The organism is Aliidiomarina taiwanensis, assembly GCF_003987015.1.
In the GTDB taxonomy this organism is placed as follows: Bacteria; Pseudomonadota; Gammaproteobacteria; order Enterobacterales; family Alteromonadaceae; genus Aliidiomarina; species Aliidiomarina taiwanensis.
Genome location: NZ_PIPQ01000001.1, coordinates 288357 through 346027, shown reverse-complemented (window position 1 = coordinate 346027; position 57671 = coordinate 288357). Strand labels below are relative to the sequence as shown.

The 57671-nt window shown below is 48.7% G+C and carries 56 protein-coding genes and 7 tRNA genes (2 of these 63 cut by a window edge); 36 read left to right on the top strand and 27 right to left on the bottom strand.

Translation table 11 applies throughout. The annotated features are described in order from the left end of the window. The 3 genes from CWE15_RS01610 to nagZ form a co-directional block, all read right to left on the bottom strand. Positions 1-1079, bottom strand: partial view of a hypothetical protein gene (locus CWE15_RS01610; RefSeq protein WP_126756303.1) — the 5' portion only. Its footprint begins 151 nt before the window's first position; only the first 1079 of its 1230 coding nucleotides appear in the window; the start codon lies at positions 1077-1079; its stop codon lies beyond the left edge, outside the window. After that, a complete protein-coding gene (locus tag CWE15_RS01605) occupies positions 1063-1323 on the bottom strand; it encodes a Flp family type IVb pilin (protein WP_126756302.1) in 261 nt (86 codons plus the stop codon). Before CWE15_RS01605 ends, CWE15_RS01610 begins: the two co-directional genes overlap by 17 nt. Before the next feature lie 106 nt (positions 1324-1429). Beyond that, a complete protein-coding gene (gene nagZ, locus CWE15_RS01600) occupies positions 1430-2425 on the bottom strand; it encodes a beta-N-acetylhexosaminidase (protein WP_241971827.1) in 996 nt (331 codons plus the stop codon). An 88-nt stretch (positions 2426-2513) separates the two neighbouring features. Here nagZ and CWE15_RS01595 point away from each other — a divergent pair, with 88 nt between their 5' ends. Then, positions 2514-3827, top strand: a complete 1314-nt coding sequence (locus tag CWE15_RS01595) for a S41 family peptidase (RefSeq protein WP_126756301.1) — start codon at positions 2514-2516, stop codon at positions 3825-3827. A gap of 20 nt (positions 3828-3847) precedes the next feature. Here the strand turns inward: CWE15_RS01595 and CWE15_RS01590 are convergent, their stop codons facing one another. The 8 genes from CWE15_RS01590 to hemA all read right to left on the bottom strand — a co-directional run bounded on the left by CWE15_RS01590 (position 3848) and on the right by hemA (position 12960). Then, complete coding sequence (locus CWE15_RS01590; RefSeq protein ID WP_126756300.1) at positions 3848-6160, bottom strand: acyl-CoA dehydrogenase; 2313 nt, start codon at positions 6158-6160, stop codon at positions 3848-3850. Continuing rightward, the gene (locus tag CWE15_RS01585; RefSeq protein WP_126756299.1) at positions 6157-6822 is read right to left on the bottom strand and encodes a TetR/AcrR family transcriptional regulator; all 666 of its coding nucleotides are present in this window, start codon (positions 6820-6822) and stop codon (positions 6157-6159) included. Before CWE15_RS01585 ends, CWE15_RS01590 begins: the two co-directional genes overlap by 4 nt. Before the next feature lie 82 nt (positions 6823-6904). After that, on the bottom strand, positions 6905-7750 hold the full coding sequence (gene kdsA, locus CWE15_RS01580; protein ID WP_126756298.1) for a 3-deoxy-8-phosphooctulonate synthase: 846 nt from the start codon (positions 7748-7750) through the stop codon (positions 6905-6907). A 27-nt stretch (positions 7751-7777) separates the two neighbouring features. Then, positions 7778-8170, bottom strand: coding sequence for a SirB2 family protein (locus tag CWE15_RS01575; RefSeq protein WP_126756297.1), 393 nt, complete (start codon positions 8168-8170; stop codon positions 7778-7780). A gap of 8 nt (positions 8171-8178) precedes the next feature. Continuing rightward, complete coding sequence (locus CWE15_RS01570; RefSeq protein ID WP_126756296.1) at positions 8179-9672, bottom strand: response regulator; 1494 nt, start codon at positions 9670-9672, stop codon at positions 8179-8181. A 95-nt stretch (positions 9673-9767) separates the two neighbouring features. Beyond that, the gene (gene prmC, locus CWE15_RS01565) at positions 9768-10613 is read right to left on the bottom strand and encodes a peptide chain release factor N(5)-glutamine methyltransferase (RefSeq protein WP_126756295.1); all 846 of its coding nucleotides are present in this window, start codon (positions 10611-10613) and stop codon (positions 9768-9770) included. Next, complete coding sequence (gene prfA, locus CWE15_RS01560; RefSeq protein WP_126756294.1) at positions 10610-11698, bottom strand: peptide chain release factor 1; 1089 nt, start codon at positions 11696-11698, stop codon at positions 10610-10612. The genes prmC and prfA overlap by 4 nt, the downstream gene beginning before the upstream one ends. Before the next feature lie 2 nt (positions 11699-11700). Next, positions 11701-12960 (bottom strand): glutamyl-tRNA reductase, encoded by a 1260-nt coding sequence (gene hemA, locus CWE15_RS01555; protein ID WP_126756293.1) that lies wholly within the window; start codon positions 12958-12960, stop codon positions 11701-11703. Between the two features lie 130 nt (positions 12961-13090). On the opposite strand from hemA, the gene lolB reads away from it, so the two are divergent. The 13 genes from lolB (at position 13091) to CWE15_RS01490 (ending at position 20978) form a co-directional block, all read left to right on the top strand. Next, positions 13091-13756 (top strand): lipoprotein insertase outer membrane protein LolB, encoded by a 666-nt coding sequence (lolB, locus tag CWE15_RS01550; RefSeq protein WP_157980692.1) that lies wholly within the window; start codon positions 13091-13093, stop codon positions 13754-13756. Next, a complete protein-coding gene (ispE, locus tag CWE15_RS01545; RefSeq protein WP_126756291.1) occupies positions 13753-14613 on the top strand; it encodes a 4-(cytidine 5'-diphospho)-2-C-methyl-D-erythritol kinase in 861 nt (286 codons plus the stop codon). Before lolB ends, ispE begins: the two co-directional genes overlap by 4 nt. Positions 14614-14658: 45 nt before the next feature. Beyond that, complete coding sequence (locus CWE15_RS01540) at positions 14659-15606, top strand: ribose-phosphate pyrophosphokinase (protein ID WP_126756290.1); 948 nt, start codon at positions 14659-14661, stop codon at positions 15604-15606. Between the two features lie 196 nt (positions 15607-15802). After that, complete coding sequence (locus tag CWE15_RS01535) at positions 15803-16447, top strand: 50S ribosomal protein L25/general stress protein Ctc (protein ID WP_126756289.1); 645 nt, start codon at positions 15803-15805, stop codon at positions 16445-16447. A gap of 14 nt (positions 16448-16461) precedes the next feature. Beyond that, positions 16462-17046 (top strand): aminoacyl-tRNA hydrolase, encoded by a 585-nt coding sequence (pth, locus tag CWE15_RS01530; protein ID WP_126756288.1) that lies wholly within the window; start codon positions 16462-16464, stop codon positions 17044-17046. Between the two features lie 30 nt (positions 17047-17076). Further along, positions 17077-18168, top strand: a complete 1092-nt coding sequence (ychF, locus tag CWE15_RS01525; protein WP_126756287.1) for a redox-regulated ATPase YchF — start codon at positions 17077-17079, stop codon at positions 18166-18168. Positions 18169-18284: 116 nt separating this feature from the next. Continuing rightward, positions 18285-19661: a class II fumarate hydratase gene (locus CWE15_RS01520; RefSeq protein ID WP_126756286.1), complete on the top strand. Its 1377-nt coding sequence runs from the start codon at positions 18285-18287 to the stop codon at positions 19659-19661. Positions 19662-19670: 9 nt separating this feature from the next. Next, a complete protein-coding gene (locus CWE15_RS01515; protein WP_126756285.1) occupies positions 19671-20339 on the top strand; it encodes an SDR family oxidoreductase in 669 nt (222 codons plus the stop codon). A gap of 149 nt (positions 20340-20488) precedes the next feature. Beyond that, a tRNA-Met gene (locus CWE15_RS01510) sits at positions 20489-20565 on the top strand. A 13-nt stretch (positions 20566-20578) separates the two neighbouring features. Beyond that, positions 20579-20663, top strand: a tRNA-Leu gene (locus CWE15_RS01505). A 13-nt stretch (positions 20664-20676) separates the two neighbouring features. Beyond that, positions 20677-20751, top strand: a tRNA-Gln gene (locus tag CWE15_RS01500). Between the two features lie 56 nt (positions 20752-20807). Further along, positions 20808-20882 (top strand) — tRNA-Gln (locus CWE15_RS01495). Positions 20883-20893: 11 nt separating this feature from the next. Then, positions 20894-20978 (top strand) — tRNA-Leu (locus CWE15_RS01490). A gap of 58 nt (positions 20979-21036) precedes the next feature. Here the strand turns inward: CWE15_RS01490 and CWE15_RS01485 are convergent. Then, on the bottom strand, positions 21037-22203 hold the full coding sequence (locus tag CWE15_RS01485) for an FAD-dependent monooxygenase (RefSeq protein ID WP_157980691.1): 1167 nt from the start codon (positions 22201-22203) through the stop codon (positions 21037-21039). A 101-nt stretch (positions 22204-22304) separates the two neighbouring features. On the opposite strand from CWE15_RS01485, the gene CWE15_RS01480 reads away from it, so the two are divergent. The 22 genes from CWE15_RS01480 (at position 22305) to lipA (ending at position 43444) form a co-directional block, all read left to right on the top strand. Beyond that, complete coding sequence (locus CWE15_RS01480; RefSeq protein ID WP_126756283.1) at positions 22305-23150, top strand: DMT family transporter; 846 nt, start codon at positions 22305-22307, stop codon at positions 23148-23150. A 102-nt stretch (positions 23151-23252) separates the two neighbouring features. Beyond that, positions 23253-24680, top strand: a complete 1428-nt coding sequence (miaB, locus tag CWE15_RS01475) for a tRNA (N6-isopentenyl adenosine(37)-C2)-methylthiotransferase MiaB (RefSeq protein ID WP_126756282.1) — start codon at positions 23253-23255, stop codon at positions 24678-24680. Positions 24681-24699: 19 nt separating this feature from the next. Then, positions 24700-25722: a PhoH family protein gene (locus CWE15_RS01470; RefSeq protein ID WP_126756281.1), complete on the top strand. Its 1023-nt coding sequence runs from the start codon at positions 24700-24702 to the stop codon at positions 25720-25722. Beyond that, on the top strand, positions 25706-26191 hold the full coding sequence (gene ybeY / locus CWE15_RS01465) for an rRNA maturation RNase YbeY (RefSeq protein ID WP_126756280.1): 486 nt from the start codon (positions 25706-25708) through the stop codon (positions 26189-26191). The genes CWE15_RS01470 and ybeY overlap by 17 nt, the downstream gene beginning before the upstream one ends. A gap of 9 nt (positions 26192-26200) precedes the next feature. Beyond that, on the top strand, positions 26201-27070 hold the full coding sequence (locus CWE15_RS01460; RefSeq protein WP_126756279.1) for an HlyC/CorC family transporter: 870 nt from the start codon (positions 26201-26203) through the stop codon (positions 27068-27070). Then, complete coding sequence (gene lnt, locus CWE15_RS01455) at positions 27057-28598, top strand: apolipoprotein N-acyltransferase (RefSeq protein WP_126756278.1); 1542 nt, start codon at positions 27057-27059, stop codon at positions 28596-28598. Before CWE15_RS01460 ends, lnt begins: the two co-directional genes overlap by 14 nt. Positions 28599-28663: 65 nt before the next feature. Next, on the top strand, positions 28664-28873 hold the full coding sequence (locus CWE15_RS01450; protein WP_126756277.1) for a hypothetical protein: 210 nt from the start codon (positions 28664-28666) through the stop codon (positions 28871-28873). Positions 28874-28932: 59 nt separating this feature from the next. Further along, the gene (gene leuS / locus CWE15_RS01445) at positions 28933-31515 is read left to right on the top strand and encodes a leucine--tRNA ligase (protein ID WP_126756837.1); all 2583 of its coding nucleotides are present in this window, start codon (positions 28933-28935) and stop codon (positions 31513-31515) included. 103 nt (positions 31516-31618) lie between these two features. Continuing rightward, positions 31619-32020, top strand: a complete 402-nt coding sequence (locus CWE15_RS01440; protein WP_157980690.1) for an LPS-assembly lipoprotein LptE — start codon at positions 31619-31621, stop codon at positions 32018-32020. A gap of 5 nt (positions 32021-32025) precedes the next feature. After that, entirely contained in the window at positions 32026-33096 is a 1071-nt protein-coding gene (gene holA, locus CWE15_RS01435) for a DNA polymerase III subunit delta (RefSeq protein ID WP_126756275.1), read from the top strand. Further along, a complete protein-coding gene (gene nadD / locus CWE15_RS01430; protein WP_157980689.1) occupies positions 33083-33700 on the top strand; it encodes a nicotinate (nicotinamide) nucleotide adenylyltransferase in 618 nt (205 codons plus the stop codon). The genes holA and nadD overlap by 14 nt, the downstream gene beginning before the upstream one ends. Positions 33701-33762: 62 nt before the next feature. Continuing rightward, a complete protein-coding gene (rsfS, locus tag CWE15_RS01425; RefSeq protein WP_126756273.1) occupies positions 33763-34080 on the top strand; it encodes a ribosome silencing factor in 318 nt (105 codons plus the stop codon). 9 nt (positions 34081-34089) lie between these two features. Further along, positions 34090-34560, top strand: a complete 471-nt coding sequence (gene rlmH / locus CWE15_RS01420) for a 23S rRNA (pseudouridine(1915)-N(3))-methyltransferase RlmH (RefSeq protein ID WP_126756272.1) — start codon at positions 34090-34092, stop codon at positions 34558-34560. 1 nt (position 34561) lies between these two features. Continuing rightward, entirely contained in the window at positions 34562-36502 is a 1941-nt protein-coding gene (gene mrdA / locus CWE15_RS01415; RefSeq protein ID WP_126756271.1) for a penicillin-binding protein 2, read from the top strand. Next, the gene (rodA, locus tag CWE15_RS01410; RefSeq protein WP_126756270.1) at positions 36489-37604 is read left to right on the top strand and encodes a rod shape-determining protein RodA; all 1116 of its coding nucleotides are present in this window, start codon (positions 36489-36491) and stop codon (positions 37602-37604) included. The genes mrdA and rodA overlap by 14 nt, the downstream gene beginning before the upstream one ends. An 8-nt stretch (positions 37605-37612) precedes the next feature. Continuing rightward, a complete protein-coding gene (gene mltB / locus CWE15_RS01405) occupies positions 37613-38608 on the top strand; it encodes a lytic murein transglycosylase B (RefSeq protein ID WP_241971826.1) in 996 nt (331 codons plus the stop codon). Between the two features lie 2 nt (positions 38609-38610). After that, positions 38611-39423: a septal ring lytic transglycosylase RlpA family protein gene (locus CWE15_RS01400; protein WP_126756269.1), complete on the top strand. Its 813-nt coding sequence runs from the start codon at positions 38611-38613 to the stop codon at positions 39421-39423. Between the two features lie 78 nt (positions 39424-39501). Beyond that, positions 39502-40665 (top strand): D-alanyl-D-alanine carboxypeptidase family protein, encoded by a 1164-nt coding sequence (locus CWE15_RS01395; protein ID WP_126756268.1) that lies wholly within the window; start codon positions 39502-39504, stop codon positions 40663-40665. Continuing rightward, entirely contained in the window at positions 40662-41510 is an 849-nt protein-coding gene (locus CWE15_RS01390; RefSeq protein ID WP_126756267.1) for a D-amino acid aminotransferase, read from the top strand. The genes CWE15_RS01395 and CWE15_RS01390 overlap by 4 nt, the downstream gene beginning before the upstream one ends. Positions 41511-41516: 6 nt before the next feature. After that, on the top strand, positions 41517-41780 hold the full coding sequence (ybeD, locus tag CWE15_RS01385) for a DUF493 family protein YbeD (RefSeq protein ID WP_126756266.1): 264 nt from the start codon (positions 41517-41519) through the stop codon (positions 41778-41780). Positions 41781-41832: 52 nt separating this feature from the next. Beyond that, positions 41833-42495, top strand: coding sequence for a lipoyl(octanoyl) transferase LipB (gene lipB / locus CWE15_RS01380; RefSeq protein ID WP_126756265.1), 663 nt, complete (start codon positions 41833-41835; stop codon positions 42493-42495). Further along, positions 42479-43444, top strand: coding sequence for a lipoyl synthase (gene lipA / locus CWE15_RS01375; RefSeq protein WP_126756264.1), 966 nt, complete (start codon positions 42479-42481; stop codon positions 43442-43444). Before lipB ends, lipA begins: the two co-directional genes overlap by 17 nt. 55 nt (positions 43445-43499) lie before the next feature. Here lipA and CWE15_RS01370 read toward each other — a convergent pair whose 3' ends face one another. The 15 genes from CWE15_RS01370 to folP all read right to left on the bottom strand — a co-directional run. Next, the gene (locus tag CWE15_RS01370) at positions 43500-44726 is read right to left on the bottom strand and encodes an SEL1-like repeat protein (RefSeq protein WP_126756263.1); all 1227 of its coding nucleotides are present in this window, start codon (positions 44724-44726) and stop codon (positions 43500-43502) included. A 12-nt stretch (positions 44727-44738) separates the two neighbouring features. Continuing rightward, positions 44739-45641, bottom strand: coding sequence for a lipoprotein NlpI (nlpI, locus tag CWE15_RS01365; RefSeq protein WP_126756262.1), 903 nt, complete (start codon positions 45639-45641; stop codon positions 44739-44741). A gap of 118 nt (positions 45642-45759) precedes the next feature. After that, entirely contained in the window at positions 45760-47865 is a 2106-nt protein-coding gene (pnp, locus tag CWE15_RS01360; RefSeq protein WP_126756261.1) for a polyribonucleotide nucleotidyltransferase, read from the bottom strand. Positions 47866-48063: 198 nt separating this feature from the next. Beyond that, positions 48064-48333, bottom strand: coding sequence for a 30S ribosomal protein S15 (gene rpsO / locus CWE15_RS01355; protein WP_126756835.1), 270 nt, complete (start codon positions 48331-48333; stop codon positions 48064-48066). Between the two features lie 112 nt (positions 48334-48445). Beyond that, positions 48446-49306, bottom strand: a complete 861-nt coding sequence (gene truB / locus CWE15_RS01350) for a tRNA pseudouridine(55) synthase TruB (protein ID WP_206750090.1) — start codon at positions 49304-49306, stop codon at positions 48446-48448. 39 nt (positions 49307-49345) lie between these two features. Continuing rightward, positions 49346-49735: a 30S ribosome-binding factor RbfA gene (gene rbfA / locus CWE15_RS01345; RefSeq protein WP_126756259.1), complete on the bottom strand. Its 390-nt coding sequence runs from the start codon at positions 49733-49735 to the stop codon at positions 49346-49348. A 64-nt stretch (positions 49736-49799) separates the two neighbouring features. Next, entirely contained in the window at positions 49800-52442 is a 2643-nt protein-coding gene (gene infB / locus CWE15_RS01340) for a translation initiation factor IF-2 (RefSeq protein ID WP_126756258.1), read from the bottom strand. A gap of 5 nt (positions 52443-52447) precedes the next feature. Further along, entirely contained in the window at positions 52448-53968 is a 1521-nt protein-coding gene (gene nusA, locus CWE15_RS01335) for a transcription termination factor NusA (RefSeq protein ID WP_126756257.1), read from the bottom strand. A gap of 14 nt (positions 53969-53982) precedes the next feature. Beyond that, the gene (rimP, locus tag CWE15_RS01330) at positions 53983-54441 is read right to left on the bottom strand and encodes a ribosome maturation factor RimP (protein ID WP_126756256.1); all 459 of its coding nucleotides are present in this window, start codon (positions 54439-54441) and stop codon (positions 53983-53985) included. A 170-nt stretch (positions 54442-54611) separates the two neighbouring features. Beyond that, a tRNA-Met gene (locus tag CWE15_RS01325) sits at positions 54612-54688 on the bottom strand. A gap of 97 nt (positions 54689-54785) precedes the next feature. Then, positions 54786-54872: transfer RNA gene (locus tag CWE15_RS01320), tRNA-Leu, on the bottom strand. Positions 54873-54886: 14 nt separating this feature from the next. Then, positions 54887-55198, bottom strand: coding sequence for a preprotein translocase subunit SecG (gene secG / locus CWE15_RS01315; protein WP_126756255.1), 312 nt, complete (start codon positions 55196-55198; stop codon positions 54887-54889). Positions 55199-55201: 3 nt separating this feature from the next. Further along, positions 55202-55939, bottom strand: a complete 738-nt coding sequence (gene tpiA, locus CWE15_RS01310; RefSeq protein WP_241971825.1) for a triose-phosphate isomerase — start codon at positions 55937-55939, stop codon at positions 55202-55204. 103 nt (positions 55940-56042) lie between these two features. Next, positions 56043-57380 (bottom strand): phosphoglucosamine mutase, encoded by a 1338-nt coding sequence (gene glmM / locus CWE15_RS01305; protein ID WP_126756254.1) that lies wholly within the window; start codon positions 57378-57380, stop codon positions 56043-56045. Next, positions 57373-57671, bottom strand: partial view of a dihydropteroate synthase gene (gene folP / locus CWE15_RS01300; protein WP_126756253.1) — the final stretch only. It continues 526 nt past the right edge of the window; only the last 299 of its 825 coding nucleotides appear in the window; its start codon lies beyond the right edge, outside the window; the stop codon is at positions 57373-57375. Before folP ends, glmM begins: the two co-directional genes overlap by 8 nt.

Genomic DNA, 57671 nt, shown 5'->3' with positions numbered 1-57671 from the left:
CCAACCCCCCAACGCTTTGGAGCCCCTGTTTCTTCATTTGCGGGTTTGCGCACAGCCACCGTGATGTACACAGGCGCTGTGTAGTCTGTCAGTACGTATTGGCTTGGCACCTGATGGCCCCCTGGAATAGGTAACGCACTTTTCGCGGCAAGGTAACTGCTGAAAGGCAGTACTTTATAACTGCCACCATAGCCAAGCCCTTTTAGTTTGTAGGGGAGCTTTTTCTGTAAGTAATTCGCCCCCCAGCCAAGTGGTAGCTCTTTGTCTGTAAAGAAACCACCCACTTGCAATGCTGTTGTGTCTATAGCATGCCAGTACACTTTCCCCGCTTGCTGACCTACTTCGCTGGCACCTAGCTTATTCGCTTTCACAAAGGGTAATGTCAGCCATCGGTAGGTACGTTTCTGGCTAAACCCGTCACGGCTTTCAGCCACCATGCGAATATACTCGATATGCTGAGCGTGCCCAGAACGGCGAGTTTGCATTTTCATCCACACATCTTTGAAGGACTGCAATGAAGCATGGTTTAGCAGCGCTAATTCATACTCCGGATGACTGGCCTCGACGATTTCTTGCATGGTCAGAATGCTGGAAGCCCAGCTAGCTGCATGGAAAGTGAACTGTGCAGACTGTAATAGCTGCAGCACGAGTTGTTGGGCTTTAACGGCAGCGGGCAAGGCTTTTTTGATGGCTTGGTCTGCCCCTTTGACAACCTTGCTGACCCCCTGCATAACGGGTCCTAGATAAGGCACCCAAGCGGAAATGAGGGCGATATTTTCCATGGTTTTACTCCCCATAGAAAACCACGAGCTCAGCCCCATGAGCTGGCCGATAACCACTTCATTTGCCAGCATCGCCCGGTTTGTAACCGCTTTGAAATTTAAGTCGCGTGCGGCAATAATGCCTGCGGCATCTGCCACATAATCAGCCACATGCTGAACATGTAACTGTTCTTGCGATTGCAGCGTTAAGCGCACCACCCCTAAAGTGACAAACAAAAACCCAGCCATAAAAAGGGCAGCAAGCATCAATACCTGTCCATGCTGCCTTTTTAGTTTGGGTTTAGCTTGCATCGTCATAGTCACTAAGACCATAATTCTGCTTTGCTTTTGTTGACGCTTCTTGGGCGGCGCCTTTCGCTTCGTTCAGCTCTTGGCTGGAAGACTGCCCCGCTATTTCTTTTGCGACTCCCGCTACTTGGTTTCGAACGGTTTTACCTAAAAGGGAATACACGCCAATGGCAGATACTACGACCAACGCCAGAATAACAATGTATTCTGTCATCCCTTGTCCTGTTTGCTTGTTTCTTTGCCTGTGTTTCATAAGGTCCCCCTGCTTATTCAGCTCCATGTCGATCATTTGATGACATGACTGTTTTAGGCAGGAAGGGTGTTATTTGCCAGGAATTTGACTGTATTTAAGCTTTGGCTTATACCTTTTCTGAATACTGTGCGAGAGTAGCTAAACTTTGTTGTTTCTGGGCCAGGTCCTCTTGAAAGGCTTTGCCAAACAGCAGAGCTGCAGCATCACGCCGTGCTAAAGGTGCCGGAGCAAGCTCTAGTACTCCCATTGCTGCTTTGCGGTTATTGCAGACTAACAGCAGCTCCGCACCTGCTTCATACGCTGCTCGGGCGCGCGCTGGAACATCGCCAACCACACGGGCACCTTCCATAAGCAGGTCGTCACTTATGATGACCCCCTCAAATTGACATTCTTGACGCAGTACTTGCTGTAACCAAAAAGGCGAGAAACCAGCAGGTAGCGGGTCAACCTCACTGTAAATAACATGAGCAGGCATCACCGCATCGAGACGGGAGGCTAACGCTTTAAAGGGGGTGAGATCATGATGCTGAATACTCGCGAAACTGCGATCATCAATAGGGATGTCAATATGGGAGTCTGCGACAACGGTTCCATGGCCAGGGAAGTGCTTTCCGACACAGCGCATACCGGCGGCTGCCATCCCCTGCATAAAGGCGCTTGCCAATTGCTCAACCTGCAACGGATGCGCTGAAAAAGCACGGTTGCCAATCACTGTACTTTCTCCCATCAAGTCCAGTACAGGTGCATAGCTTAAGTCGATATCGAACATGCGCAGCTCTGCCGCCATCAACCAACCTAAGTCATAGGCGTCTTGTTTCGCTTGCTCCGTGTTTCCTCCCCACCGTTCGGCAAGGGCAGCCATAGGTGGCAAAGCAGAAAAGCCTTCACGAAAACGCTGCACCCTCCCCCCTTCATGATCCACCGTAATAAGAAAATTGGTGCCCCGCAAAGTGCGTATTTCGTCAATTAACTGACGTAATTGTTGAGGTGACGCATAGTTCCGGCTAAATAAAATAAGCCCTTTTACATCAGTATGCTGCAGCACCTCTTTGTCTTCATCTGTTAGCGAAAGCCCTGCAATATCAATTATTAGACCACTCATACTTGCCTTTGCCTTATATCCACAAACGTGTAAATTAAGTTATGCTAACCCATTATAGGTTTTATTTCTTTTGCTATATAGGTGCCCTATGCGCAAAAAATTACTTACCCTGTGCGTCATGCCATTTCTTGTTTCTGCCTGCGGTGGAAGCGACTCCAACGACCAAGGCATTGGTGGCAGCTGTTCCGTTGTTAGTAAAAACGCTACTTTGTTCTCTATTATGCAACGCGACTACCTGTGGAATGAAGACTTACCTGCAAACATAAACCCGCGTGCTTACGCCAATATGGACGAATTGCTCAACGCAATCAAAAGTTCAAAGGACCGCTTTTCCTTCATTATGACAGAGCAAGAGTACACGGATAGGTACGTGAATGCGGAGTTTTTTGGCTATGGCTTTTCCACGGAGAACCGCTTTGAAGAAGGCGTAATGAAGGTCCGTTATGTCTTTTCAGACTCACCAGCAGCTGAAGTAGGGCTTCGTAGAGCAGACGATATTATTGAAATAAATGGGGTTTCTACCGAAGTTTGGTTAGAGCGTATTCGGCAAGGTACCGCTACCAACGCCGATATTTTTGGTCCGAATGAACCGGGTGTCACCACTACGCTGATGTGGAGAAGCCCCGACGAGTCTGTGAGCTCTGCAACCATAGAAAAGCGAACCGTAGAAACCAATACTGTATTCCACACTCAACGCGAGCAAGTGGGTAACCGAGAAGTGGGTTACTTTGTTTTTGACTCCTTTATTGACCGCTCCCAAGAGGACATTAACACAGCATTAGACCAGCTCATTGGAGTGGACGAACTGGTGATTGACTTGCGCTACAATGGCGGCGGGTTAATTCGCATTGCCAACCAGTTAGCTTCGCAAACCGCTTGGCATCGAGTTGAGCACCGCACTTTTCTAACCTACAACTACAACCAAAACTACCAGCCCGAGTCGATTTTATTCGATTTAGGCGGTGGTATTACCCGCATGAACTTAGACCGAGTGTATGTACTCACATCACAAGGCAGCTGCTCTGCCTCTGAGCTTGTTATTAATAGCTTAACGCCTTTTATTGAAGTCATCACCATTGGCGAGCAAACCTGTGGCAAACCAGTGGGTCAAAGCCCAACCAAAATTTGTGATGAGATTTTATTCGCCATTAACTTCCAAACCGTGAATGCCAATGGCTTCGGTGACTACTTTGACGGCTTGCCTGTTACCTGCTCCGCGGAAGACACGGTCGTTGCTGATTGGGGCTCGCCCCAAGACCCGCTGCTAGCTACCGCATACCACTATGTAAATGAAGGCGCCTGCCCAGCTGCCGAGGTGGGTGTACAAAGTATGGCTCAGAAACAACAAAGGGCCCCGTTAACACGAGACCCTTTGATTGATAAACGCTTGAGTGAACACTAAGCGCTAAGAGCAAAGCTGCTTTACGCAGTTTTGCTCTTAAATGTGCCTTGCTTTACGTCCTCAAAGGCAAAGCTGTCGACCGCAATGGCGCGCTGACGGAGAAGTTCGCACTGTTTGACTTGCTCTGCTTCATGCTCCGTGAGCAGCCCTAATCCCACAGCGGCCTCAACCCAAGCTTCGCCACTCAGGTTCGCGTCTAGTTGCCCTTCTTTTTCTGCTTTGTGCAAACGCTTATACAAGGGTTTCAGCGCATGCATTAATTGGAAAGCTAATTCCATATGCCCTGTCGTGTCGGTTGGCGAGTCTTTCCAATAGCACAGGAAAGTATGACGATCGCGCATCGTACTGGGCTCCATCATACTGCTGGCAATAGCACGGGCGTCTTCGTCTTTTGGTGCAGCATAGCGTATACCCAGTGGGAAAATGAGAAGCTTCAAAGCAGAACCAATCAGAGGCTTCGGATAATTCTTAAATAAATCAGCAAACGCCTGACCGATGCAGTGCAAATGGTGGTCAAGTGCATAACGCACAAATGGAAGCTCTGAGTGCATGCGCCCTTCGTCTTCGTAACGTTTTAATACTGCGGACGCCATATACAAGTGGGAAAGCACATCGCCTAAACGCGCAGAGGTCATTTCCCGGCGTTTTAAGTCGCCACCTAAACTTAACATGGCCACGTCAGCACAGAGGGCCATGGCACGGCTCATGCGTGACAGCTGCTGATAGTAGCGCACCACTTCACCGCTCACAGGTGACGCTGCAAAGTGAGCCCCTGTGAGACCATGCCATAAACTGGCAAAGGTGTTACTTAAGGCAAAACCTATATGCTTCAATAGCAAGCCATCAAACTGGTCTAGCCCTTGTTCTTCATCACTGTTTGCGGCCGCTGCCATTTCCTTTAATACGTACGGGTGACAGCGCGTAGCACCCTGACCAAAAATCATCAGATTTCGGGTTAAAATATTGGCTCCCTCAACTGTGATAGAAATAGGCACGCCCATGTAAGGGCTAGCCAAGTAATTTAATGGCCCCATTTGAATGCCTTTACCCGCATGTATATCGAGCGCATCGTTCAATACTACACGGCCCATTTCTGTCATATGGTACTTGGTAATCGCTGTAATAACTGACGGGCTATACCCTTCGCACAAGGCGGTCACGGTTAAGCGCCGAGTAGACTCTAAACTGTAGTTAAGGCCCCCTATTCTACCCATAGCTCCTTGCACACCTTCAAAGTGACCAATAGATAAACCAAATTGTTGGCGAACAAAAGCATAGGCTCCTGTCATACGCTCACTCGTGTGGCCCGTTGCTGTCGCTAAAGCCGGAAGTGAAATACCACGGCCGGCAGACAAGCACTCTACCAACATGCGCCAGCCCTTTCCTGCGTACTCCCGCCCCCCAATAATCCAGTCGAGCGGAATAAAGACATCGTCTCCATAGGTGGTGCCGTTTTGAAAAGCTTGGCCCAGAGGGAAGTGACGGTCACCAATCACAACGCCTGGATGGTTTGTTGGGATCAGCGCACAGGTTATACCTATGTCTTCCTTTTCGCCCAGCAACTGCTCGGGGTCATACAGCTTAAAGGCAAGCCCTAATACTGTGGCAACTGGAGCCAAGGTAATATAACGCTTGCTCCAACTCACCCGAATACCAAGAACTTCTTCCCCTTCAAATTCGCCTTTACACACCACACCTACGTCGGGTATACCACCGGCATCCGAGCCCGCTTCCGGGCTTGTTAACGCAAAGCAAGGTAACTCTTCACCCTTAGCCAAAGCCGGCAGCCAACGCTGCTTTTGCTCGTCCGTACCATAATGGGTTAGCAATTCACCTGGACCCAGGGAATTGGGCACCATAACACTTACGGCAGCGCTAATAGACCGCGTGGCAATACGCGCCACAATATGAGAGTTGGCGGCTGCTGAAAAGTCGAGCCCGCCATACTCTTTACCAATAATCATGGCAAAGAAGCCTTCTTGCTTTAAGTAATCCCAAACTTCGTCTGGTAAGTCGCGATCATGCACGACAATGTGAAAGTCATCGAGCATGGCTAGAAGGGTTTCCAGCTGGTTATCAATAAAGGCTTGCTCATCTTCAGTAAAGCTCGGCGCTTTCGTAGCCAGTAAGTGTTCCCAGTCTGGGCGGCCAGAAAAAAGTTCAGCGTCCCACCAAACATCGCCGGCTTCAATTGCTTCCCGCTCTGTGTCCGACATAGGCGGTAGTACCCGCTTAAAAAAGCGAAAAGCTGGCTGACTAATAAAACGGCGGCGCACCGTCGGCACGCCAAATAAAATAAATACTGCAACCGCTATTAAAAGTAAAAGTGTCATACGACTTTACTCCTGGTTGTTGATAAAAAGGTGGCCTCAGGGGCTGAAATGCCTGCGGCAACATACGCCAGCAGACGCTGCATCATATAAGCTTCTGGGTTGGGGTCTGCAAAGTCTGCTTTGGCTATTTCTATAAGGGCTCTTGCTGAAACTTGCGCAAACAATACGGTGCCCAAGGCAAAGTGCAAACGCCAAAATAAAGTTTCGGTGGCAAAGCTCGGGTTTGCTGTCTGGAAAAGTCGAAAGGCATGTTGCACCACATCGCCAAACCGCTGCATAGTGAACTTTCGCAAATGTCCTTGAATTTCACTGTACCCATACCCGAGCAACTTCAAGTATATTTCAGCGCCCCCTGCACAAACCTGCTCTAAAGCAGCAAGAGGGCCAACAAAACACTGCACAATGCCTTCAGTGGACACATTCCCTTGGTCTTCCAAACGTTTCAGTTCAGCACTTAGGGCGGGCATAAAAACCCGTTGGTAACGCTCCACAACAGCCTGAATAAGACCTTTCTTCGAGCCGAAATGATAATTTACAGACGCTAAGTTAACGTCCGCAGACTGGGTGATTTCACGGAGAGATGTTGCTTCAAAGCCCTTTTCCGAAAAGAGCTTTTCGGCAGCACGGAGTATTTGCTCGCTTGTTTTTGCAGCCTTGCTCATAGCGCCCTTGTTTTAAACAGGTGTTTGAATATGACTTAACCATACCTGAGGGCGCTAGCGAGAACAAGCTTAACCTATGCTTTTAAATGGAGGTGTCAAGCTCTGGAAAGCTTTTTACTAAGTCGTCAACCGCTTTCATTTGCTGTAAGTACCCTTCTAAGCGGCTCAAAGGGAGGGCACAAGGGCCGTCACACTTTGCTTCGTCCGGGTTCGGGTGCGCTTCTATAAATAAGCCTGCAATACCTAAAGCCATACCACTTCGGGCCAGTTGCGCTGCTTGTGCTCGCCGACCGTCTGCCGAGTCAGCACGCCCACCTGGGCGCTGCAAAGCATGGGTGGCGTCAAAAATAACTGGGGCCATGCTTTTCATTTCGTCCATGCCAAGCATATCCACTACGAGGTTGTTATAGCCAAAACTACTACCGCGCTCACACAGTAAAACTTGCTGGTTCCCCGCTTCCACAAACTTATTAATGACATGGCGCATTTCGTGAGGCGCTAAGAACTGCGGTTTTTTCACGTTCACCACTGCCCCTGTTTTTGCCATCGCCACCACTAGATCGGTTTGACGGGCCAAGAACGCAGGCAATTGAATAACATCGGCCACTTCTGCTGCCGGTGCAGCCTGGAAGGGCTCGTGAATATCCGTAAGAATCGGCACATTAAATTTGGCTTTAATGTCAGCTAAAATTTGCAAGCCTTTGTCTAAGCCGGGGCCGCGGTACGAATGCATCGACGAGCGGTTCGCTTTATCGAACGACGCTTTGAACACGTACGGAATATTTAGCTTTGTGGTCACTTCTACATAGTGCTCAGCAATTTCCATTGCTAATTCAGCAGACTCAAGCACATTCATGCCACCAAATAACACAAACGGCTTGTTGTTTGCTACTTCAATATTACCGATATGGATATTCTGCAAACTCATAATGTTTTCCATAGTTAGTCTTTTCGCTTAAAGAGATGCGAGTAAAATGGGCTGTTTCAGCATGGCCACTTTGACCATCCAAAACCAAGTGAGTATGGCCATTGCCGCAAAAGGAGCTTTTAATTTAATAGGGAAGCGGCCACGCAGTGCAAGCACCGTAAGCACTGAGAAAGCGATATAGGCTATAAATCCAATCAGCTTCTCTGTATGAAAACTACTCGTAAACGGGTGCGCTTGAGTGGCAATTAAAAGGCCGACAATACTCGCAACAAACAAACCGTCTACTGCGTGAGGGGTCACTTTAAGCCATTTTTTGTCGAGTACGGCTGCGTCTTTCCAGGCTAAAAATATCCGCAACAACAAAAACACCAGACTAAGCATTGCCAGGGTGGCGTGCAAATGTTTAAACATCAGGTACATATAATTCCTTATTCGTGTTCTAAAACAAACTGATACAGGCTATGAGCATGCTCAATAATAAGCTCACACAAGGCTGGATTTAAATAATTCCCTTGCTCTTCTCTTAAACGTGCCACCACATCTTCTAATGGTAAATCTTGCTTCACTAGTTCAATAAAGAGCCCGGTAATATTGAACAGATAACTTGCGAATGCCACCTGCTCCCCTTCACTCCCTTGCGGTAAGCCCATGCCGTCAAACCGTTCTAAACGTTCTTCGAGCGCCTGCACCGCAGTATTAACCACGGGGTGGGGTGACGCATGCAGTGGGCGTACGGCTTGGATTAAGCGTTTTTGGGTAGGGGAAATACGCTCTGCCATGCTGCCGTCTGGGGTTATAAAGCGACTAACAATGCGCTCATACACTCCTGCCGCAGTGCCTAAATGTTGGCGCTCTTCGCCTGACAGTTCAAGTAATGCTGTCATCTGGTCAATAGTCTGCACATATAAAGAGCGTTGCTCCGGATGCAATGCATAAGCTTCTGTTTCTAAAGTTACCAAGCGCGTCGCTAAGTCAGAAAACAGCTGATTCGAGTCCTGCAAGCAGAGTACGTTGTCGAGAGCAACTTGTACATTGTCTGCAAACAGCTGCAGCATTTCACGCTCACGTTCATTTAAAGGGCGCACCAGCCCTGTTAAGCATAATAACGCCCCTTCCGGCTGGCTCTCACTCGCGCAGTAGGCGATAACAAAGTCGTCCGCATAATAAGTGCTATGTGTTTTCACTACACCCGCTAACTCCACCAGTGCTTCTTTCGGTAGCGCAGACTTGAGTAGCTGGCCTGCCAGTTGGTCAGCGTCTTCACCATAGGCGGCACGCACTTTGAATTCGGTCCTGTTCGAACGATCGACCGTGGCAAAAATGGTTTGTCGGGCTCCACCAATTAACCAGCCAAGTTGCTGCACCACACCCGAGATAAGTTGATCCATGGACTGCAGGACAAATAAGTTGTTCATGGACGCAATGATCTTTTCTAACCCGGTGCGGCTTTGCACAATAGAAATAATGTCGCGGTAGGAGCGTAAACTCGACATAACAGCCGTGAAAAGCTTCTGAGCCGTTAACTCGGTTTTCGACTTATAGTCGTTAATGTCGTAATTCACAATAACAGTGCGTTCGGGCGCTTGGCCAGGCTGGCCGGTTCGTAGAATAATACGGGTGTAGCGGTTATTAAGCTCTTCTCGAATATAGCGTGCGACATTTAAGCCGGCGTCATCGGTTTCCATGACCACGTCGAGTAGAACGATAGCTGCGTCCGGGTGTGCCTTGGCAAGCTCGCACGCTTCCATGCCAGAATAAGCACTATGAAACTCAAGACCACGCCCTAAAAACTGAAAATCGCTTAAAGCCAGCTTGGTCACCGCATGCACTTCTGGTTCGTCATCAACAATAAGTATTTTCCAGCTTTCTTCTGGTAGCTCTTGTTGTTGCGGTTCCTCTGCAAAAAGATATGTAGCGCCCATTCAGATTACCTATTCCCTAAACACTGTAAACAACTCACTATGACCATAGCATATCATTATGGCAACTACTTGTTAGTAGGAGTAATAATTTTTAATTATAGCAGTATATGCGAATTATACTTTTGCGCATAAGTGACCCGCTCTTGTCCCCCATAATCGCGCTTTGTCGCTACATTGACATACCCACAGGACGCAAAGAAAGTGCGCACGGCTTCCCCTTGGTCATAGCCATGTTCAAATGCCAACCAGCCGCCATTGATTAAGTAAGCTGACGCCGCTTCTATAATATTGTAAATGTCAGCTAAACCTTGCTGGCCAGCAACCAATGCCGATGAGGGTTCAAAACGCACATCGCCCGTTTGTAAGTGCTGGTCCTGCTCGTCTATATAGGGCGGATTTGAAACAATTAACTGGTACTGATGTTGCACAGAACTAAACCAATTGCTTTGTAGTACCCGAAGATTCGTGCAACCTAGAGCCTGCTGATTGAACTGTGCTAAAGCGACGGCTTCAGCTTCCACATCGACAGCGTCAACTTGCCAGTGAGGACGCTCCAAAGCCAGCGCCAGCGCAATCGCCCCGGTTCCAGTACCTAAGTCAAGCACTCGGCTGTTCTCGGCTAAGGGGAAGTCTAGGCATGTTTCCACCAACACTTCCGTGTCTGGCCGAGGGATTAACGTGCTCGCATTTACTTTCAAGCGAAAGGTCCAGAAGTCACGATAACCAAGGATATGTGCAATAGGCACACCCTTTTCTCGCTGTGACAAAAGCTCGCGATACAGGGTTAATTGGGCGATGGGTAAAACAGAGTCTGGCCAGGTCAATAAATACGTGCGGTCTACCCCTAAGCAATGGCACAGTAATAACTGCGCGTCGAGCTTCGGGGTTTCACTTTCTGCGCAGCGTAATCCCCCCTCAGCTAAGGCCTCTTCTAGGGTCATTCGCCACCATCGGAAAGCGACGAAAGTAAGTCGGCTTGATGCTCAATCACGATCGCGTCCAGAATCAAGTTTAAGTTGCCTTCGAGCACGTCGTCTAACCTATATAAAGTTAAGTTAATGCGGTGATCGGTCACGCGACCTTGCGGATAGTTATAGGTACGAATACGCTCTGAACGGTCACCACTCGCCACCAAACTACGGCGGGTAGACTGTTCTTCCGCAGCCCGACGCTCGTCTTCTGCTGCTTGTAGTCGAGCAGTCAACACAGACATGGCCTTCGCTTTGTTTTTATGCTGTGAACGTTCTTCCTGACACTCCGCCACAACGCCCGTTGGTATGTGCGTAATACGAACCGCCGAGTCGGTTCGGTTTACGTGCTGACCACCGGCTCCCGAAGCCCGGTACGTGTCAATTCGTAAATCTGCTGGGTTAATTTCAATGGCTTCTGCAGCGGGTATTTCCGGTAGCACCGCCACCGTCACCGCCGAGGTGTGCACACGCCCTTGCGACTCTGTTTCCGGCACCCGCTGGACACGGTGCCCACCCGACTCAAACTTCATCCGGCCATACGCTTCGTCACCCATAACATGGGCAATTATTTCCTTAAAACCACCATGTTCGCCTTCACTGGCACTGATAACACTCATACGCCAACCGTTTTCTTCCACAAACTTGCTGTACATGCGAAACAAGTCTCCAGCAAAAATGGCGGCTTCGTCGCCACCGGCTCCCGCACGTATTTCAAGGTAACAAGGATGTGAGTCGTTCGGGTCCCGCGGTAAAAGCAGTATTTGCAGCTCTTTACTTAAGCGTTCTAAACGTTCTTGTGCGTCCACCAGCTCTTCTTCTGCCATTTCCTTTAATTCAGGGTCAGACATCATTTCTTCAGCAGCTTCTTGGTCTTCTTTTGCTTGCTGCCAGCTATTGAAGCATTGAACCGTTTCACCTAATTGAGAGTATTCACGGGAGAGGGCACGAAACTGCTCCTGATCCGAAATAATTTCAGGGGTACCAAGCAATACCTGTACTTCTTCGTAACGCTCTTGAAGCGTTTCTAATTTATGGATTAATGATGCTTTAAGCATACTTATTCGTCGGCCTCGTGGTGTATTAGTTTTTGATATGCAGCCAGGGAGTAAATGTCATTATCTCGCCCTGCTTGCTGTATCGCCGTCGTTGGTTTGTGCATGAGCGTATTGGCTAAACGCTGGGCTAGCTGGTGAATCACCTCTTCCGGGTCACGCCCGGCTGCAATCGCATTCAAAGCACGCTCTTTTTGCTCATTGGCAATGCGCTGCCCTTGTGTCCGATACTCTCGTAAAATGTCGACACTGTTTAAACTTTGTACCCAAGCGGTAAAGTCCGCTACATGCTGTTGAATAATAGTCCGGGCTTCAGCCGCTGCTTTTTCCCGTTGGGCTAGGTTTTTACTCACAATTTTTTGCAGGTCGTCCACAGTGTATAAGTACACGTCATTCAGGGTACCTACTTCTTCTTCAATATCCCGTGGTACGGCTAAATCAATAAAAAGCATGGGCTTATGTCGACGTGCTTTTATGGCAGTTTCAACCCAGCCCTTACCAATTATAGGCACAGGACTCGCTGTGGAGCTGATAATAATGTCCGACTTCGACAGCAAGCCTTTTAATTGATCCAAGGTGTAAGCTTCACCACCGACGACGTCGGTCAGCTCTTGCGCGCGCGCAACGGTTCTATTTGCCACACTTAACTTACGCACTCCCTGCTCGCGTAAATGGCGCGCAGCAAGTTCTGCTGTTTCCCCAGCCCCCACTAAAAGAACTTCTGCGTCGCTCAAGTCCGCAAAAATATGTTTTGCTAAGTTCACGGCTGAGAATGCTACGGATACGGCATTCTCACCAACCGATGTGTCGGTGCGAACATTTTTAGCCGCAGCAAAGGTCGACTGAAATAAGCGGTCAAATAAAGCGCCAATCGTGCCTGCTTTGCGTGCTGCGTCGTAGGCGTCTTTTACTTGCCCAAAAATTTGCGGCTCGCCTAGCACCAAAGAGTCAAGCCCAGAAGCCACAGCCATCAAGTGGCTGATGGCTTGCTCGTCTTTATGCTGGTACACATGCTGTGCTACTTGTTCAACAGGAAGCGAATGAAAGTTAGCCAGCCATTGAATGATCGGCGCAGCATCGCCACTTTCAGCTTTACAATAGAGCTCAGTACGATTACAAGTCGAAACAATAACAGACTCGGACACTTTCCCTTGCTGCACCAAGGATTGTAATGCATGCTCAAGGTGCTCAGGTTGAAAAGCAACTTTTTCACGCACGTCTACAGTAGCCGTGGTGTGATTAATGCCAATAGCAAGAATGCTCATGAATAATTTGTTAATTCCGCTGAAGATGACGTGATTTCGATGGTATATTGTAAGCGATGCAGGTTCCTATTGAAAGCCACAGACACAAACCCACTGCTGAGATATTACTTTATTAAAGATGCGTAAACTTATGCCAACATTTCGTTCTCCTTACATACTCGTACTGACCTGCTTTCTTCTTCTGCTCAGTGGGTGCTCGCTACGCCCCAGTCAAGATGCCAGCACGTCCCAGGCTCCAGCGACTCTTATAAAGCAGCACCAAGCGCAAATAGAGGCCATCGCCCAATGGCATATTCGTGGCCGCATGGCTTTTTTTAATACCCTAGAAGATGACAGGTCGACCGCTACGTTAACCTGGCAAAAAGAAACAACTCTTTCTTCGTTGCGTTTATCGCACCCTCTTCGCGGAACCTTAGCGCGTCTCACCCAAACTGCAACGCAAGCCAGCCTTACGGATATGCAGGGGAAATCTTATTATGCGCCTACCGTCGACCAGCTTCTGGCTTGGCAGCTCGGCATTCATTTACCTTTCCAATTAGTTGAACAAGCGATAACAGGCCGTAAGCCAGCTGAACTCGGCAACGATTATCGCTATTACCCTGACGGCACCTTAGCTTCGTACCAGGTGGCAAGCACCTCCCTACAAGGTGGTCAAGATCTGTGGCATATCGCCTTGTCACGCTATAAAGGCGTTGACACTCCTTTGGGCACTCTGTTGCTACCCCATGAGCTTGAAATAACACATGCGAACTACCGTATTCGCTTGCAAATAAATAACTGGAGCCAAATACAGTGAGCCAACCCGACTTAATTTTACCCGCCCCGGCAAAGTTAAATTTATTCTTGCATATTACCGGCCAGCGAGACGACGGTTACCATTTATTAGAAACTCTTTTTCAATTTTTAAGTGTGGGTGACACCTTAGCCTTCTCTCGCACCAACACTGGCGACATTCAACTCACCCCAGGATTACCCCAGGTTGCAGACGAAGACAATTTAATCGTAAAAGCTGCTCGGGCCTTGCTCCCCTATCGACTCCATACTCAAGCCGGTATAAAGATCGAATTAACCAAGCGCTTACCCATGGGCGGTGGCCTGGGTGGCGGTTCCTCCGACGCAGCCACTACATTGTTAGCGCTAAACGCCCTGTGGGATATCCACTTACCACTTGAGAAACTTGCAGCAATCGGCCTAGAGCTCGGTGCAGATGTGCCAATTTTTGTGCATGGCTTTGCAGCACTAGCCCGCGGGGTGGGTGAACAGCTAACGCCTATGCACCCAGAGGAGTCTTGGTACTTCATTGTGCACCCGAACGTGGAAGTGAGTACCGCCCAAATTTTTACTCACCCGAACTTACCCCGGAATACGGCCCCGTTAAAAGACCCACAGATAAACTGGGCGGATCACCACAATGACTGCGAAAACTTGGTTAAATCGCTGCATCCGCAGGTTGCGCTTGCCCATAACTGGTTGCTAGAATACGGGGCGTCCAGAATGACCGGAACAGGTGCGTGTTTATTTGCCCCTTTTACGTCAAAAGAGGCAGCGCAGCACGCACTTAATAATATGCCAGCTTCGTTTACAGGCTTTATTGCTCAAGGGCTTAACACCTCGCCAGCACATCTTGCCCTAAACGCAGCCTTGGTAAATTAACTCGGCGTTCTCCGCACTTACATACAAATAAGGTTGAGGTTTCTCGTGCCCGACATGAAGCTATTCGCTGGCAACGCAATACCCGAGCTGGCTCGCAAGATCGCAGATCGACTTTACATTAAACTCGGCGACGCCGATGTAGGTCGCTTTAGCGACGGCGAAATCAGTGTTCAAATCAACGAAAATGTCCGCGGATCGGACGTCTTCATTATCCAATCAACATGCGCTCCAACCAATGACAACCTCATGGAACTCGTGGTTATGGTCGACGCATTACGACGTGCATCTGCAGGTCGAATTACCGCCGTCATGCCTTACTTTGGTTACGCTCGTCAAGACAGACGTGTGCGTTCAGCCCGAGTACCTATTACTGCGAAAGTTGTGGCTGACTTCCTTTCGAGTGTTGGTGTTGACCGCGTATTAACCGTGGACCTTCACGCAGAGCAAATTCAGGGGTTCTTCGACGTACCTGTCGACAACGTGTTTGGTAGCCCTGTGCTACTAGAGCACATGAAACTTCAAACCTTCGATGACCCTGTTATGGTGTCGCCAGACATTGGTGGTGTTGTTCGCGCGCGCGCAATGGCAAAGCTGATGGACGAAACCGACTTAGCGATAATCGACAAACGTCGTCCTAAAGCGAACGAGTCGCAGGTAATGCACATTATTGGTGACGTGGAAGGCCGTGATTGTGTCATGGTGGATGACATGATAGACACGGGTGGCACGCTTGCTAAGGCGGCAGAAGCCTTGAAAAACCGGGGGGCTAAACGCGTTTTCGCTTATGCTACACACCCTGTATTTTCAGGTAATGCCGTGGAAAACATTCGCAACTCGCACATCGACAAGCTTGTGGTCACCGACAGTATCCCGCTTTCGGAGGAAATGAAAGCGACGGGTATGGTCACCCAACTGACCTTAAGTGGCATGCTGTCTGAAGCGCTACGTCGCGTGAGTAATGAAGAATCTATTTCGGCTATGTTTGAATACTAACCGCGTCTTTCTTTTTGAGAAAGGCCAAGGGCACTTCCCCTTGGCCTTTTTTATTTCTGGAGAAACACAGCCGAAACAACCTGCTTTTCATTGAAAGTAATAGCCACTAATGCTAAACTGCGCCGCCCTCGAGTGACGGGGATTCACGTTACATTCTGGTCGCGGAGTGTAACCCAATTATTTATGGAGAATAACCATGAGCACAGAATACAGCTTTGACGCTGAAATCCGTACTGACTTAGGTAAAGGTGCGAGCCGCCGCCTACGTCATGCCGGTAAAGTTCCAGCGATTCTATACGGTGGCGACGAAGCCCCAGTTTCATTAACTTTAGATCATGACAAGGTCAACAACGCCGCTGACCACGAAATTTTTTACAGCAGCATTCACACTCTGAATGTTGGCGGTAAAAAAGTGCAAGCTATCCTAAAAGATATGCAGCGTCACCCGTTCAAGCCGAAGCTAGTTCACTTGGACTACCAGCGTGTAAGTGCAAAAGAAGAATTCACAACCCGTGTACCAGTTCACTTCATGAATGAAGAAGTTATTCAGAAGCTGAAAGGTGTTGTTATTCGTCACGAAGTAGACATCGAAGTGTCATGTCTACCAAAAGACCTTCCAGATGCAATTGAAATTGACCTAGCTGAGCTAGAAATTGGTGCAAACATTCACCTATCTGAAGTGACGCTTCCTGAAGGTGTTACAGCAGTTGAACTAGGCCGCGGCGAAGACCACGACCTTGTAATTGTTTCAATTACAGCTGCGAAAGAAGAAAGCACTGAAGACGAAGAAAGCGACACTGACAGCGCTGCAGAAGCTGCAGACGACGCCGCCGACGAATAAGCGAGTCGTTCAGGATGTCTGCTGACATTCGCCTAATTGTGGGTCTTGGTAATCCAGGCTCAGAATATGAACAAACCCGGCACAATGCCGGGTTTTGGTTCATAGACGAGTTTGCACGCCACTTCTCGACTCCATTAGCTAGCGAATCAAAATATTTTGGTATCACTGGCCGCATGCCAGCACCTTACCCCGATACCCGCCTACTCAAACCCATGACCTTTATGAATAAAAGTGGTCAGTCTGTGGCGCCCTTGGCGAACTTTTTTAAGGTGCCCCCAGAGCAGGTTTTAGTTGTTCACGACGAACTCGACTTACCCCCAGGTGTAGCCCGCTTTAAACAAGGTGGTGGCCATGGCGGACATAACGGGTTAAAAGACATAATTCGGTGCTTTGGTAACAACAATAATTTTCATCGACTGCGTATTGGTATTGGCCACCCTGGCCACAGCGATCGCGTGACAGGGCATGTGTTAGGCAAGCCCCCGCAAAGTGAACGCGACGCCATTGAACGTATTATTGATGAATCCGTGCGTGCCGTAGATCTTGCCCTCGCCAAAGGTTGGGTCGAGGCCAAGCAGTACTTACACTCAGTGCGCTAATGCACTGTCTAAACAAATAAAGGTGTTCTCATGGGATTTAAATGTGGCATTGTTGGTTTACCCAACGTAGGTAAGTCAACCCTATTCAACGCATTAACCAAAGCGGGTATTGAAGCAGCAAACTTTCCCTTCTGCACCATAGAGCCAAATACAGGTGTCGTACCGGTTCCAGACGAGCGGTTAACTGCTTTAGCCAAAATAGTGCAGCCACAGCGGGTGTTGCCCACCACCATGGAGTTTGTGGATATAGCCGGGCTGGTTCAAGGGGCTTCAAAAGGCGAAGGCTTAGGCAACCAGTTCTTAGCCAACATCCGTGAAACCGACGCAATTGGCCATGTGGTGCGCTGTTTCGACGACGAAAACATTGTGCATGTGGCTGGTAAAGTAAGTCCGCAAGACGATATTGAAATTATTAACACTGAGCTTGCTTTAGCCGACCTCGACTCAGTAGAAAAAGCCATTCACCGCTTAGGCAAAAAAGCCAAAGGTGGTGACAAGCAGGCTAAAGCCGAAATGTCTGTGCTGGAGAAGCTATTACCTGCTTTGACAGAAGGTGAAATGGCTCGTTCCATTGAGCTTGACGACGAAGAGCGTAAAACCATTCGTTCGTACAACTTACTCACCTTAAAACCCACCATGTATATCTGCAACGTTGCTGAAGACGGCTTCGAAGACAACCCATACATGGACATGGTGAAGGAAATTGCAGCCAAGGAAAACGCAATTGTCGTACCTGTCTGTGCTGCCATCGAGTCAGAAATTGCTGAACTTGAAGATGAAGAAAAAGAAGAGTTCATTGCTTCTATGGGATTAAGCGAGCCAGGTTTAAACCGCGTCATTCGTGGTGGCTACGACTTATTAAACCTACATACCTACTTCACAGCGGGTGTAAAGGAAGTCCGAGCCTGGACAGTGCGTGTGAACTCTACGGCACCCCAAGCCGCAGGTGTTATCCATACGGACTTCGAAAAAGGCTTTATTCGTGCTGAAGTGGTCAGCTACGACGACTTTATTGCCCACAATGGTGAACAAGGTGCAAAAGACGCCGGTAAATGGCGTTTAGAAGGTAAAGACTACATTGTTAAAGACGGTGACGTGATTCACTTCCGCTTTAACGTGTAACCTCTTCTCTCTTTTAAAAAACCGGCTTTTGCCGGTTTTTTTATGCCTAAAGGAGTTGAATTGTACGACGAAGCCGCCCACTCTATAAGTATGTTTTATTGGCAAAGGAAGGTGTCATGGTTAAGTATAGAATTGAACGAGACAGCTTAGGCGAAGTGGAAGTTCCGGTCGATGCACTTTATGGTGCCCAAACCCAGCGGGCAATTGATAACTTTCACTTCAGTGAAGTGCAGTTGCCCTTTGCGTTTATTCGCTCCGTAGCTCTTATTAAGTATTGCGCCGCTGAGGCAAATGCCAGCTTAGGTGTGCTTGCGAAAGAAAAAGCAGACGCTATTATGCAGGCTGCCCTGGAAGTGTTTGAGGGGCGCTGGCAAGGCGAGTTCCCTGTCGGTGTGTTTCAAACAGGCTCAGGCACCAGTACCAATATGAACGTGAACGAAGTACTCGCTCATTTGGCAAGCAACCACACAGGGCTTGCGATTTCACCGAACGACGACGTCAACCTTGGACAAAGTAGTAACGACGTTATACCAACGGCCATTCAACTCAGCACCACCCGCCGTATTACTCGAAAATTACTGCCCGCTTTGGCTCATCTCGTCGAAGTGACAGAAACCAAAGCTGCAGAGCTTGATCATGTGGTTAAAACGGGGCGAACGCACTTGATGGACGCGATGCCACTCACCCTGGGTCAAGAGCTACGGGCTTGGGCTAATCAAGTACAACTTGCCAGCGAGCGCTTGCAGGCGTTATTGCCTCAGCTTCGAGCTCTGCCCCAGGGAGGAACGGCAATTGGCACAGGTGTCAATAGCCACCCGGAATTTGCTAAACGCTTTAATGAGTGTTTAAGTGCCTTTACTGAGCAACCCTTTACTGCAGCAGAAAACCCCTTTTCAGGTATTGCTGGTCAAGACATTGCCGTAGCAACCGCTGGTTCTGTCAGTTCCCTCGCTACGGCATTTATGAAAATTAGCAACGACATACGCTGGATGAACAGTGGTCCGCTTGCTGGACTTGCAGAAATAACGCTCCCGACCTTGCAACCTGGTTCAAGCATTATGCCAGGCAAAGTAAACCCCGTGGTACCAGAAGCCGTTTGTATGGCCTGCGCACAAACACTGGGTAACCAGACGACCATTAACATTGCTGGCCAGTCAGGCAACTTTCAATTGAATGTGATGTTGCCGGTCATTGCGTATAATCTGCTACAAAGCATTGAGCTTATGACTAGCAGTGCCTATGCGCTAGCGGACCAGTGCATACAGCCATTGCGCATAAACACTGAAAATCTTAATGACTCACTCCAGCGCAATCCCATCTTGGTCACAGCATTAAACCCAATTATTGGGTATGACAAAGCCGCAGCCATTGCCAAAAAGGCCTACCAAGAGCAGCGCCCTATTCTGGATGTTGCAGCGGAAGAAACCGATATACCCAAGGAAGAGTTAGCAGAGCTACTAGACCCAGTAAAGCTAACGAAAAGTAAAAAATAGGAGTCATACATGAGTTTAAATGTTTTAATTACAGGTGCGAACCGAGGCATAGGTTTAGCCTTCGCTCAACAATATTCTGCCGCAGGGCATCAGGTGTATGCTGTTTGTCGCAGAGCCTCTGATGCATTGAAGGCTCTGAATAATGTGACGGTTATTGAAGGCGTCGACGTCACTAGTATACGTGCAGCGGAAGCTATTGGCAGCGAACTTGGCGACACCAAGCTCGATATTTTGATTCAAAATGCGGGCATTCTGACTCGGGAAACCCTCGATTGCGCCCCCGTTGAGGATATCAAGCAACAGTTTAATGTGAATGCCTTAGCACCATTGCAGCTCACGTTAGGCTTACTACCCCATTTGCAATCGGGCAGCAAAGTAGCCCTCATTACCAGTAGAATGGGTTCTCTTGCCGACAACACCAGCGGTGGGTACTATGGCTATCGCATGTCGAAAGCGGCTTTGAATGCTGCGGGTGTTTCCCTCGCCTGCGATCTAAAACCAAACGGCATCGCCGTTGCCTTGTTGCACCCTGGCTTTGTACAAACGGATATGGTGAATCAAGCGGGTGATATTTCAGCAGATGAGGCGGCTAAAAGACTAAGACAACGTATTCAAGAGCTCACTCTAGAAACCTCTGGCACCTTTTGGCATAGCAATGGCGAAGTGCTCCCGTGGTGATTTTGCTCAAGTTCTAGTCAAAGCAGCTCTTTTTTGACCACTTGAACATTAAAATGCAATTTTTTCACGAAAAGAGGTTGACGTATGCGGACAGTATTCGCATAATGCGCTCCGCACACTCGCAGTGTGGCAATGAAATGTTTATTGACGGCTATGTAGCTCAGTTGGTTAGAGCACATCACTCATAATGATGGGGTCGCAGGTTCGAATCCCGCCATAGCCACCAAATAATCATTCATGCGGACGTGGTGGAATTGGTAGACACGCTGGATTTAGGTTCCAGTGCCTCACGGCGTGAGAGTTCAAGTCTCTCCGTCCGCACCAACTTTAAGACAGTTGGGGTATAGCCAAGCGGTAAGGCAGCGGGTTTTGATCCCGCCATTCCTAGGTTCAAATCCTGGTACCCCAGCCATTTTCTTTGATGAAAATACTTAAAGTACCCACAACTGCAAAGTAGCTGAAAACCGTTGGGGTATAGCCAAGTGGTAAGGCAGCGGGTTTTGATCCCGCCATTCCTAGGTTCAAATCCTGGTACCCCAGCCATTTTCTAAATTGCGGACGTGGTGGAATTGGTAGACACGCTGGATTTAGGTTCCAGTGCTTCACGGCGTGAGAGTTCAAGTCTCTCCGTCCGCACCAATTTAGAAAAAAGCTAAGTGCATATGCTAAAAAAGTCGCCTCGAGCGACTTTTTTGCTTTATAGCTTCCAGACTCCGCTGGCATAGGCTGTCATGATACTGCGGCCAGGAGCAAATGCTTGTAAACCCTTTAACAGGGCACGTCGCAGCACTGGCACCGGCTGTTTTTCTGCATGAAATCCCCACCCAATGACATCCATAGCATGGGCCATCGTTTCGTTGTCAATGCGCCGCATGCGCTGAAACCTGGTTAATGCAGCGGCTCGCTCTGTTGTGGGCGTCAATGCTTGCGACTGAACTGCTTCTAGCAATGCTTTGACATCACGGAAGCCTAAGTTTACTCCCTGCCCTGCCATAGGATGAATGCTATGAGCCGCATCCCCTAGCAGAACCGTAGGGCACTGTACGTAACGCAGAGCACTTTGTCGGATCAAGGGAAAACTGGCATAGTTTTGCACTTTAAAAGCGCCTATATAGGGCGTAAAGCGTTCTTTTAATTCGCCTGCCATGCTTTCTTTACTTGCTTGCCAAGCGGCAACTTGGTCCGAGCTTCCGTATAAAATACAACAGGCATATTTATTTGCTAAGGGCAATAAAGCATGAATTTCACGGTCTTTAAATAACTCCCAAGTGCGCGCAGGTACTTGCTGCTCTGTTTCAACAATGCTGAGTAAGCAACGTTGACCATAGTCACGCCCCGCGACCCCTATACCACTTTGGCTGCGTACTTGTGAATGGGCTCCGTCACAGCCAAACACTAAGTCAAAACGTATTATATGTCCGTCCACTGTGGTCGCCTGCTGCGACCCTGGGCATAAGTGTTCGAGGGAGGTTTCTAGACACTGAATAGAGTCATAGGCAGTCATTTCTAAAAACAAAGCGTGCTGCATCACTTTATTTTCTATCATATAGCCAAGGGGCTTGCTTCCGTTGGCATCACCAAGCTCTAACCAATGCTCGGGAGAGTCACTTACCGCCAATTGATGGAATGGGTACAGGCGACAGTCCTGTATACGCGACCAAACACCCAGTTGCTCCAACAGCTCGATATTGTCGTGAGTAACAGCAGATATACGCAAGTCATACTCACTGTTTTTATCCCATTGGTGAATGAATTTAGGGTCTAGCACCACTACCTGCTTTCCTTGCCGGGCCAAACCTATAGCCAAGCTTGCGCCCACCATACCACCACCCACAATGAGGGCTGATGTGGTTATATCTGTCATATCTCTCATTACCTGCAATTAACCCTTCTATGGCCATAGTATGCCGTAACCCCCGCTGCATGATAAGATCTGCCTTCATAAAGTTTCCGGCCCAGGTACACATGCTAAATATTCCTCCCTTCGTTATTGCGTCAGCCTTAGTCTTGCTGGCAGAATTGTGCTTCGCTGGTGTGAGTGCTTTGGTGAAACACACCAGTGCCCAGCTCCCCTTTGAACATTTGGTGTTTTTCCGCAACCTTTTTGCGCTATTGGTGTTACTTCCCTGGCTCTACCGCAAGCGAGCAACTGCGTTCCGAACCGAGCAGTTTGGCTTACATATTCTTCGCGCCGTTTTTGGTATAGCCGCTATGTATCTATTTTTCTTAGTGATTGCCACTATTCCATTAGCACAGGCCACTTTAGTGTTGCTTCTGGCGCCATTCCTCATTCCAATTATTAGTTATTTCTGGCTGAAAGAGCACATTCGCCCCCGCCTTTTTGCCACCATTGCCTTGGGGTTTGTCGGCGCCTTTGTGTTCTTGAATCCCGCCCAGCAAGCGTTACACCCTATGGTCGGCGTCGCCTTTATCGCCGCTATTTTTGCCGCTTGGACAAAAACCATGATCCGAAAACTCTCGGCTACTGAGTCACCAAGCAAAATTGTGTTTTATTTTTCTTTCTTTGCCTCAGTGCTTTCGTTTTTCCCATTACTCATTCGCTGGCAGCCGATCCCGCTTAGCGCTTGGCTGGGTATTCTTGGGATTGGTTTGTTCGCCGTTATCGGCCAACTGGCCATGACCCGCGCCTTTAGTATTGCACCGCCTTCTCAAGTGGGAGTGTTCACTTACAGTTCGGTTATTTTTGCTGCTTTACTCGGTTATTTATTCTGGGGCGAGGCCATTACGTCTTACATGGTGGCAGGGTTTGTCATTATCCTCAGCGCGGGGTACCTCACCTTAAAGCGTTAGACAAAGGGAAAATAGACAGACACAGGGGAAACCTAGCATCGCAGCTTGGAACAAGGTAAAATGGCCCCCCTTTTTGAACGTAAGCAAGGTAAAGTGAATCGCATGGCAAAGAAAGTCTATATCAAAACATGGGGCTGCCAAATGAACGAGTATGACTCGAGCAAAATGGCCGACCTATTACACGCACAGCTTGGATACGAGCCAACCGCTGAGCCAGAGGACGCTGATTTGCTGCTGCTGAACACTTGCTCAATACGTGAAAAAGCACAAGAAAAAGTGTTCCACCAACTGGGCCGTTGGAAAAACTTGAAAGACGAAAAGCCCGGTTTAGTCATTGGTGTAGGTGGCTGCGTAGCTTCCCAAGAAGGAGCTGCCATTCGTTCCCGTGCGCCTTTTGTCGACCTTGTGTTTGGTCCGCAAACTTTACATCGCCTACCGAGCATGCTGGCACAGCTTGAGTCTGGCGAGGGTTCCGTTATCGACGTTTCCTTTCCAGAAATAGAAAAGTTTGATCGTTTACCCGAGCCCGTCGCTGAAGGCCCTAGTGCATTCGTGTCTATTATGGAAGGCTGTAGCAAATACTGCACGTTCTGTGTTGTACCTTACACCCGCGGTGAAGAAGTCAGCCGGCCCGTTGACGATGTCTTGTTTGAAATTGCCCAATTGGCCGAGCAAGGCGTGCGTGAAGTCAACTTACTAGGCCAAAATGTGAATGCCTACTTAGGCGAAAACCACGATGGAACTGAGTGCACATTCGCTGAGTTATTACACTTAGTAGCCGCCATTGATGGTATCGACCGAATTCGTTATACCACGTCGCATCCGGTTGAATTTACCGATGACATTATTGCAGCTTACGAAACTATTCCTGAATTAGTCAGCCATTTGCACCTACCTGTACAGAGTGGTTCCGACCGAATACTCGCGTTAATGAAGCGTGGCCACATGGCACTTGAATACAAATCGCAAATTCGGAAACTAAGAAAAGTCCGCCCTAACATTGCTATGTCTTCAGACTTTATTATCGGCTTCCCTGGCGAAACCGATGCGGACTTCCAGCAAACCATGGACTTAATTCAAGACATCGACTTCGATATGAGCTTTAGCTTTATCTACAGCGCGCGTCCTGGCACACCTGCTGCCGACTTACCTGACGACGTAAGCGATGAGGTGAAAAAGCAACGCCTGCAAATTTTGCAAGACAGAATTAACCAACAAGCTCAGCGCCATGCACGCCAAATGTTAGACACAGAACAGCGTATTTTGGTCATAGGCCCTTCTAAAAAGAACCCGATGGAGCTTGCTGGACGCACCGAGAACAACCGTGTGGTCAACTTTGAAGGACGCCCTGACATGATAGGGAAGTTTGTTGACGTGCGTATTACTGAAGCGCGTCCAAACTCCTTACGAGGTGAATTGGTTCGTGAAGAAGCCGACATGGGCTTACGTATTAGCATGTCGCCACAGTCGATTTTACAGCGAAAAACCGACCTAGCCGATGACATTGGCGTTGTTCAGTTTGTTCCTTAAACACATTTGGAGAGCTTGATTGAGTAGTAAACCGGATACCTTTGAGATTTATTTAGAACCCTCAGACAGTAAAAGACTGGCAAGTCTTTGCGGCCCGTTCGACGACAATATCAAGCACATTGAACGTCGGCTTGGCGTGGATATTCATTACCGCGACAATCATTTCGAAATTATCGGCCCGCCTATGGGCCGATTAAGCGCCAGCCAGATCTTGCGCGATCTCTACATAGAAACAGCGCCTGTGAAGGGAAAAGCTGCAGACATAGAGCCAGACCAAGTGCACATGGCCATTCAAGCAAGCAAAGCGCTGGAGCAAGACGTGGAGTTTGTTGAAGACCAGCAAACCACCATTAAAACTAAACGCGGCTTAGTGAAACCTCGCAATCCGAACCAACAAAGTTATGTACGCGCTATTTTGAACCACGACATTAATTTTGGTATCGGGCCTGCCGGGACAGGAAAAACCTACCTCGCGGTGGCCGCTGCCGTGGACGCGTTAGAACGCCAAGAAGTACGTCGTATTTTATTAACCCGCCCTGCAGTAGAAGCTGGGGAAAAACTAGGGTTCTTGCCTGGGGATTTAGCACAAAAAGTTGACCCTTATTTACGGCCCTTGTACGACGCTTTGTTTGAAATGCTTGGGTTTGAAAAAGTCGAGCGACTTATCGAGCGTAACGTCATTGAAGTTGCCCCTTTGGCGTATATGCGAGGGCGCACCTTAAATGACGCCTTCATTATTTTAGATGAAAGCCAAAATACCACGCCAGAACAAATGAAAATGTTTTTAACCCGTATCGGCTTTAACTCAAAAGCCATTATTACGGGCGATATTACACAAGTGGATTTACCACGTGGCCAGCGTTCAGGCTTACGCCAAGCCATTGAAATATTGCATGACGTTGAAGATATTAGCTTTACCTTCTTTACCGCAACAGATGTGGTAAGACACCCTGTTGTGCAGCGTATTGTGCAAGCCTACGACGTGTTCGATAAGAAAAAGAAAGTACAGCAAGCAGGAGGCGCTCATGAACGCCCTGATTGATTTGCAAAGAGCCACAGAGTACGCCCATATTCCTTCCCTCGAGAGTATGAGCCAGTGGGTTGCGGCTGTATTAAAGCAACAAGAAATACCCCAAGCAGAGCTGACCGTGCGCGTTGTAGACGAAGCAGAAAGCCAAAGTTTAAATGCCACCTATCGGCAAAAAGACAAACCAACCAATGTGCTGTCTTTTGCCATGGACACAGATGTGCCCCTCGAGGTACGGTTACTTGGTGACTTAGTCATTTGTGCCCCTGTGGTTGCACAAGAAGCGGAGCAGCAAGGTAAGCCATTGGCCCACCATTGGGCGCATATGCTGATACACGGCACCTTGCATTTGCTTGGTTATGACCATATAACGGATACAGAAGCTGAAGAAATGGAAGAATTAGAACGGCGTATTCTTCGTGAGTTCAGCATACCGGATCCATATTTAGCAGTTTCACATAACGAACCATTATATAAGGAATAGTACTTCGTCATGAGCGATGACCACCCCCCATCTGGACAATCGACGAAAAAATCATGGGCTAGCAGGCTTTTACATAGTTTTATGGCCGAGCCAAGCTGCCGCGAAGACCTCGTAGACCTCATTCAAGACGCCGAGGATCGCGATGTTATAGACACGGGCACAAAAGAGATGATCGAAGGTGTGCTCGATGTTTCTGAGTTAAAAGTACGCGACATCATGGTACCCCGCTCTCAAATGGTAACGATAGACAAAAGTCAGAGCCCGCAAGAGTTTCTGCCTATCGTAATTCAAACCCAACATTCCCGGTACCCTGTGGTCAGTGAAAATAAAGACCATATTGAAGGGATTTTGCTGGCAAAAGACCTTATTCCTTATGGCTTTGGCATGTCCACAGAGCCTTTTGTCATGAAAGATGTCATGCGTACAGCCGTGATAGTGCCTGAAAGCAAACGGGTTGACGCCTTACTTAAAGAATTTCAAAGTAAACGTTACCACATGGCCATTGTCGTTGATGAATACGGTGGTGTTTCTGGTCTCGTGACCATTGAAGACGTACTAGAAGAAATTGTCGGTGAGATTGAAGACGAAACAGATGACGAAGACACCCGCGCAGACATAAGGCGTATTAGTTCGTCCCGCTATTCTGTAAAAGCCCTCACGCCTATTGACGACTTCAACGACTATTTTAAAACCAATTTTCCCGACGAAGAACATGACACGGTTGGTGGTATTGTGGCACAAGCCTTTGGACACTTACCCGAAATAGGCGAGTTTGTAGAAATTGGCAAATTCAAGTTTAAAGTAACCGCCGCAGACCGTCGCCGCATCCAACAACTCCAGGTGTCTGAAATAGGCAGCGAGTTAAATGCAACTGAATAAGAAAACCTTTATTCCCAACTTACAACATCCGAACACACGGTATGCGTTGGCTTTTTTAGCCGGCGCAGTCATGCTGTTTGCCTACGCTCCTTTTCAGCAAGGCTGGCTTGCCCCATTGGCCATTGCCGCTTGGCTGCTTCTGCTGGTTCGTAGCCAAACCCCGCGGCAGGCAGCTTTCACCGGCTTTGCTTTCGGCATGGGATGGTTCGGCACGGGGGTCAGTTGGGTATTTGTCAGCATCGACACCTTTGGTGGCTTGCCTATGGTGGCCTCGCTGTTGTTAATGCTCCTGTTTTTCTCGTATCTTGCTCTTTATCCCGCACTTGCCAGTTGGCTCTGGCTTAAAGCACGGCTGCGGCTGAACGGCTATGGGCTTTTTGCGTTCCCCTTTATTTGGTTGTTTACCGAGCTTATCCGGGGCTGGGCCTTCACCGGGTTCCCTTGGCTTGGTATAGGCTACACACAGTCGAACACGCTGTTTGCGAGTTTTGCACCACATATTGGCGAAATAGGATTAACACTGGTTGTTTTTATTATTGCCATTAGTTTCGCCTATGTAGCCCTGAGTAAGCGCTTAGAATGGTTTATTGCACCTGTTCTTCTCTATGCTCTTGCTGCCTTTAGCTCCTCTATCAACCCCATGCAGGTGACCGGTGAGACCTCAAAAGTAGCCCTCGTGCAAGGTAACATTAAGCAAGAGCTGAAGTGGGATAAGGCTCAAGAATGGCCGAACTTTCTGCATTATAAAACGCTCACTGAACCCTTATTAGGTGAATACGACTTGGTGGTGTGGCCTGAGTCAGCCATTACTTTTATCGAGCCAACGGCCCAAGCAGCGTTAACAGCTTTTGCTCAACAGGCTGGACATGCGGGCACCAATGTTATTAGTGGCATCATCGACTACCACCCCGACTCTCAGCAGTTTTACAACAGCATTGTGGTGCTTGGCGACGCACAACAGCCCTATTACTGGCAAAATAAAAACCGTTATAGCAAGCACAAGCTTCTACCAATTGGCGAGTTTGTTCCCTTTGAGTCCTTGCTTCGCCCTATCGCGCCATTGTTTAATTTGCCTATGTCTTCGTTTAGCCGAGGCATGCCTACACAAGAAAACTTAGTGTCAGACTCCCTGCAAATTGCTGCGAACGTATGTTACGAAGTGGCTTTTAGCGGGTATATAAGGCGCCAACTGCAGGAACACACACAACTGTTACTGACCGTCAGTAACGACACCTGGTTTGGTGCCTCCCATGGGCCTCATCAACACTTTGAAGTTGCCCGTATGCGAGCACGGGAATTTGGCCGCCCCCTTCTCCGTGCAACCAACAATGGCATTACCGCTGTTATTGACCATCAAGGTTATGTTATTAAACAACTTCCACAGTTTAGTACTGGGGTTGCAGCGGCCTATGTCCCCCTCGTCGAAGGCACAACGTGGTATACTCGCTGGGGTGCTTCAAGTGCATGGCTATTGGCCCTTCTGTTTTTTGGTTTTAGTTGCCTACGCAGAAACCAACTGAAAGAATAGTCAAGGCGTGTGAAAGCCGATAAACTGTTACAAATTTTGAATTTCTTGATCAAGGAAACAAACCCATGAACGATTTACTTCAAGCTGTATTATTCACAGGTATGGTTGCAACCGCTGGATTAGGTATTTCTAGCCTGATTATGATGCTACTCCCAGCAACCACTGAAGGCGAAACGAAAGAAGCCCGTGGCGAACGCCTTGTTGAATATGCATTTTTTGGTATTTCCGGCGTAGTTAGTGCACTTGTATTGCTTCTTGCAATGAATTTATCTTAAGCACACGCCCTTATTAACGTATACCGACACCTATAGGTTGTATGTCGATGACAAAAAGAATTGAAGAACAATATCAGCCCAATGTAATTGAGGCAGAAGTCCAAGCGCGCTGGGAAAAAGAGCAAACATTTCATGTCACTGAAGACCCAAGCAAAGAAAAATTCTATTGCTTGTCTATGTTCCCCTACCCCAGCGGGAATTTACATATGGGGCATGTCCGAAACTACACGCTCTCTGACGTGGTTTCACGCTACCAGCGTTTGCAAGGAAAGAATGTCCTTCATCCCATCGGCTGGGACGCCTTTGGCTTGCCTGCTGAAAACGCAGCAATTCAAAATAAAACGGCACCCGCAAAGTGGACCTATAAAAATATCGACGGTATGCGTACCCAGTTAAAAACACTTGGTTTTGGCTACGACTGGCACCGTGAAATTGCAACATGTCACCCAGAGTATTACCGTTGGGAGCAATGGTTCTTTACCCGTCTGTATGAGAAAGGCCTTGTTTACAAAAAGAATGCCACCGTCAACTGGGACCCTGTCGACCAAACCGTACTGGCCAACGAGCAAGTGATTGATGGCCGTGGGTGGCGCTCTGGTGCTTTTGTGGAGCAAAAAGAAATTCCACAGTGGTTTGTGCGTATTACGGATTATGCGGACGAACTACTCGAAGACCTAGACCAGCTCGACGGTTGGCCTGAGCAAGTCAAAGCCATGCAGCGTAACTGGATTGGCCGTTCTGAAGGGGTTGAAATTACCTTCAACGTCAACGACAGCGATGATCAGGTTGCCGTGTATACAACCCGCCCTGACACCTTTTACGGTGTTACCTATATGGCCGTTTCAGCCCAACACCCACTGGCGTTACGTGCTGCTGAAAACAATACCCAGGTTGCTGAGTTTATTGCCCAGTGTAAGCAGCAAACCGTTGCCGAAGCCGACTTAGCCACCATGGAAAAACTTGGTGTCGACACAGGCTTCACAGCAACCCACCCATTAACAGGCAAGGCCATCCCCATTTGGGTAGCCAACTTTGTGCTCATGCATTACGGCACAGGAGCTGTTATGGCTGTGCCTGCGCATGACCAACGTGACTGGGAGTTTGCGCATAAGTATCAGCTGCCCATTACCGAGGTGATCGAGCCTCTCGAAGGAACGCACGACATTACCGAAAGCGCTTTCACCGACCATGGCCGGTTAATCAACTCAGGCGACTTCAATGGCCTTGAGTTCCAAGCAGCCTTTGACGCCATTGCTGACAAGCTTGAGTCCCTTGGTATTGGTGAGCGCCAAGTAAATTACCGGTTACGTGACTGGGGTGTTTCTCGTCAGCGTTACTGGGGTGCCCCTATTCCCATGTTGAATTTGCCAAATGGCGACTCTGTTCCTGTCCCTGACGACCACTTGCCAGTACGCTTGCCAGAAGACGTGGTCATGGACGGCGTTAACTCGCCGTTGAAGTCAGACACTGAGTGGCGCCAAACCACTTGGAATGGCCAACCGGCAGAGCACGAAACAGACACTTTTGACACCTTTATGGAGTCCTCTTGGTACTATGCGCGGTACTGCTCGCCACGCTATGAAAATGGCATGTTGAACCCTGAGCAAGCCAACTATTGGTTGCCTGTGGACCAATACATTGGTGGTATTGAACACGCTATATTGCACCTGCTCTACTCTCGCTTTTTCCACAAGTTGCTGCGTGACACGGGCTTGGTGGAGTCTGACGAACCATTTAAAAAGCTGCTATGCCAAGGCATGGTATTAGCCGATAGTTTCTACCGTGAAGATGAGCGCGGCGGTAAAACCTGGTATTCGCCTTTGGACATCGACTTTGAACGTGACGAGAAAGGCGGTATGACGCAAGCCATTCTTAAGTCTGACGGCCAACCTGTGGTGCATGCAGGCGTCAGTAAAATGTCGAAGTCGAAGAATAACGGCATTGACCCACAAGTCATGGTCGATAAATACGGTGCCGACACGGTGCGCTTATTTATGATGTTCGCGGCACCACCAGAGTTAACTCTGGAATGGTCAGACTCGGGCGTAGAAGGTGCACACCGCTTCTTACGTCGTTTATGGCGCTTAGTATACGAGTTCCAAACACACGCAGGCACAGCGACCTTAGATGTTGCGGCCCTAACCAGCGAACAAAAGGCACTGCGCCGCCAACTGCACCGTACCATTGAGAAAGTAACCGACGACATGGGCCGTCGACAGCACTTTAATACCGCTATTGCGGCCATTATGGAGCTAAGCAACCACTTGCAAAAAGCACCTGTTGCGTCAGAGCAAGATAAAGCTGTCATGCAAGAGGCTCTAGAAGCTATCACTATTATGCTGTCACCTATTACTCCGCATATCGGTGAGAAGCTATGGGCGGCACTCGGTCACACCACAGACCTTAACTTTGAGTCTTGGCCAAGCGTCGATAGCTCCGCTTTAGTGGAAGACGAAAAGCTCATTGTGGTGCAAGTAAACGGCAAGGTGCGTGCACGCTTAACCGTGCCCGCAGATATTGACCAAGCCAGCCTGGAAACACGAGCCTTCGCAGAAAGCTCAGTGGCTAACTTTACTGAAGGCAAAACCATTCGTAAGGTTATTTATGTGCCAGGCAAGCTACTTAATATAGTTGCCAATTAAAATGCACGGAGCTGCTTATCAACACACACTGCGCCTATTCTTCATAGGCGCAGTTGTCTGCTTTCTTTCTGCCTGTGGGTTTCATGTCCGTGGCAATTTCCAGGTGCCCGAAAACCTTACGGAAGTAAGTGTACAAGCAAGTAAACGCAGCGAAGTAGCAACAGGTTTGCGCCGCGCTCTCGCTCAACGTCAAATCGCTGTTGTGCCTTATTCAGACGGCACCCCCGTAATAGAAGTCGGGCAAGAAAAGCTCGACCGTCGCATTCTGTCATTAACCCCCTCTGGGCAAGTTGCTGAGTATGAGTTTATTTACACGTTACCCATACGCTTTGTGCATGCTTCAGGCCAAGCGCAAGAACAAACCATAGAGCTTAGCCGCGACTACCAAGACGACCCGAATTTCGCGCTCGCAAAAACCCGCGAATTCGAACTGGTCATTCGTGAAATGCGCAGTGACGCTGTACAACGCGCACTCATTCTTATGAACCAGTATTTACGGGATTAGGCAATATGCAGGTGCGCGCAGAGCAACTTGAGCAGCATTTATCTTCTCAGCCACTCCAGCCATGTTACTTGGTGTTTGGAGACGACCCCTTCTTGCGCCAGCAGCAGTTAGACTTAATTCGTGATGTGGCTAAACGTCAAGGCTATGACGAACGGGTGCAGTTTACCCAAGACAAAGAATTTCAGTGGCAAGACTTTCTGAATGAAGGCTCGATGCAGTCGCTGTTCTCAAGCAAGCAAATCATTGAGCTGTACTTGCCTGAGTCTGCCCCTGGGCGTGAAGGCGGTGAAGTCTTGCGCCAATTTGTTAGTCAGCAGTCGCCCGATCAACTGCTCATTGTAAGTGGTAAGCACGTCACCAAAACCACACAGAACACAAAGTGGTTTAAAGCCTTGCAACAAGCGGGAGTGTTTGTTCCTGTTTTTGCTCCCGACAAAGGGCGTTTGCCGCGTTATATTACTCAACGTGCACAGCATCATCAGGTTAGGCTTTCTCAAGACGCTTGTTTGTTGCTTGCGCAATGGTATGAGGGCAACCTACTTGCCCTCGATCAAGAGCTTATGAAACTAGCTTTACAAGCGCCAGAGCGCACAGAGCCTTGGTTAGCCGAGGAGCTCGTAGCCGCTTCCTCAGACCAAAGCCGGTATGATATTTTCACCCTGCGAGATGCCCTACTTGAAGGTAGCTTACAGCGATATTTACACTGCTTAGAGCGGCTTACGGAAACAGGTGAAGAGCCTGTACTGATTCTGTGGACACTGGCAAAAACACAGCAAGTACTTGACCAACTTGCACGCTGCCTTGCTGGAGGCATGTCGACACGTGAGCTGTTTCAGCGGGAACGTATTTGGCAACAGCAACAGTCTGCTTACGAAGCCTTAGCACGTCGTTATACGCCCGCGTTAAATCACCAACTTGTCAGCCTTATAGAGCGCGCGGAGCTAGCAATTAAACGACAAACACCCGATAACGTCATGGTTTTGTTTGCCCATTATGGCGTTGCCCTGCTGCGTAGCGAACACGCCAATAAGCTCATGCCCTACGCCCATTCAACCGCATATTATGACTTCGACTAAGCCTAGACTTGCCTTTTTAGGTGGCACCTTCGACCCAGTCCATCGCGGCCATATTGAGCCTCTTATCACCTTAGCTGACACTTTTCAGTGGCAACAAGTGCACTTGCTACCCACCTGCCAACCACCTCACAGAGCTCAACCGGAGGCCACCAATGCGCAACGATTAGCGATGCTTGAAGCGGTGGCCGCTCGCGACCCTAGACTGCTGGTAAACGACTGGGAAATACGCCAAGGCAAGCCTTCACGTACCCATAGTACCCTTTCATACTTTCGTGACGCATACCCTGACCATGCATTATATTTTGTTATGGGTATGGACAGTTGGGTTACGCTGCATACTTGGCTTCAGTGGCAAGAATTAAACCAACACGCAGACTTGGTTATTTTGCCGCGACCCGGTTACCACGCAAGCCAAGCGGCACCTGAAGTGACCCAATGGATGCATCAGCAAAGTAACATTCATTTCCCCCAACTGACTGAGACCAATGTGTCTGCTACGGCCTTACGGCAACAGTTACAGCTATGGCAGTCAGGCCAGCCGGCGCCCAGCAATTTATTCCCGGAAACTTTCTCGTATATTCAGAGTCAGAAGCTATATCGATAGCTGCCCTGAGCCACAACTCGTGGTAAACTTAGGCTCATTTTCAATATTTAGGGGTTAAAGCATTGCAAGCTGACGTATTACGCGATTTTATAGTCAACAAAGCCGACGATTTAAAGGCTCGTGACATTTTGGTTCTTGATGTACAAAAAATGTCTGACATTACCGACTTCCTTGTTATTTGTACGGGTACTTCAAACACGCACACTCGCAGTATTGCTGGGCATATTGCTGTTGAAGCAAAAAATGCAGGTGTACCACCTATTAGCACTGAGGGCGAGTCCGACGGTGAATGGGTATTGGTCGACTTTGGCGATGTCATTGTCCACGTGATGCAGCCAGAAACCCGCGACTTTTACCAGCTCGAAAAACTATGGGGGTAATCAGCCGATATGCGGTTACAAATGATTGCTGTCGGGCAAAAAATGCCGCCCTGGGTAACCGCAGGCTTTCAAGAGTATAGCAAGCGTTTCCCCGCTGATATGCGTTTAGAGCTGATTGAAATTGCAGCGGGTAAACGGGGTAAAAACGCGGACATTCAGCGCTTAACGGACAAAGAAGGTGAGCGCATGCTGAAGGCAGTAGCCCGCTCTGCGCGTATTGTCACCCTGGAGGTCGAAGGCAAGCCTTGGAGCACGCACACCTTAGCGAAGCGTATGCAAGCTTGGCAGCATGACGGTCGCGATGTGGCCTTTTTAATCGGTGGCCCAGAAGGCTTGTCCGCAGCCTGCCAACAAGCCAGTGACGAAAAGTGGTCCTTATCGCCGCTCACCTTGCCCCACCCGATGGTTCGCGTTGTCATGGCGGAAGCGTTGTTTCGTGCCTGGAGCCTGCTAACCAACCATCCATACCACCGCGAATAACATGAACGCAAAACGTGTCGCCATTCGAAACCATCAAGCCGAAGCTCAGCTGTTTTTTCGCCGGGCTGTTGCCAGCTTCGTTATCGTTACTTTTTTCTTTCTTATTTTATTTATTAACTTGTACCGTTTACAAGTAACCAGTTTTCAAGAATTTCAAAACCGATCGAACAGTAACCGCATTACGGTTTTGCCCGTGGCACCCAACCGGGGTCTTATTATGGACCGACACGGTGAACTTCTCGCTGTGAATACGCCCGTCTACAGTATTGAAATTATCCCAGAGCAGCTCGACAATCTAGAAAGCACTTTGCACGACTTAGTTTCCCTGCTCGATTTACCGGAAGAAACCGCTACACAATTTATAAGTCAGCCAAGGTATAACCGTAGGTTTCCGCAAATGACCTTTGCCGACAATCTGACGGAAGAGCAAGTGGCGCGATTTTCAGCGCATCAACATCACTTCCCGGGTGTTTCCATAGAAGCACGCTTGCAACGCCACTACCCCCATGGCGACTTATTTACCCATGCAATTGGCTATGTTGGTCGTATTAACCCCGAAGACGTAACCCGCTTGCGCGAGCAAGAACAATACGCAAACTACGCAGCCACACGCACCATAGGTAAATTGGGAATTGAGCGCTACTATGAAAACATTTTACATGGGGAAGTTGGCTATCAAACTGTTGAGGTGAACAACCGCGGACGCGTTGTCCGTACTCTCGACTTCACACCGCCTACCCCGGGAAAAGACATTTATTTAGAGCTTGACGGAGCTTTACAACGCAAAGCAAGCGAATTGCTTGCTGGCCATCGGGGGGCTATTGTCCTGTTAGACGCGCAAACAGGTGGTGTCTTAGCTATGGCGTCAGCCCCGAGTTACGACCCCAACTGGTTTGTCAGTGGCATTTCGTCGGCTCGGTATCGTTCCTTGCTGCAAAACCCGAACAACCCACTGATTAACCGCGCTACCCAGGGTCGCTATCCACCTGCTTCCACCATCAAGCCACACATAGGGTTACTTGGTTTAATCGACGGGGCAACCACGCCTGAAAAACGCATTTGGGACCCGGGTTGGTTTCAAATTGATGGTGTGGAGCGTCGGTTCCGTGACTGGCGACGCTATGGCCATGGCTGGGTTGATTTAGACAAAGCCATTGTGGAATCCTGCAACACCTACTTTTATGACTTAGCTTTACAGCTGGGCATCGACCGTATTTCCGAGTTTATGACGGAGCTCGGCTTTGGCGAACGAACCGGTATTGATATCCATGAGGAAAATGCAGCACTCATGCCTTCACGTCATTGGAAACGCCGCCGTTTTGGAGAGCCTTGGTATGCAGGCGAAACAGTGTCTGTTGGTATCGGGCAAAGTTACTGGACCGTCACTCCAATGCAACTGGCAAGCAGTACGCAAATACTCGCCAGTGAAGGTCGCCGTTTCGTGCCTCGCTTCTTGCGGGCAACTGCTACGCCGGAGGGGGTTGTTTACAATCCCCCTTCAGAACATATTCCCATGACCATAGAAGACCCTAGCCATTGGCAAACCGTGAAAACAGCCATGCAGCATGTGGTGACCAATATACGCGGTACTGCCCACAGAGCCTATCAGGGAACCACATACACAGTAGCTAGTAAAACAGGTACGGCGCAAGTTGCCGCCATATCCTTAGACGAAAATGACAACCGTGTCAGCAATGAAGACCGTGCCGAGCACTTACGCGACAACGCCACCTTTATTGGCTTTGCACCGGTCGAGTCGCCCGAGATTGTGATCGCTATTGCGGTAGAAAACGTAGGCGGCGGCGGTAGCAACGCAGCGCCTATGGCTCGAGAACTCATGGACTATTACTTTGCTCACCAGCGCGAAAATAACCGCCCGAAGTCGATAATCCAGCCGCCTGAAGTGAGCCCACAAGCAGAGGTGCAGCATGTTAACGAATGAAGAGCGTCATCGTAACCCTTGGTTAGCAAGCATTCACATCGATGGCCCGCTATTACTCGCTTTAGTGGCCTTATGTGTCACCAGCTTGTTTGTTGTTTATAGTGCCAGCGGCCAAGAAATGGACTATGTTTGGGCACAAGCGACACGTATTGGCGTGTCCTTTTTTGTCCTGCTCTTGGTAGCTCAGGTTAATCCCCAACATTATCGAACCTGGGCTGTTTTTTTGTACCTGCTCGGTGTACTTCTATTGGTCGCTGTGCTCATTCTTGGCGTAACAGGAAAAGGCGCACAGCGTTGGCTTGACCTGGGCATTACGCGTATTCAGCCTTCAGAAATGCTCAAGCTTGCTGTGCCCTTTATGGTGGCCTGGTACTGTTGCCGCTGCCCTAGCCCCGTGCGCGTCTGGCACGTGGCGATAGGTATTGCCATGACCCTTCTTCCCGCAGGTCTCATTTTCTTACAGCCCGACTTAGGTACGGCCATTCTCGTGGTCTCTTCTGGTGTTTTTGTTCTGTTCCTTGCTGGAATGAGTTGGCGTGTAATGGGCGCGGGCTTATTTATACTGGCCTGCAGCTTACCTTTAATGTGGATATTTGGATTACATGACTACCAGCGTCGCCGCGTATTAACGTTATTAAACCCCGAGCGCGACCCCTTAGGAGCTGGCTACCATATTATCCAGTCTAAAATAGCTATTGGCTCTGGGGGCATTGAAGGAAAAGGCTGGTTGCAAGGCACACAGTCGCAGTTAGAGTTCCTACCTGAGCGCCATACAGACTTTATTTTCTCGGTTTTTAGTGAGGAATTTGGCTTAATGGGGGTGATCACCCTATTGGCCGTATACGGCTTTGTGATTGCCCGTGGCCTACTTATTTCAGTGCGCGCCCAAAGCATGTTTTCGCGTTTACTCGGTGGCAGTATTACCCTCACCTTCTTTATTTATGTGTTGGTGAATATCGGCATGGTCTCCGGGCTTTTACCTGTCGTGGGGGTTCCCCTCCCTCTCATTAGTTATGGCGGTACGTCTATGGTGACTATGATGGCCGGATTTGGCATTCTAATGGCTATAGCCACCCATAGGCGCCTTGTTATGAGTTATTAAGGATGTGTATGAAACCTATTATGATGCTCGCTAGCTTCTTTTTGATGACCCCTTCATTAACAGCAACAGCGAGTGAAACCGCAGCCGCAAATAGCCAGCATGCTACGTTTTACCAAGAGCTAGAAAGTAAGCACCAAGTACCGCGCGTACAGGCCGAGCGCATTCTTGCTCAAGCGCAGGTCAGCGACGCTGTTTTAGAAGCCATTACCACACCCTGGGAAGCAAAGCCTTGGTATCAGTACTACCCCATCTTCTTAACACCGTCGCGGTTGGAAAAAGGGCTCGCTTTCTGGCAGGAGCACAAAGAATCCCTGGAGCGTGCCGAGCAAACCTACGGCGTTCCTGCTGAAGTTATTGTGGCTATTATTGGTGTAGAAACTTACTACGGTGGGTATTTGGGCCGCCACAAAGTGCTCGATGCATTATATACTCTGGCCTTCCACTACCCACCCCGCGCACGCTTTTTCCGCAGCGAGCTCGGCCACTTCTTAGCCCTAACACAAGAGGAGCAACTCAACCCAACAGAGCTTATGGGCTCATACGCGGGTGCTATGGGCTATGGTCAATTTATTTCCTCAAGCTACCGTGCTTATGCGGTAGACTTTGACGGCGATGGCCAACGCGACTTACTGACGAATCCAGTGGACGCCATTGGCAGTGTGGCAAACTACTTTGCTAAGCACCACTGGCAACCAGGACAACCCATTGCTACCCCCGCTTGGGTTGGTGCTACCACAGACACATCAGCCTTTATTTCCAACCGAGGTCAACAACTAACGCATACTGTTGCCGATCTACAAAGCGCTGGTATTCGGTTTACCACGGAAGCCGCGCCCGGCACAAAGGCACGCCTCTTTAAGTTTGAAGAAGAAAACAACGAAGCGTCTTACTGGGTGGCTTTGCCAAACTTTTACAGCATCACCCGCTATAACCACAGTCCCCTTTATGCCATGGTTGTGTACCAATTATCTGAACAGCTACGTCGTGGTGCGCAAGGGCTTTAAGTATGCAAAAAAGAAGTTTAGGAATACTCGTCTGTAGCCTTATGCTGGTAGCCTGTAGCAACTCGGAAAGCCGTTATAGCATGGCACAAGACACAGCCCCGACACGAACACCGACACCGGCAGAAATTCTTGATCCAGTGCCACGTTATGAACCCTATAGCCGTCAAGGTAATCGTGCCTACTCATTACGTGGGCAGCATTATCAAATTATTGACAATGTACAAGGGTACAAAGAGCAAGGGATCGCCTCTTGGTATGGTCGAAAGTTTCATGGTCACCTTACTTCAAATGGTGAGTATTTCGATATGTTTAGCATGACAGCTGCACACAAAACCTTGCCCTTACCTATTTATGTAAAAGTGACCAACCTTGACAATGGCCGTGAAGCTATCGTTCGGGTAAACGACCGTGGCCCCTTTCACCCAGGCCGCATTATTGATTTGTCTTATGCGGCTGCGTACCGCTTAGGGGTAACCGAAACTGGCACTGCACATGTCGAAATAGAGGTGGTGACCCCCCCTCTTGCAGCGAGCAAGGAAGTGCCCCACAGCAGCACTAACACAGCCGCAGTTGAACAGCTGTATGTGCAAGTAACAGCCACTTCTAGCCAGGAAAATGCGCAACAACTTAGCCAACAGCTGGCAGCAAGGCACCAATTAAATGCAACCATCGTGGAACGGGATGGTCTACACAGAGTCTTGCTTGGTCCTTTCTCCGAGCTGGAAGCCGCACGATGGCTAGACACATTAACGGAAGCGGGATATAGCGGTGTTTTTCGAACGCAAGAAAGTGTTAACGGTACCGAAGCACACTAACTTTCTGTTATAATCCGCCCAGTTTACACCTTATAAATTTGACGAACCCATATTAACCAAAAGAGAGTTTGCCAACAGATGAACAACACAGGCCTCAAATTATTAGCCCGCGCTGGCACCCTCGCTGTCAGTTTGATTTCTTTCTCCGCAGCGGCCATTGTTCCCCCTTCTCCGTCTGTGAATGCCCGCAGCTATGTTTTAATGGACTATACAACAGGCCAAGTGATTGCCGCCAGCTCAGAGCATGAACCCCACGGGCCTGCCAGCTTAACGAAAGTCATGACAAACTTTATTATTGGTAAAGAGCTAGAGCGCGGAACCATTCAACCAGACGACCTAGTCACTGTCAGTGAAGACGCATGGGCGCGTAACTTCCCTGGCTCTTCGCTGATGTTTATAGAAGTGGGGAAAACCGTACCTGTTGCAGACTTACAGCGGGGCATTGTGGTGTCCTCAGGGAACGACGCGTCCGTGGCCATGGCCGAACATATCGCGGGCAGTATCGACGCCTTTGCTGACCTAATGAACACCCATGCTGAGCGCATAGGTATGCACAATACCGTGTTTCGTAACCCTCATGGGCTTCCCGCACCGGGTCAGGTCACCACAGCCTATGACATGGCGCTTCTTGCGCAGGCTTTAATACGTGAGCTACCAGAAGCTTATGCCTTGCATAGCGAGCGCGAGTTTACTTATAACGATATCCGTCAATACAACCGAAATACTCTGTTGTGGGACCGAAGCCTCAATGTTGATGGCGTAAAAACCGGCCACACAAGTGAGTCTGGCTATAGTTTAATTACTTCAGCAACAGACCAAGACACCCGCCTTATTACTGTGGTGATGGGGGCTGAAAGTGAGCGTTCGCGTGCGGTTGAGTCGAAGAAGCTACTGAACTATGGTTTCCGTTACTACGAAACCGTCACCGCCTATGAAGCCGGCGAAGTCTTTGTGACTCAACGCATTTGGGGTGGTTCTCGTGACCATATTGAACTTGGCGTACAAGACGACGTGGTCGTCACCATTCCAAAGGGGAAACGTCAAAATTTAGAAGCTAATTTTGTTCTTGACCGCCCTCTTGAAGCACCATTAGCCAAAGGTGAAGCCCTCGGGACTGTGTACCTCACTTTAGATGGTGACGATATTGCAAGCTTCCCACTCGTCAGTTTACACGCCGTTGAGCGTGGCGGCTTTATGAAACGTATTATGGACAGCCTGAAAAAGAAGTTTAGCAGCGAATGAGTCATGTATTTATAAACGGACAGTGGTGTCAGCCTGAAGAAGCGGTTGTCTCTGTTTTTGATCGCGGCTTTTTATTTGCCGACGGTGTATACGAAGTTGTGCCTTTTTATACGGGGTACCCATTGCTCTTTGACGACCACTACGAACGGCTTGAACGTTCGCTTGCTCAGGTCGGCATTGACAACCCATACCAGCGTGAAGAGTGGCTTAGCATTTGCCAAACTCTTGCTGAGTCTACCCCTGAAGCTAACGGCATTGTGTATATTCAAGTGACCCGTGGAGCCGAGTATCCTCGTAACCATTTACCTGAAGGCGAACTAACCCCCACGGTTATGGCAACAGCAAGTCCCTGGGTTCCTCCTGTAGAAACCCCGGACCCGGTGCATGTTGAGCCTTTTGAAGATATTCGCTGGCTTCGTTGCGATATTAAAAGCATTAGCTTGCTTGGTAACATTATGCTGAAACAAGAAGCCAAAAAGCGCGGTGCTTTTGAGCCTCTCTTGCACCGCAATGGTCGAGTAACCGAAGGGGCAAGCTGCAACTACTTTATGGTCAAAGATGGCTGTTTATATACTCCGCCAAACGACGAGCTTATTCTGGGCGGTATTACACGCGAATGGATTTTAGAGCTCGCTGAAAGCGCGGGTATTGAGGTGAAAGAAACCGCCTTTAGCCTCGACGAGCTCATGCAGGCAGACGAGTGTTTTCTGTCAAGCTCGACACGTGAAGTACAGCCTGTGGGTACCATTGGCTCTACCACAATTAACAACGGCAGTATTGGCCCTATTACTCAGCAGTTAGCGGAATTATTTCGTAACCGCCGACCTCATATTGTTCAGGAGTAACCTTTCATGGATACAAAATTCGATGAGTACCTCGAGTTCCCCTGCGACTTCACTTACAAGGTCGTAGCAGAAGCACGTGACAACCTCGCAGACGAGGTGGTGGCTGTTGTGCAACAGCATGTTCCAGCGGACTATGCGCCAACAACGCGCCCTTCTAGTAAAGGCACTTACCACTCAGTGAGCATCCGTGTGCGTGTTGAAAGCAAGGAGCAAATAGAAGCCTTGTATAACCGCCTTGCCTCAATTGACGGGGTTCGCCGAGTTCTTTAGCTGCTTATAAACAACGGCTGTTGTTCTGCTGTTGGAAGGGTATAATCGTCCCATGAAAAAACTTATCATTCGTCAATTAGGCCGAGCAGACTATGTTCCCACGTGGGAAGCCATGCAGGCCTTCACTGACAACCGAAATGACGACACAGCCGATGAGTTGTGGATTGTTGAGCACCCGCCCGTGTTCACTCAAGGTCAGGCCGGCAAGCAAGAACACCTGCTAGCCCCTGGCGACATCCCTGTTGTACCTGTCGATCGCGGTGGCCAAGTCACCTACCATGGTCCTGGTCAATTGGTGGTGTACTTTATGGTCAATATCCGCCGACTAAAAATTGGAGTTCGCGGGTTAGTTTCTGCCATCGAAGAAACCGTCGTTTCAAGCTTGGCTGAATATGGCATTGAATCAGCCCCTCGCCCCGACGCTCCTGGAGTGTACATTGGCGAAGAAAAAGTTTGCTCCCTGGGTTTACGCATTCGCCGGGGTTGCTCATTCCATGGCCTTGCTTTGAACGTGAACATGGATTTAAGCCCTTTTATGCGCATTAATCCATGTGGCTATGCCGGCATGGTGATGACGCAAACGGCAGATCATCAGGGCCCAACGCAAGTAGAAGAAGCCGCACAACTCATTATTAAATACTTCGCCGCTCAATTGCACTATGCAGAAGTGGCCCAAGAAACGGGATTAGCGAAAGATTATGTCCAAGCCAGTTAAAATTCAGCCCGGTGTAAAACTACGTGACGCCGATAAAATGGCGCTTATTCCAGTGCAAGTGGTACCGACTGAACGTGAAGAAATGTTGCGCAAGCCTGAGTGGTTGAAAGTTCGCTTACCGGCCAGCACCGAACGCATCGATCATATTAAAAAAGCCATGCGCAAACATGGCCTCCATTCCGTATGTGAAGAAGCTTCTTGCCCGAACTTACCTGAGTGTTTTAATCACGGTACAGCAACCTTTATGATACTTGGCGCCATTTGCACCCGCCGTTGTCCTTTCTGCGATGTCGCTCATGGTCGTCCTTTACCTGTCGACCCTACGGAAGCAGTAAAACTAGGCGAAACCATTGCTGACATGGGTGTAAATTATGTTGTAATAACCTCCGTGGACCGCGATGACCTTCGCGACGGCGGTGCTCAGCACTTTGCTGACTGCGTACGAGAAATTCGTGCCCGCACCCCCGACATTAAAGTGGAAATTCTTGTACCAGACTTCCGTGGCCGCATGGACGTTGCTCTCGATATTTTGGAGGCGGAAGCTCCCGATGTGTTTAACCACAACTTAGAAACGGCCCCGCGTTTGTACCGGGCTGCACGCCCTGGCGCTAGCTACCAATGGTCTCTCGACTTATTGAAGAAGTACAAAGAGCGTCGCCCCGACGTGCGTACTAAGTCTGGATTAATGGTTGGGTTAGGTGAAACCAATGAGGAAATTCTGGAGGTTATGGAGGACCTGCGTCGTCACAATGTGGATATGCTGACGATAGGTCAATACTTACAGCCAAGCCGTCACCATTTACCGGTCAAACGTTATGTCACACCGGAAGAGTTTGACATGTTTAAACGGGAAGCCGACAAAATGGGCTTTACCCAAGCAGCTTCTGGCCCGCTGGTACGCTCTTCCTACCATGCAGACTTACAAGCCGCTGGTGTCGAAGTAAAGTAAGGCTTTACCACAGCACCTATCAATGGCTTAAGGCTCTCTTTATAGAGGGCCTTTTTTATTCCCGAAGCGCCATCGCCTCGGCCATCCACTGAAGGTACAAGTCCGGTATAAACTGGGCGTGGTGATACTCCATAAACGTTTGCTGAGCAAAAGGCTTCCAGGCCTGAGCGGGTGTCTGGGCGCAGGTACTGGCAGGAAATAAGCCAACGTGCTGCGGCTCGTTCGAACCCAGCCGAAAGTACTCTCCTGCCTGTATACGAACGGGTTGCGCTATTGCTGTTGTTAAGTCTTGCTGCCAAGGAACCTGTTGTGACAAGTCATGAACCGACTGTTGAGAATAAAGCCGTGGCTCCGCAACCATAATATTTCGCGCATAGAAATTATATTGCCCGGCACAAAAACTTTGTGCCAGATCCTGACTCATGGGATATTCGTCCGCAAGACCTAAAGCATGACCTAACTCATGCAATAACACCCGCCAATGCGTATGTTGGTTAATATAGACAACACCATTGCGGGTGTTGGCGTCGCCTTGCTCCGTAACAACCACTGACACGGGTTGTGTACGCTTCATAGTAAGCTGACAGTAGGCTCTACTTGTTTGCGGCGAACAGTTTACTGACGGATCTAAAACTTGCTTGCTGGCACACAAGCGGTACCCTCGACTAGCAAAGAAAGTATCAAGTTTGGCAAGCCAAGAAAGCAGTTGCTGGGGCTGTTTGCTCTGTGTGTACAGACGCAGGTTAAAATGGCATGGCTGCTGTGTTCGGCGTAGCACTTCATCGCCTTGAATGCGCTCCCGCCATCGAGGTTGTGAAGGAGCTAACGCACGCCAGTGGGGTAAGTGAGCGGGCGCATCGTACTGAAAGCTATAATGAGCAAGCAAAGAGCGACCTAAGGGCGAAAGTTGACGAAGCTGTAACGGAGAAAGCGACACCTGTTCGGGGGGTGTGCTGTTTTCTAACCAATGAAAAACCAAACCGTCTGGGTGCCCATAAGCGGCGGCCTGCCGTAACCATTGCTTTTCATGCTGTGGAAACCAGCTAATCAGGTAATTTAACGCCTGCGGGTGCCCAGCATAAAGAGCTTGCTGCAGCCAGTGTCGAGCCGTCGAAATGTGCTGATGTTGCTGATAGTTCAATGCCAAGCTGAACATGGCTTGCCGATGCCCCTGCTCTGCAGCAAGGGTCAAGTAGAACCGACTTTGATTCTGAGAAAAAGTCGGTGCACTTGCCGTGACACAAAACGCAAGCCCTACAAGCAATAGCCATGCTCGTTTCACGTTTGTCTCACCCTAATCCGTTAAGGTTGCACGTAATTTATAAAGCTCAGAGCGAGCAACCCGATATTCAATAAATGGGTATACATTGGTCATTAAAGTAAGCTTGAAGAAATTAAGCGCTGTTTCCGTGTCGCCAGTCATTGCGGCCTTTTTGCCTAAATAAAAATAGGCTTCACAAAGTCGGCTTACTAAGTCTTCATGGCTGTTTATATCAGAAAACGCTTCTTGAATAAGCTCTTGGGCTGACGCTTTGTCCGCCAAGAAACGGACAACCAAGCCACCCCAAGTGTCCGCCGGGACGCCTTCTAGTTGCTGGCGTAACTGCTCTTCAGCACGCCCTGCATCAAGTTCATACGCTGCAAAGTAATACCAGGCAATGCGGTATGGGTCTGAAGGCTCTTGAAAGTAATAGTCGGCAAAGTCGTTTAAAGCCAACTCATACTGCTCGTCGTAATAAGAAGCAAGCCCACGATTCAGGTAAACGTAGTCGTGGTTGGGTTGCAACTCTATGACGCTGTCAAACGCTTCATAGGCACTGTTGTAGTTACCATGCTGCATATAAAACACGCCCAAGTAGTGCCACGCTTCTGCCATTGCTGGGTCAATTTCCAGTACCCGGTTCATATCTAACGAGGCCAGAGAAGGCAGCCCTAAGGCATCAAACACCACGCCACGGCGGTACAGCGCTATTTTTCGCTGCTCGTCTGTAAGCTCACCGTTTTCAAGTAATTGACTTAACTGCGCAGCCTCAGCCTGACGAGCCTGAGAAGGCTGAGCTGGCTCTACCAGGGGAAGTTCAGGCCGGCTGTTGGCTTGTTTAGTCGGTTCAGTTACAACTTTAGCATTGCCTTGCTCTGGCAGTGCGGAGCAACCAGCAATAAATAACACAGACACTATGGCTAATACTCGGTACACAAGAAACTCCAACAATCAATGAATTGCTTCATTACATCATAGCAGGAAGGAAAGTGCATTGAGTTCCAATAAAAAAACCGCCCGAAGGCGGTTTTTAATAATAAACTTACAATGCTGCTTACTCGGCTGGCTGTTCTTCAGCCTTTGGCGCTGCTTCTTTCATGCTTAAGCGCACACGACCTTGGCGGTCAATTTCAAGCACTTTCACACTTACAGTTTGGCCAACTTCTAGGTAGTCACTCACATTCTCAACACGCTCTTCTGCGATTTGAGAAATGTGCACAAGACCGTCTTTACCTGGAAGAATGGTTACAAACGCACCAAAGTCCACAACTCGAGCAACTTTACCTTCGTAAATACGACCCACTTCTACGTCTGCAGTAATGGCTTCTATCTTATCAACCGCGGCTTGCGCATCGGCTGCATCTGTTGCAGCAATTTTGATGGTACCGTCATCGTTAATTTCAATATTGGTATTGGTTGACTCGGTTAACTCACGGATAACCGCACCACCTTTACCTATGACGTCACGAATTTTCTCAGGGTTGATCTTCATCACGTGGAAACGCGGCGCAAAACTCGACACTTCAGAACGTGCATCACCTAGCGCTTCGTCCATTACCTTAAGAATATGCAAACGTGCCGCTTTAGCTTGCGCTAGTGCTTGCTGCATAATGTCTTTGGTAATACCTTCAATTTTAATGTCCATTTGCAGTGCAGTAATACCTTCCGTTGTTCCTGCAACTTTAAAGTCCATGTCACCTAAGTGGTCTTCGTCACCTAGAATGTCTGAAAGTACAACGTGTTTGTCGCCTTCTTTCACTAAGCCCATTGCAATACCAGCAACAGAAGCTTTAATGGGTACACCAGCGTCCATCAGTGCGAGTGAAGTACCACATACAGAAGCCATGGAGCTTGAACCATTCGACTCAGTGACTTCAGCTACAACACGTACTGTGTACGGGAATTCTTCAGCATCCGGCATAACCGCCATAACACCACGCTTAGCAAGGCGACCATGACCAATTTCACGACGTTTAGGCGAACCTACAAACCCTGTTTCACCTACACAGTAAGGAGGGAAGTTGTAGTGCAGCATAAAGCGGTCTTGACGCGCGCCTAGTACTTCATCAATGTTTTGTGCGTCACGCTCAGTACCAAGCGTTGCAACCACGAGTGCCTGTGTTTCACCACGAGTAAACAAAGCAGAACCGTGTGTACGTGGAAGCACGCCCGTACCCACGTGTAAGCCACGTACCATGTCTGGTTCACGGCCATCAATACGTGGCTCACCCGCAATAATACGGCTACGAACTACGTCCGACTCTATGTCGTGGAAAATATCAGCGGCTTCTTTTTCATTTAGCTCTTCATCTTCCGCTTTAAAAGCTTCCAGCATTTCATTGCGCAATGCGGCTAGTGCGTCACGACGCTCTGCTTTGTCTGAGATGGTGTACGCTTGGCCAATACGGTCTGCAGCGAAGGCACGCACTTTTTCAATAAGCGCGTCATTGCTTGCAGCTGGCTGCCAGTCCCACTTCGGCGTGTTTACTTCGGCAGCAAATTCGTTGACAGCCGTAATCACGCTTTGCAGTTGTTCGTGACCATACATCACGGCACCTAGCATTACGTCTTCACTTAAAATGCTTGCTTCTGACTCAACCATAAGCACAGCAGACTCAGTACCTGCTACTACAAGGTCAAGTGCAGATTCAGTTAGATCTGTCTGCGAAGGGTTTAAAACATACTCGTTGTTTAATACACCCACACGCGCAGCACCAATCGGGCCATTAAATGGCAAGCCAGAAATGGCAAGGGCTGCTGAGGTACCAATTAACGCAACAATGTCCGGTGCCACTTCAGGGTTCACTGACATTACAGTGGCAATAATTTGTACTTCGTTGAAGAAGCCTTCCGGGAATAGTGGACGAATAGGACGGTCAATAAGACGACTGGTGAGTGTTTCACCTTCACTCGGGCGACCTTCACGCTTAAAGAAACCACCTGGTATTTTACCTGCAGCGTACGTACGCTCCTGGTAGTTCACCGTCAAAGGGAAAAAGTCTTGATCGGCTTTAGCGTCTTTTTTTCCTACCACAGTCACTAAAACTGAGGTGTCGTCCATGGTGACCATGACAGCGCCACTTGCTTGGCGTGCAATTGCGCCTGTTTCTAATGTTACGGTGTGCTGACCATATTGAAATTGTTTAATTATAGGATTCACTATATTTTCCTTCACTTACTTACATTTAACGCCCAACCCGGGCTCACTTACTGACACCAGATAACAGCGCCTTGACATACTACTTAAATATTTTGATTAACTTCTGACATAGTATACAGAAGAAAGCCATTAACAGAAATCTTCATCTGGAACTTAAAAACAAAAAAGGGGCCCATGGCCCCTTTGGTTGAACCCGTCTTAGCGACGAAGTCCTAAGCGCTTGATTAAATCGGCATAGCGATTTAAGTCTTTACCTTTTAGGTAGTCAAGCAATTTACGACGCTGGCTTACCATGCGTAACAAACCACGACGTGAGTGGTGGTCATGCTTGTGCTCTTTAAAGTGGTCTTGTAGGCCAAGAATTTGAGCCGTTAGCAAAGCTACCTGAACTTCAGGTGAACCTGTGTCGCCTTCAGCGCGAGCATATTCTTTAACGATTTGAGCTTTCTGTTCAACGGTTAGTGACATCATTATTCTCCAGTTTGAATGAACCCCAGCCAATCACTAATTCAGCTTGGGCGAAATAGGCGCGAATTATACGTTCGCTGCCATTATTTTTCAAGGTGTTTTAATTAAATCCTTAGCGAACCACCACGCGTCGGGGCCATAGGTCTCCGTCTTGACGACGTTCTGCCACGCCCCAAAAGTCGCCATTACCCGCATAAACACGAAATAAGTCACCTGCTTCCGTTCGTCGTATGGGCTGTCCGTGAACAAAGTTTCTTACTTCCCGCTCATCTAGGGACAAAGCAGGCAACTCCATCGCCGTCATATCCATCGGCAACAACAGTTCGTCCGGAGGTCCGTCTTCAGCAGCCTTTTCAAGAGCTTCTAAGGTGATCATTTTGTCAACCGGGAAGTTTTCAATGGCGGTACGACGAAGTTGTTGCACATGGGCCCCGCAACCTAACGCCTGACCTAGGTCATCGACAATCGTACGTATATAGGTGCCTTTACTACAATGTACATCCATAGTGGCTGTGTCGCCGGTAAATTCCACAAGCTCAAGGGAATACACTGTTATGTCACGGGCTTTACGAGGTACGGTTTTGCCAGCGCGGGCATACTCATACAAGGGCTTCCCTTCGTATTTAAGAGCAGAAAACATGGAAGGGATTTGCTGAATATCCCCCCGAAATTGGGGTAAAGCGGCTAGCACGTCTGCTTCAGTAATATTCACTGGATGACGTTCTACGACAGTACCGTCAGCATCGCTGGTGTCGGTACGCTCACCGAGTTTAGCGACCACACGGTAGGCCTTATCCGCTTCTAACATGAGCTGCGAAAACTTGGTGGCCTCACCTAAACAAACAGGCAGCATACCCGTCGCTAAAGGGTCGAGTGCGCCTGTATGGCCTGCAGTACTCGCATTGAAAATTCGGCGAACTATTTGCACCACACGGTTTGATGTCATTCCAGTGGGCTTATCAACTAACACCATGCCATGAATAGCACGGGCATTTTTTCTACGGCGGGCCACTTAATCGTCCTGTTTATCAGACTTGCTCTTTTTTTTCTCATCGTCCGCTAAAGCACTTTTGACCAAACTGGCCATCCGCATGCCTTCACTTGTCGACGAATCGTAAACGAATTTTACATTCGGTGTTACCCGAGAAGAAATGCGCTTACCAAGCAATGAGCGAATATATCCAGCAGCATCATTTAGTACGCTTAACCCTTCCGTTACACTTTCTTCGTCGTCATTTAAAAAAGTAATAAATACTTTCGCGTAAGATAAGTCACGAGATACGTCTACACCTGAAACTGTCGGCATAACCACACGTGGGTCTTTTATTTCACGCTGTAAAATTACCGCTATTTCTCGTTGCAATTGCTGCGAAAAACGGTCGACTCGTTTGTAATCTGCCATGCGATATACTCCTAAAATAAAAAGCCGACCAGTGCGAACACCGGCCGGCTACAGAAGGTGTTATTTATAAAGTACGTTCAACTTCAACAGTTTCAAATACTTCGATTTGGTCACCTACTTTGACGTCATTATAGTTCTTAACGCCAATACCACATTCCATACCGTTACGAACTTCTTGTACGTCGTCTTTAAAGCGACGCAACGACTCAAGCTCGCCTTCGTAAATAACAATGTTATCACGCAGTACACGTATAGGCGCTGAACGCTTCACCACGCCCTCGGTTACCATACAACCTGCAATGGCACCAATACGAGGTGACTTAAAGACATCACGCACTTCTGCAAGGCCAATAATCTCTTGTCTAAACTCAGGTGCTAACATGCCTGACATGGCTTGCTTAATCTCTTCGATTAAGTCGTAAATTACACTGTAGTAGCGTAATTCAATGCCTTCATTTTCAGCTGTACGACGGGCGGTTGCGTCGGCACGTACGTTAAAGCCAAGCACGATACCATTGGAAGCGCCGGCCAATGAAATGTCCGTCTCAGTGATACCACCAACACCGCTACCAACAATATTCACCTTCACTTCGTCTGTTGATAATGTGGTCAGAGACTCGGTGATGGCTTCGAGTGAACCTTGTACGTCTGATTTCAAGACGATGTTCAGCTCTGCCACGTCGCCTTCTTCCATGTTACTAAACATGTTTTCTAGCTTCGCTTTCTGCTGGCGAGCAAGCTTCACGTCGCGGTACTTACCTTGGCGGTAGTTAGACACTTCACGTGCTTTACGCTCATCTTTCACAACGGTCACTTCGTCACCCGCAGCAGGAACACCTGATAAACCAAGTATTTCCACAGGTATAGACGGGCCGGCTGTTTCAACGTCACGCCCGAGTTCGTTACGCATTGCACGAATACGGCCATACTCAAGACCACAAAGTACGATGTCGCCACGCTTCAGGGTACCACTTTGAACTAACACAGAAGCGACTGGACCACGACCTCTATCAAGGCGAGACTCAATCACAACGCCCTGGGCCATGCCTTCACGGCTGGCTTTCAAGTCGAGTAATTCAGCTTGTAACAAGACAGCTTCAAGCAGTGCGTCCATGTTGGTACCTGCTTTTGCAGAAACATGAACAAATTGGACATCACCGCCCCACTCTTCCGACAACACATTGTGCTGCGAAAGTTCATTTTTAATACGGTCTGGATCAGCCGTTGGCTTATCCATTTTATTCACTGCCACAATCAGTGGCACATTCGCCGCTTTTGCGTGCTGAATTGCTTCAACGGTTTGTGGCATAACGCCATCGTCCGCAGCCACCACAAGAATAACAACATCCGTAGCACTTGCACCACGAGCACGCATAGAGGTAAAGGCTGCGTGGCCAGGTGTGTCTAGGAAGGTAATCATACCGTGACCTGTGTCAACGTGGTATGCACCAATATGCTGGGTAATTCCGCCGGCTTCTCCGTCCGCCACTTTGGCTTTACGAATATAGTCGAGCAGTGAGGTTTTACCATGGTCTACGTGACCCATAACGGTTACCACAGGTGCACGCGGTAATAACTCACCTTCGTCACCCCGATCGCTCAATACCGACTCTTCTAACGCGTTGTCTTGAACCACTACAGGTGTGTGACCTAGCTCTTCAACCACAAGCGCTGCTGTTTCTTGGTCCAGCACTTGGTTAATGGTCACCATTTCACCCATTTTCATCATGGTTTTGATAAGTTCGGTGGCTTTAATAGACATGCGGTTGGCAAGCTCTGCCACCGTCATGGTTTCTGTTAAGCGTACCTCACGGGTTACAGGCGCAGCTGGTTTATTAAAGCCATGCTGCAAAGACTGTGGTGCCTTCATTTTGCCACCTTTACGGCGACGTTCACGGCGTGGCTGACCTTCTTCTTCTTTGGTCTTACGCTGTTTGGTTTTCTTACGGCGTGCGGTACGGCTTTCTTCTTCAGAGTCTTGCTGCTGTTCAGCTAGCTTTGCCGTTTCTGAAGTGGTGACATACACCTCTTCTTCTTCCGCTTTTTTCCGTTTTTTCTCTTCTTCTTCCCAGCGAGCTTGGTTCTCTTCCGCTAAGCGACGAGCTTCTGCGGCGAGCTTCTCAGCCTCTTCATTGGCTTTCTTTGCCAACTCAGCTTCTTGAATTTTACGCAAACGTTCTTCCTCAGCACGGGCCTTTTCGAGGGCCGCGGTTTCTTCTGGCGAACGCTCTGCAGCTGCGGCTGCTGCTTTAGCTTTTGCAGCTTCTTGCTCTTTCCGCTTCGCTTCACGCTGTTTTTGCGCTTCTTCTTCTTTCTTTTTCGCTTCTGCTTGTGCTTTTTCACGCGCTTCGGCTTCTGCCTTCGCCTTTGCTTCAGCTTCTAAGCGTTCTTCTTCAAGGCGTTTCTCTTCTTCAGCCGTGCTGCGCTTTACGTATGTCCGTTTTTTCCGAACTTCTACTTGCACAGCTTTCGAGCGCCCAGGACCTGTGCCAACGTTCAGCGTGCTGCGGCTTTTACGTGTCAGGGTCATACGCTCAGGGGTTGCGCTTTCTTCTTGCTTATTCGCACTTAGCAACTGTTGCTTTTGTTCTTCGGTTATTGAGTCATCCGCTGTTTTGTTAATACCGGCGTCACTCAATTGCTGTAGTAATTTCTCTACAGAGGTACCAATTTCACTGGCGAGTTCTTTCAAGTTTACTTCTGCCATCTAAATTACACCTCACTCGTATTGTCTTGTTCTTCGCTGAACCAGCAAATGTTACGGGCTTGCATAATAAGTTCTGCAGCACGCTCTGGGTCCAACGACTCTATGTCTGATAAATCATCTGTGCCTTGTTCCGCAAGCTCTTCTAGGGTTCGCACCCCTTTCGCTGCTAGTGCGAAGGCAAGTTCACGCTCAAGGCCGTCTAGGTTTAGTAGCGTCTCATCCGGTTCTGCGTCGGCTCCACCTTCAGCAGCAGAAGGGTTTTCTGCTAAATATTCACGGGCTCGAGTACGTAATTCTTCAACAATTTCTTCGTTTAGACCGTCGATTGCAAGTAGCTCTGCTGCAGGAACATAGGCCACTTCCTCCAGTGAGGAAAAGCCTTCTTCAATCAATAAGCCAGCAAAGTCATCGTCAATATCTAAACCTGTTGTGAAGAGCTTCATTAAACGCTCTGACTCGGCTTCATTACGTGCATTAAAGTCTGTAATGGTCATTACATTTAACTCCCAACCTGTCAGCTGGCTTGCTAAACGAACGTTTTGACCGTTGCGTCCAATGGCTTGTGCTAAATTGCCCTCTTCTACAGCTATATCCATTGTGTGGGACTCTTCATCCATCACAATAGAAACCACTTCTGCCGGAGCCATAGCATTGATGACAAACTGCGCTGGGTTGTCGTCCCAAAGCACAATATCAACGCGCTCGCCACCTAGCTCACTCGAAACAGCTTGTACACGAGCACCACGCATACCAACACAAGCGCCAACCGGGTCAATTCGACGGTCATTCGACTTCACTGCAATTTTCGCACGCGAGCCCGGGTCACGAGCTGCACCTTTCACTTCAATCATTTCTTCGCCAATTTCTGGCACTTCAATGCGGAATAGTTCGATCAAGAAGTCTGGGTTGGTCCGGCTTACAAATAGCTGAGCACCGCGTGCTTCTGGACGCACATCAAATAATAGACCACGAACACGGTCACCTGGGCGATAGTTTTCGCGTGGTAACATTTCGTCGCGGAACATAACGGCTTCTGCGTTAGCACCTAAGTCTAAAATAATATTGTCGCGAGAAGTCTTCTTAACAATCGCATTGACCAACTCACCAACTTTATCTTCGTACTGCTCTACGACCTGTGCACGCTCAGCTTCGCGTACCTTTTGGAAAATAACCTGTTTCGCTGTTTGAGTGGTAATACGGTCAAACTCAATCGACTCAATTTGGTCTTCAATATAATCGCCCGGCTGAATGTCAGGGTCGTCTATTTGCGCTGCAGACAGTGAAATTTGCGCATAAGGGTTTTCTAAGCTTTCATTCACTTCTGGGTCAGCAACAACCTGCCAGCGGCGGAATGTTTCAAAGCCACCTGTTTGGCGATCGATCGCAACACGCACGTCAATGTCGCCTTCATATTTTTTACGAGTCGCTGTTGCTATAGCTATTTCAAGGGCCTCAAATATTTTCTCACGAGGAACACCCTTCTCGTTTGAAACCGCTTCTGCAACTAGCAAAATTTCTCTATTCATGCCTTTGCCTCGTTTTAATCAAAGTTCGGTACTAAATTCGCTTTCTTAATTTTGCTGAAAGCAACAGGGAATGGGTTTCCATCCACTATAAAGGTAATTGTTTCACCTTCCACAGCAGCTAGTTCGCCAGTTAATTTGCGTCGGTTTGAAACAGGTGTTTGTAGTTGCACCGAAATTTTCTCACCTAAGAGTTGTTCGTAATGTGCTAGTTTAAATAGCGGGCGGTCTGCACCTGGCGAGGAAACCTCAAGGTTATACTCAACACTGATAGGGTCTTCCACATCCAGTACCGCGCCAACCTGGTTACTCACTAGGGCGCAGTCGTCCACAGTAATACCATTTTCATGATCTATATATAGCCGTAGTGTGGTGTCATGGCCAGCACGTACTAACTCAACGCCTAAGAGTTCGAAACCAGCAGCTGCTACAGCAGGTTCAATAATGTCTGTTAAACGTTCTACCAATGTTGCCAAGGCAACCTCCAAAAACAAAAAAAGGGCTAAAAAGCCCAGTTCAAATATCAGCAAATAAGAGCCGCAGCGTAAATAGCAAAAAGCCCCGTTCAAGTCGGGGCTTACAACTATAAGGAGCCTGTCGACTCGAGTTCATTATGTGGCTAAACACAATTCAACTGAACTCGAACTGGTTGCGGGGGCAGGATTTGAACCTACGACCTTCGGGTTATGAGCCCGACGAGCTACCAGACTGCTCCACCCCGCGTCCGAATGACATGCATTATAAGGGAAATCGCTATGAGTTACAACCTAATAGACAGTAATTAAAGCGTATTTTAACCAAACTTATACTGCATTTTAATTGGTGCCGAAGACGAGATTTGAACTCGTACGCCCGTTAGAGCACCACCCCCTCAAGGTGGCGTGTCTACCAATTCCACCACTTCGGCAAAATGTGTTTAACTTAACCTTCTCCTGGTGGAAGAATCGGCTGTTCCACTACTTCGTCTGACATTAGGTTTAAGTCACCTTTTGTGTCTGCACCTTGTTGTGCTGCGAAGTTACCTAAGATTAAGCTTAACAAAAAGAAACTGACTGCAAATATTGCGGTTAAGCGTGTTAGGAAATTACCTGAGCCGGTTGCACCAAACACAGTGTTGGAAGCTCCCGAACCAAAGGCTGCACCCATTTCTGCGCCTTTTCCTTTTTGTAGCAATATCAACGCAATTAATGCGATGGCAATTACTAAGTAAATTACGAGCAAACTCTCATACATAACTTATATTTCCTGTGCTGCCATACAAATGGCTTGAAACTGTTCCAGCTTTAAACTTGCACCGCCAATCAGACCACCATCTATATCTGCTTGCTGGAACAACTCAGCTGCATTCGCTGGTTTTACGCTACCACCATAAAGTAGCTGTATTTGTTCTGCAACGGTAGCATTCTTTTGCGCTACCCAACCACGAATAAGCTTATGAATTTCTTGTGCTTGTTCGGGGCTTGCCGTCAAGCCAGTGCCTATTGCCCAAACTGGCTCATAAGCAATAACAAGTCGGGTTAAATCTGCATTTGCTAAGCCTTCTTCGAGCTGCTGCAAAATAACCTGTTCGGTTCGCTGTTCATTGCGCTCATCTGCTGTTTCACCTACGCATAACACGGGTATTAAATCAGCTTCTTGCGCTGCAACAATCTTGTCTGCGACAACCTGGTTTGTTTCACCAAATATAGCGCGCCGCTCTGAATGACCTACTAACACATACTGAGCACCCACTGTACGCAACATGCTAGCGGCTAGTTCACCTGTGTACGCACCTTCATGGTAAGCACTGCTTGTTTGCGCACCGAAAACCAGCTTAGGATATTTATCCTTTGCTGCGGCAAGGAATACAGCCGGGGGGCATAAAACAGCGTCAGTATTTGCACTAACCAGAGTATCCCAGCCTTGGGCGAACTCTGCTATCAAATCCATACTACCGTTCAGCTTCCAATTGGCTATCACCAAGTTTTGGCGCACACTGGCCTCCTCACCTATTCATCAAGCGGCGCAGATAGTACCGAACATCCTGCGTTGATACAAGCTTCTGCGCCAACAATTTTGCCATTTACCAACCGATTGGCTATTCCGTGCTCACCGCTTCAACTTCTTGAGCGATTTCTTGAGCAAACGCACGTACTTTCGCTTCATCTCGGCCCTCAACCATAACACGAATTAAAGGTTCAGTTCCTGACTTCCTTAGCAAGACGCGCCCTTCTTTTCCAAGGGCACGTTCTACTTCTGCGACAGCTGAAAGAACGTTGTCAGCTTGTTCCGGTTGGGTTCCCGCTTCGTACCGCACATTCACTAGCACTTGTGGGAACTTGACCATGCCGTCTAACAGTTCACTTGGCTTCGAGTTACTGCGCACCATCGCTGTTAAAAACTGTAGGGCTGCTAAAATACCGTCGCCTGTGGTGTGATATCGCAGGTTGATGACATGACCCGAGTTTTCGCCACCCAATAACCAGCGACGTTCATTCAAAGCTTCCATAACATGGCGGTCACCCACTTTGCTTCGTACAAAGGGAACGCCTAACTTTTCCAGAGCAACTTCTAAACCCATGTTGCTCATTTGAGTCCCAACCACTCCACCTTCCAATTGGCCGGCGGTCAATAATTGTTTCGCCAAGGCGAAAACAATTTCATCACCGTCAATTTCGACCCCTTTTTCGTCGATAATCATAATACGGTCGCCATCGCCGTCAAAAGCCAAACCTATATCAGCTTTGTGTTCAAGCACTTTCTTGGCAAGTAGTTTGGTGTCTGTAGCACCGCACCCGGCGTTAATATTTAAGCCATTAGGCTCCGCGGCCACGGTAATAACTTCTGCACCTAGCTCCCTAAAGACATTGGGCGCTATTTGGTAGGTTGCACCGTTGGCACAGTCCACAACTATCTTTAATCCACGTAAGGAAAGTTCTGAAGGGAATATGCTTTTACAAAACTCTATGTAACGACCACTGGCGTCAATAATGCGCGTCGCTCGACCTAGCTTCTCTGAAGACACACAGTCCATAGGTTGATCTATCAGGTTTTCAATGGCCGCTTCCATTTCGTCTGATAGCTTAAAACCAACGTCAGAAAAGAACTTAATACCGTTGTCATAATAAGGGTTATGTGAGGCGCTAATAACAATCCCTGCAGCTGCTCGGAACGTACTGGTAATGTAAGCAATGCCCGGAGTCGGCATAGGACCTAAAAAGCCGACATTCACCCCAGCTGCTGCGAAGCCTGCTTCTAAAGCAGACTCCAGCATATAACCTGAAATACGTGTGTCTTTACCTATGAGTACTTTGGTGTTCCCTTTTGCAGCAAAGGTTTTACCTGCGGCCCAACCTAACTTAAGAACGAACTCAGGTGTTATAGGCGACTCGCCCACATGGCCGCGTATGCCGTCTGTTCCAAAATATTTACCCATGTGCTTTATAATCTCCTGTTAACGTGGCAGTAACAATATTTACTGCATCCATGGTCTCAGCCACATCGTGTACTCGTATAATGTGCGCACCTTTTAAAGCGGCTATGGTCGCCGCTGCAACACTTGCTGCAAGGCGCTCATTTACACCTTTCCCTGTTACTTTACCCAACATCGACTTACGCGACATACCCACAAGTAGCGGCAGCTCAAGTTGGTGAAAGGCACTTAAACGCTGTAAAAGTTGGTAATTGTGCCTTAATGTTTTGCCAAAGCCAAAGCCTGGGTCAATTA

Bases quoted from the DNA above. Each gene is read 5' to 3' on its own strand.
- CWE15_RS01485 (WP_157980691.1), bottom strand. From the start codon at position 22,203: ATGACAGATATAACCACATCAGCCCTCATTGTGGGTGGTGGTATGGTG.
- lipA (WP_126756264.1), top strand. From the start codon at position 42,479: ATGTCCAAGCCAGTTAAAATTCAGCCCGGTGTAAAACTACGTGACGCC.
- prmC (WP_126756295.1), bottom strand. From the start codon at position 10,613: ATGACCCTAGAAGAGGCCTTAGCTGAGGGGGGATTACGCTGCGCAGAA.
- infB (WP_126756258.1), bottom strand. From the start codon at position 52,442: ATGGCAGAAGTAAACTTGAAAGAACTCGCCAGTGAAATTGGTACCTCT.
- pth (WP_126756288.1), top strand. From the start codon at position 16,462: ATGTCTGCTGACATTCGCCTAATTGTGGGTCTTGGTAATCCAGGCTCA.
- lnt (WP_126756278.1), top strand. From the start codon at position 27,057: ATGCAACTGAATAAGAAAACCTTTATTCCCAACTTACAACATCCGAAC.
- CWE15_RS01570 (WP_126756296.1), bottom strand. From the start codon at position 9,672: ATGGGCGCTACATATCTTTTTGCAGAGGAACCGCAACAACAAGAGCTA.
- nadD (WP_157980689.1), top strand. From the start codon at position 33,083: ATGACTTCGACTAAGCCTAGACTTGCCTTTTTAGGTGGCACCTTCGAC.
- lolB (WP_157980692.1), top strand. From the start codon at position 13,091: ATGCCAACATTTCGTTCTCCTTACATACTCGTACTGACCTGCTTTCTT.
- CWE15_RS01595 (WP_126756301.1), top strand. From the start codon at position 2,514: ATGCGCAAAAAATTACTTACCCTGTGCGTCATGCCATTTCTTGTTTCT.
- secG (WP_126756255.1), bottom strand. From the start codon at position 55,198: ATGTATGAGAGTTTGCTCGTAATTTACTTAGTAATTGCCATCGCATTA.
- prfA (WP_126756294.1), bottom strand. From the start codon at position 11,698: ATGCTTAAAGCATCATTAATCCATAAATTAGAAACGCTTCAAGAGCGT.
- nusA (WP_126756257.1), bottom strand. From the start codon at position 53,968: ATGAATAGAGAAATTTTGCTAGTTGCAGAAGCGGTTTCAAACGAGAAG.
- ychF (WP_126756287.1), top strand. From the start codon at position 17,077: ATGGGATTTAAATGTGGCATTGTTGGTTTACCCAACGTAGGTAAGTCA.
- lipB (WP_126756265.1), top strand. From the start codon at position 41,833: ATGAAAAAACTTATCATTCGTCAATTAGGCCGAGCAGACTATGTTCCC.
- nagZ (WP_241971827.1), bottom strand. From the start codon at position 2,425: ATGAGTGGTCTAATAATTGATATTGCAGGGCTTTCGCTAACAGATGAA.
- truB (WP_206750090.1), bottom strand. From the start codon at position 49,306: ATGGTGTTAGTTGATAAGCCCACTGGAATGACATCAAACCGTGTGGTG.
- CWE15_RS01400 (WP_126756269.1), top strand. From the start codon at position 38,611: ATGCAAAAAAGAAGTTTAGGAATACTCGTCTGTAGCCTTATGCTGGTA.
- CWE15_RS01450 (WP_126756277.1), top strand. From the start codon at position 28,664: ATGAACGATTTACTTCAAGCTGTATTATTCACAGGTATGGTTGCAACC.
- CWE15_RS01395 (WP_126756268.1), top strand. From the start codon at position 39,502: ATGAACAACACAGGCCTCAAATTATTAGCCCGCGCTGGCACCCTCGCT.
- rpsO (WP_126756835.1), bottom strand. From the start codon at position 48,333: ATGTCACTAACCGTTGAACAGAAAGCTCAAATCGTTAAAGAATATGCT.
- CWE15_RS01535 (WP_126756289.1), top strand. From the start codon at position 15,803: ATGAGCACAGAATACAGCTTTGACGCTGAAATCCGTACTGACTTAGGT.
- CWE15_RS01480 (WP_126756283.1), top strand. From the start codon at position 22,305: ATGCTAAATATTCCTCCCTTCGTTATTGCGTCAGCCTTAGTCTTGCTG.
- CWE15_RS01520 (WP_126756286.1), top strand. From the start codon at position 18,285: ATGGTTAAGTATAGAATTGAACGAGACAGCTTAGGCGAAGTGGAAGTT.
- rbfA (WP_126756259.1), bottom strand. From the start codon at position 49,735: ATGGCAGATTACAAACGAGTCGACCGTTTTTCGCAGCAATTGCAACGA.
- mrdA (WP_126756271.1), top strand. From the start codon at position 34,562: ATGAACGCAAAACGTGTCGCCATTCGAAACCATCAAGCCGAAGCTCAG.
- mltB (WP_241971826.1), top strand. From the start codon at position 37,613: ATGAAACCTATTATGATGCTCGCTAGCTTCTTTTTGATGACCCCTTCA.
- CWE15_RS01585 (WP_126756299.1), bottom strand. From the start codon at position 6,822: ATGAGCAAGGCTGCAAAAACAAGCGAGCAAATACTCCGTGCTGCCGAA.
- glmM (WP_126756254.1), bottom strand. From the start codon at position 57,380: ATGGGTAAATATTTTGGAACAGACGGCATACGCGGCCATGTGGGCGAG.
- ybeY (WP_126756280.1), top strand. From the start codon at position 25,706: ATGAACGCCCTGATTGATTTGCAAAGAGCCACAGAGTACGCCCATATT.
- CWE15_RS01515 (WP_126756285.1), top strand. From the start codon at position 19,671: ATGAGTTTAAATGTTTTAATTACAGGTGCGAACCGAGGCATAGGTTTA.
- kdsA (WP_126756298.1), bottom strand. From the start codon at position 7,750: ATGAGTTTGCAGAATATCCATATCGGTAATATTGAAGTAGCAAACAAC.
- ybeD (WP_126756266.1), top strand. From the start codon at position 41,517: ATGGATACAAAATTCGATGAGTACCTCGAGTTCCCCTGCGACTTCACT.
- CWE15_RS01605 (WP_126756302.1), bottom strand. From the start codon at position 1,323: ATGAAACACAGGCAAAGAAACAAGCAAACAGGACAAGGGATGACAGAA.
- CWE15_RS01460 (WP_126756279.1), top strand. From the start codon at position 26,201: ATGAGCGATGACCACCCCCCATCTGGACAATCGACGAAAAAATCATGG.
- hemA (WP_126756293.1), bottom strand. From the start codon at position 12,960: ATGAGCATTCTTGCTATTGGCATTAATCACACCACGGCTACTGTAGAC.
- CWE15_RS01575 (WP_126756297.1), bottom strand. From the start codon at position 8,170: ATGTACCTGATGTTTAAACATTTGCACGCCACCCTGGCAATGCTTAGT.
- CWE15_RS01590 (WP_126756300.1), bottom strand. From the start codon at position 6,160: ATGACACTTTTACTTTTAATAGCGGTTGCAGTATTTATTTTATTTGGC.
- rodA (WP_126756270.1), top strand. From the start codon at position 36,489: ATGTTAACGAATGAAGAGCGTCATCGTAACCCTTGGTTAGCAAGCATT.
- holA (WP_126756275.1), top strand. From the start codon at position 32,026: ATGCAGGTGCGCGCAGAGCAACTTGAGCAGCATTTATCTTCTCAGCCA.
- rlmH (WP_126756272.1), top strand. From the start codon at position 34,090: ATGCGGTTACAAATGATTGCTGTCGGGCAAAAAATGCCGCCCTGGGTA.
- CWE15_RS01390 (WP_126756267.1), top strand. From the start codon at position 40,662: ATGAGTCATGTATTTATAAACGGACAGTGGTGTCAGCCTGAAGAAGCG.
- miaB (WP_126756282.1), top strand. From the start codon at position 23,253: ATGGCAAAGAAAGTCTATATCAAAACATGGGGCTGCCAAATGAACGAG.